Origin of the sequence: Micromonospora sp. ATCC 39149 (assembly GCF_000158815.1) — a bacterium.
Taxonomy (GTDB): domain Bacteria; phylum Actinomycetota; class Actinomycetes; order Mycobacteriales; family Micromonosporaceae; genus Micromonospora.
In genome coordinates, this window is sequence record NZ_GG657738.1 from 1,494,301 (window position 1) to 1,535,915 (window position 41,615).

Below are 41,615 nucleotides of genomic sequence, written 5' to 3' on the forward strand. Positions count from 1 at the left end.
CGGCCGACCGACACGCTGCGGCGGGCCCGCCGCGCCCCGCCACGCCGCGGAAGGCGACGCCGAGCGTCCCGGGGGCGACCGTGGGCTGGCCCGGGCCGGCAATCAGCCTGCCGGTCGTGGCCCCGCCCACCGCCCCGCTCCTCGACGGTGCCGCCCGCTGGTGGGTGGACCGCGACGCCCGGCTGCACCGGTTGGAGGGACGCTTTCCCGGCGGCGTGCCGGTCACGCTGGAGTTGCAGCGGACCAACCGACCGGTGCTGTGGCCGGTGGCCGCGCTCGGTGGCCGCCCGGGGCTGCCCCGGGCGCTCACCGGGCCCGAGGAGAACCGGCTGGCCCGGCTGGCCACCCGGATGCGGACCCGGGGCGGGGCCGCCGCGACGCTCACCGCGCCCGTCGCACCGGGCGGGGTCGTACGCGGCACCGGCTGGATCAGCTGGGCGGCGGGGGCGGCGTACCTGTCGGTCGGCGGAGCCGACGCGTGGGCCGGCCGGACGCTGCGCCGCTACGACGCCACCGGGGTCTGGTCAACGGCCGCCACCGGTGCCCCCACCGCCCCGCCGCCGCTGCCTCCGCCGAGCACCCGGCACAGCTGGCAGCACAGCGTGCCCCACACCGACGACACGGGCGACATCGACCTGCTGCTGGCCGCCGCGCTGCGCGTCGGCGTGGCGGCAAAGCCGGCGGGCCCGGCGACCCGGATCCGGGGGGACCACCTCGCCGGCCGGGCCGTCGACGTGATCGAGGCGGACGCGGAACACGGCGGGCTGCGCTACTGGATCGACCGGTCCGGGCTGCTGCGCCGGCTGGAGCTGCGCACCCGGCTCGGCACGTACGCCCAGCTCGACCTGACGCCGGGCCCGGTGCCGGCACTGCCGCCGCCGGCCAAGCCGCCCGCCCGCCGCTGACGCCGACGGGCCGGACCCGGTGCCGTCGGCCGCGCCAGCACACCAGCCGGCTCAGGGCCGCCAACCGGTGCGCACGGCCCACTCCTCGGCGCGGTGGTGCTCCTCGTCGAACCACGGGTCCCGCGCCGTGGCGGGGGTGCTCCCCTCCGGCGCGCTGGCCGCCAACTCCCCCTTGAGCGCCAGGTACGCGGCCCGCTGATCCGGGTCGGCGCGGAGGTGGTCGCGCATCAGCAGCGCGTACCGCCAGCCGGGCGAGCCCTCCGCGCGCAGGTGCAGGCGCACCGGACGGCCCGGATCGGCGCTGCCGTGCAGCCGCTTCTCCCACCGGCCGCTGCCCGCCGGGCGGGGGCTGTCCCACCACTGGCCGGGCAGCCGGGGGAAGCCCGCAGCGGCAAGGCGCTCGGCGAGGGGGCCGTCCGCCTCGACCAGGCTCGGCACGGTCAGCTGGATGTCGATGACGTCCCTGGCGGCGAGGCCGGCGACGGCCGTCGAGCCGATGTGGTCGATCCGCGGGTCGGCCGGGGCGAGCGCGTGCCGGATCCGGGCGGCCAGCCGGGCGTACTGCTGGGGCCAGGTCGGATCGGGGCCGGTGAGGCCCGCCCCCTCGGGGTCGGCCACCCGACGGCTCCGGAGGTTCTTCTCGTACGGCAGCAGCCGGTCGCGCCACAGCCGGTCCACCTCGGCGTGCAGTTCGTCGAGGGTGCCGTCGTTGCGCAGCACCACGTCCGCAACCGCGCGGCGGCGGGCGTCGTCGGCCTGCGCGGCGATCCGCCGCTCGGCCTCCGCCCGGGTCATCCCCCGGTCGCGCGCCAGCCGCGCGAGCCGGGTGACGACCTCCGTCTGCACCACGACCACCAGATGGTACGTCGGAGCGAGCCCCACCTCGACCAGCAGCGGCACGTCGTTGACCACGACGGCGTCGGGGGCGGCAGCGGCGGCCAGCTCGGCGGTCCGCGCCCGGACCCGGGGATGGGTGATCGCCTCCAGCCGGCGGCGGGCCGCCTCGTCGGCGAAGACCACCCCGCCCAGCGCGGCCCGGTCCAGCGCCCCGTCGGGGCCGAGGACGGTGTCCCCGAAGGCGGCCACGATCTCCGCCAGCCCCGCGCTGCCCACGGCGACCACCTCCCGGGCGATCCGGTCGGAGTCGATCACCACCGCACCGAGCCCGGCCAGCCGGGCCGCGACCGCGCTCTTGCCGGACCCGATCCCGCCAGTCAGTCCCACCATCAGCACCGCATTAGTCAACCGGACCGCCCCCCGCGCCGCCAAACCGGGCCACCGCCGTCGGTTCCGCCCCCGCGCGGTCGCGCCCGCCCCATGATCACAGTCGATCCGGCAAAGAGTGGCCTGCGGCCGGGCGCGAGGCCACCCGGTCCACGATCGAGCACGTGTTCTTGCCGGCCACCGCCGCCGGGGTGGGGGCGAGGGACAGGTGGCGGGGAACGCGAGGGGCCCCGCCCCCGGCGGCCCGGTAGAAACCGGATCGCGGGGACGGGGCCCGTCGTCGTCAGCGGCGGCTCCTCGCCGGGCGCGTCAGCCGCGCCCGGCCGGAGTCGTCACAGGGTCACTTGCCGCCGGCCAGCTTCTCCCGCAGAGCGGCGAGCGCCTCGTCGGTGGCCAGGGTGCCGGCCGGCTCCTCGGCCTGCCGGCTCGGGGCCGAGCTGGTCGAGGTGGTGGTGCCGCCGGTCGACACGGCCGGAGCCGGGTTGGCAGCGGCCTCGGCGTCGGCGGCCCGGGAGGTCTGCACCTGCTTGGTGTGGGCCTCCCAGCGCTGACGGGCCTCGGCGTACTGGTTCTCCCAGGTCTCGCGCTGCTTCTCGTACCCCTCGAGCCACTCGCCCGTCTCCGGGTCGAAGCCCTCCGGGTAGATGTAGTTGCCCTCGGCGTCGTAGGTCGCGGCCATGCCGTAGAGGGTCGGGTCGAAGTGCTCCTCGCCCTCGACGAAGCCCTCGTTGGCCTGCTTGAGCGACAGCGAGATCCGGCGGCGCTCCAGGTCGATGTCGATGACCTTGACCATGACCTCGGAGCCGACCTGGACGACCTGCTCCGGGATCTCCACGTGGCGCTCGGCCAGCTCGGAGATGTGGACCAGGCCCTCGATGCCGTCGTCCACCCGGACGAAGGCGCCGAACGGCACCAGCTTGGTGACCTTACCCGGCACGATCTGCTGGATCGCGTGGGTGCGGGCGAACTGCCGCCACGGGTCCTCCTGGGTCGCCTTCAGCGACAGCGAGACCCGCTCGCGGTCCAGGTCGACGTCCAGGACCTCGACCTCGACCTCCTGGCCCACCTCGACGACCTCGGACGGGTGGTCGATGTGCTTCCAGGACAGCTCGGAGACGTGCACCAGGCCGTCCACGCCGCCCAGGTCGACGAACGCGCCGAAGTTGACGATCGAGGACACGACGCCCTTGCGGACCTGGCCCTTCTGCAGCTTGTTGAGGAACTCGGTGCGCACCTCGGACTGCGTCTGCTCCAGCCAGGCCCGGCGGGACAGGACCACGTTGTTGCGGTTCTTGTCCAGCTCGATGATCTTGGCCTCGAGCTCGCGGCCGACGTACGGCTGCAGGTCACGCACCCGCCGCATCTCGACCAGGGACGCGGGCAGGAAGCCGCGCAGCCCGATGTCGAGGATGAGACCACCCTTGACGACCTCGATGACCGAGCCGCGGACGACGCCGTCCTCGTCCTTGATCTTCTCGATCGTGCCCCAGGCCCGCTCGTACTGCGCCCGCTTCTTGGAGAGGATCAGACGACCCTCCTTGTCCTCCTTCTGGAGAACCAGGGCCTCGATGTGGTCACCGACCGAAACGACCTCGGCCGGGTCCACGTCGTGCTTGATCGACAACTCCCGAGAGGGGATGACACCCTCGGTCTTGTAGCCGATGTCGAGCAGGACCTCGTCCCGATCGACCTTGACGACGGTGCCTTCGACAATGTCGCCGTCGTTGAAGTACTTGATGGTCTCGTCGATCGCGGCGAGGAAAGCCTCCTCGGAACCGAGATCGTCGTGGGTGACCCGGGTGGCGCTCGAGGGGGCCTCGATGCTGCTCGTCATGTGGGCGGTTGCTCCGGTCGGATGGGTTGTCACAGCAGGCTGGTGTCGCGGTGACCTGTTCGCGCCAGCGGATCCGTCGCCGGGCACACCGAACAATCACTAGTGAGGTCCTGATGTGGCTCCGTCTGGAACTCCGCGACCGCGCGCCTTCTCCCTGCCGAGGCACGCGACCCGCGAGCGCATCGTCTAGCCTACCGTGCGCATTACCACAGCGTGCAAGCCCTGGGACAAGTGATCCAGCCCGCTTTCGCGACGGATCATGACGTTCACCCGCATAACGGCGTTTTCCCGGCAAGAGGCAGCCGGCCGGTGCCGCCCAGCCGCGACACGGTGCCCATCGGCCGGGTCACGGGGCGGTGGGACGCCAGGCCACGAAGATGGCGGTCCCCGGGAACAACCGGCCGCGCAGCGGGCTCCACTGGCCCCAGATCTCCTCGTGCCCCGGCGGCCACTCCGGTTCCACCACGTCGCGGAGGACGAAGCCGGCGGCCGTCAGCTCGCGGACCCGGTCACCGAAGGTGCGGTGCGCCTCGACGTAGGCCGGCACCCCCGACGAGTCCTCCTCGACGTACGGGCGGCGGTCGAAGTAGGAGTGCACCGCCATCAGGCCACCCTCACCGGGGTCGTCCAGGAAGACCCAGCGCATCGGGTGCGTGACGGCGAAGACCCACGACCCGCCCGGACGCAGCACCCGGAACACCTCGCGCATGAGGGCTGCGGAGTCCGCGACGAACGGCACGGCACCGAAGGCCGTGTGCACCGTGTCGAACGTGCCCGCCCGGAACGGAAGCGCGAGGGCGTCGGCCTGCACGAGCGGCACGTGCACGCCGGAGCGTTCGGCGGCCAGCCTGGCTTGTCGCAACATGCCGGCAGACAGGTCCAGCGCCGTCACGTCCGCCCCTTCGCCGTCCAGCCAGCGCGAGCCCGCAGCCGCGCCGCAGCCCAGCTCCAGCATCCGGGTGCCCTTGACGTCGCCGAGCAGCCGCACCTCCGCCTCCCGCAGGCCCTCCGGGCACCACACGAGGTCGACATCTCCGAGGAAAGTGCCGTGTTCCTCCTGGTAGCTGTCGGCATCGTGGTCCCACCAACGGCGGCTCGCCGTTCTGCCCTCAGCGTCGGACACGGCGCGACGGGTGACGGCGGGTTCGAGATGTGCTGGGCGCTCGTCCATCCTGGTAACGGTACGGATCGGGCTGGTCGGCAAGGCATCAGGTGCCGAGGGTGATCCGGGGCGAGCCGTTCGAGCCGCCCCTGACCGCGCTGGCGCACCGGCCCTGGAGCCACTCCGGAGGTCGTGATGGCCTCCGACTGCCCACTGCTTGGCGACCACCCCCTCCCGCAACGGGAGGGTGTACACCGCAGGAACCCCGGGTAGCCAGGGCGCATGGCCGAACAGAGGGAATTCCGCGCAGGCGACCACGTCTCCTGGGCCAGCCACAGCGGGCGGGCGTACGGCGTGATCCGCGAGAAGATCACTGAGCGCACGCACGTGCGGGGCCACACCGTGAACGCGTCCCCCGAGCAGCCGCAGTACCGCATCCGCAACGACGACTCGGGGCGGGACGTCGCCCACCGGCCGGAGGTGCTGCGCCATGAGCGGGAGTGACGGAGAGCCGCACGGGGACACCTACCGGGAGTTCACCGAGGCGGTCAACATGCGACCCGGCGAGCTGTCGACCTGGCTGGAGACCGACGAGTCGAAGCACGTCGGCTGGCGGAAGAAGGGCACCACCGGCGGCGAGTCGGTGGGGCACTCGTCCGGCCGGCGGATCGTCGACCTGCTGCGCCGCAAGCGCTCCGAGCTGACGGAGGCCGACTACCGGCACATGCGCAAGGTCGTCGGGTACGTGCACCGGCACCTGGCCCAGCGGCCCTCCGGCGACGTGCGGGACACGCGGTGGCGCTGGTCGCTGATGAACTGGGGCCACGACCCGCTCCGGTGAGCGAGCCTCGCTCCACGGCAGGGCCGGTCAGTGGTCGGCGCTGTTCCAGTCCCGGCCCTGCCCGACGGAGACCTCCAGCGGCACCGACAGCGGGTACGCCTCGCCCATCTGGCTGCGCACCAGCGCCTCCAGGGTGTCCCGTTCGCCGGGGGCGACCTCGAAGACCAGCTCGTCGTGCACCTGCAGCAGCATCCGCGAGCGCAGCCCGGCCTCGCGCAGCCCGGCGTCGACGCGCAGCATGGCGACCTTGATGATGTCGGCCGCCGAGCCCTGGATGGGGGCGTTGAGCGCCATCCGCTCGGCCATGTCCCGCCGCTGCCGGTTGTCGCTGACCAGGTCCGGCAGGTAGCGGCGGCGGCCCAGGATGGTGGAGGTGTAGCCGTCGTGCCGGGCTCGGGCCACCACCTCCTGGAGGTAGTCGCGGACCCCGCCGAACCCGGCGAAGTAGTTGTCCATCAGTCCGCGCGCCTCCTCGGCGGTGATGCCGAGCTGCTGGGACAGGCCGAACGCGCTCAGCCCGTACGCCAGCCCGTAGTTCATCGCCTTGATCTTGCGCCGCTGGTCGGCCGTGACCTCGGCGACCGGCACCCCGAACACCGACGAGGCGGTGGCGGCGTGGAAGTCGTGGCCGGAGTTGAACGCCTCGATCAGCTTGTCGTCCGACGACAGGTGCGCCATGATCCGCATCTCGATCTGGCTGTAGTCGGCGGTGAGCAGGCACTCGAACCCCTTCCCCACGACGAAGGCGCGGCGGATTCGTCGGCCCTCCTCGGTGCGGATCGGGATGTTCTGCAGGTTGGGGTCGGTGGAGGAGAGCCGGCCGGTGGCCGCCACGGTCTGCTTGAACGTGGTGTGGATGCGACCGTCCTCGGAGACCGACTTGAGCAGGCCGTCGACGGTCGTCTTCAGCTTCGCCACGTCCCGGTGGCGCAGCAGGTGCTCCAGCACCGGCAGCGGGTTCTGCGCGTAGAGCCACTGGAGGGCGTCGGCGTCGGTGGTGTAGCCGGTCTTGATCTTCTTGGTCTTGGGCAGCCCCAGCTCGCCGAAGAGCAGCTCCTGGAGTTGCTTGGGCGAGCCCAGGTTGAACTCCCGCCCCACCGCGGCGTACGCCCCCTGCGCGGCGGACTTCACCTCGCCCGCGAAGTGGGCCTCCAGCTCCTGGAGGTAGTCCAGGTCGGCGGCGATGCCGACCCGCTGCATCGCGGCGAGCACCTCGGACAGGGGCAGCTCCACCTGCGCCATCAGCCGGGCGGACTGCTCGCCGTCGCGGGACAGCTCGGCGTCGATCGCGTCGGCCAGGTCGAGGGTGGCCCGGGCCTGGAGCATCAGGTTCTGCTCGGCCTCGCCGTCGTCGCCGAGGCCGTCGAAGGTGAGCTGCCCGGTCTCCGGGGCGTCGACCCGCAGCTCGCGGTGCAGGTAGCGCAGCGCCAGGTCGGTCAGGTCGTAGGAGCGCTGGTCGGGGCGGGCCAGGTAGGCGGCGAGCTCGGTGTCCCGGGCGACGCCGGCCAGGGACCAGCCGCGGGCGGCGAACGCCAGCCGGGCGTGCTTGCTGTCGTGCAACACCTTCGGCCGGGCCGGGTCGGCCAGCCAGGCGGCCAGGGCCCGCTCGTCGGACTCGGCCAGTTCCGCCGGGTCGAGCCACGCCGCCGGGCCGGTGGCCAGCGCGAGGGCCAGGGCGTCGAGCTGCGGCTCGTAGCGCTCGCGTGGGTCCCTCGGCTTGGCCGGCGTCTTCACCGCCACGCCGACCTGGGTGCCGGCGGGGGCGTGCGCGGCCAGCCAGGCGGTCACCCTGCCGGGCTCGGTGAGCCGTTCGGCGGCCAGGTCGAACCCGGCCTCGGCCTCCGGCTCGACGGCCTCCAGGTACTGGTAGAGCCGGTCGCGCAGGATGCGGAACTCCAGCGTGTCGAAGACCTGGTGCACGGCCTCGCGGTCCCAGCCGGCCCAGCGGGCGTCCTCGGGGCGGATCGGCAGCTCCAGGTCGCAGACGAGGCAGTTGATCTCGTAGTTGCGGATCACGTCGGCGAGCCGCTCGCGCAGGCTCTCGCCGGCCTTGCCCTTGATCTCGTCGGCGCGGGCCACCACGCCCTCGACCCCGCCGTACAGGTTGATCCACTTGGCGGCGGTCTTCGGGCCGACCCCCGGCACGCCGGGCAGGTTGTCGCTGGTCTCGCCGACCAGCGCCGCCAGGTCGCGGTAGCGCTGCGGGCTCACGCCGTACTTCGTCTCGACGGCGGCCGGGTCCATCCGGGCCAGGTCGGAGACGCCCTTGCGGGGGTAGAGCACGGTGACGCTGTCGCCGACGAGCTGGAAGGCGTCCCGGTCGCCGGTGGTGATCAGCACCGACATGCCCTGGTCGCGCGCCTGACAGGCGAGGGTGGCGATGACGTCGTCGGCCTCGTACCCCTCCTTCTCCACCACCGGGATCCGCAGCGCCGCGAGGACCTCCTTGACGAGGCTGACCTGGCCCTTGAAGTCGGTGGGGGTTTCGCTGCGGCCGGCCTTGTACTCCGCGTACTTCTCCGTGCGGAAGGAGTGGCGGGAGACGTCGAAGGCCACGACGATGTGGGTGGGCTGCTCGTCGCGCAGCACGTTGATCAGCATCGAGGTGAAGCCGTAGACGGCGTTTGTCGGCTGCCCGGTCGTGGTGGAGAAGTTCTCCACCGGCAGGGCGAAGAACGCCCGGTATGCCAGGGAGTGTCCGTCGACGAGGAGCAGGCGCGGCGTCGTAGCTGTCACGGCAGCGACTCTAGCCCGTACGCCCGACATCCCCGCCGCGCGGCACGGCCCGCAACGGCGGCGGCCGGCCGCCCCGCGAGGGGGACGACCGGCCGCCGGCGATGCGCGTCAGGCCACGCCGAGGTACGCCTCCTTGACCGCCGGGTCGTGCAGCAGCTCCTGGCCGCTGCCCTCCTTGACGATCCGGCCGGTCTCCAGCACGTAGCCCCGGTGGGCGCGGGACAGCGCCTGCTGGGCGTTCTGCTCCACCAGCAGGATCGTGGTGCCCTGCTCGTTGATCCGGGTGATGATCTCGAAGATCTGCTGGATCAGCTTCGGCGCGAGGCCCATCGACGGCTCGTCGAGCAGCAGCAGCCGGGGGCGGGCCATCAGCGCCCGGCCCACGGCGAGCATCTGCTGCTCACCGCCGGAGAGGGTGCCGCCGGCCTGCTTGCGCCGCTCGGCCAGCCGGGGGAACAGGTCCAGCACCATGGCCAGGTCCTTGGCGATCTCGGCCTTGTCCCGGCGGGTGTACGCCCCCATCTCCAGGTTCTCCAACACCGTCATGCCCGGGAACACGCCCCGGCCCTCCGGCGCCTGCCCGATCCCCCGGGTCACCCGCAGGTCGGCCCGCATCCGGGTGACGTCGGTGCCGTCGAAGACGATCGAGCCCTGGGCCACCGGACGCAACCCGGAGATCGCCCGCATCGTGGTGGTCTTGCCCGCGCCGTTGGCGCCGATGAGCGCGACCACCTCGCCCTCGTTGACCACCAGGCTGATCCCGTGCAGCGCCTGGATGCGCCCGTAGAGCAGGGTCAGGTCCTTGATCTCAAGCAGCATCGGTCGGCACCCCCAGGTACGCGGCGATCACCTTCGGGTCGTCCCGGACCTCGGCCGGCAACCCCTCGGCGATCTTCTTGCCGAACTCCAGCACGACGATCCGGTCGGTCACGCCCATCACCAGCCGCATGTCGTGCTCGATCAGCAGCACGGTCGTGCCGTTGTCCCGGATCATGCGGATCAGGCCGAGCAGTTCCTCCTTCTCCGCCGGGGTGAAGCCGGCGGCCGGCTCGTCCAGGCAGAGCAGGGCGGGGTCGGTGGCCAGGGCCCGGGCGATCTCCAGGCGGCGCTGCTCGCCGTACGACAGGTTGCGGGACAGGTCGTTCGCGCGCCGCTCGATGCCGACGAACCGTAGCAGCTCGTACGCCTTCTCCCGGCCCTCCCGCTCCTCCTGCCAGTGCCGCGGCAGCCGCAGCATGGCCGAGATGACGCTGGTCTTGTGGTGGACGTCCGCGCCCACCATCACGTTCTCCAGGGCCGTCATCTCGGGGAAGAGCCGGATGTTCTGGAACGTCCGGGCGATTCCGGCCTTGGTGATCCAGGAGCGCCGCTTGCCGTTGGTCCGCTGGCCCTTGAACCGGATCTCGCCCTCGGTGGGCCGGTAGACGCCCGTCATCGCGTTGAAGCAGGTCGTCTTGCCGGCGCCGTTCGGGCCGATCAGACCGAGAATCTCCCCCCTGTACAGGGTGAAGTTGACCTTGTCGAGGGCGACCACGCCGCCGAAGCGCAGCGTGACGTCGTCGACCTCCAGCAGCGGCTCCCGCCCTGCGGCGTCCGGCCCTGCCGGGGTCGCCGCCGCCGGCGCGCCGGAGCCGGGCTCCGGCGGCACGCCGACCGTGCTGCGGCCGTCGGCGGTGATGTCGCGGTCGCTGCTGGCGTCGCGTTCGCTCTTCATCTGCGGATCACTCACTGGGCACCTTCTCCTGCGGAACCGCCTCCTGACGCCGGTCGGCGAACTCCGCCGCCCGCCGCCGATTGGGCACGATGCCCTGCGGGCGGAAGATCATCATCACGATGATGACCAAACCGAACACGAGGATGCGGTACTCGGCCGCGTCGAACTCCACCCCGACCAAGTCGCCGACGCCGCGCAGCCACTCCGGCAGGTACCAGGTGATCGCGCCGCCGACGATCGCGCCCTTGATGTTGCCCGCCCCGCCCAGGATGACCGCCGCGAGCACCAGGATGGAACTCTCCAGCACGAACTGGTCCGAGTTGATGAACGTCTGCTTGCCGGCGAAGACGGCGCCGGTGAGGCCGGCCACCGCCGCCCCGATGGCGAAGGCCCACAGCTTGTACTTGAACGTCGGCACGCCCATGACCTCGGCGGCGTCCTCGTCCTCGCGGGTGGCCACCCAGGCCCGGCCGACCCGGCTGTTGGCCAGGTTCCGCACCAGCACGATCACCAGCAGGATCAGCGTCAACAGCAGCCAGTAGTAGGGCCGCGCGTCGACCACCCCGAACAGCGGCTTGCCGTCCGAGCCGGTGCCCGGCGGGTGCGGGATCGCCGGGATGCCCCGCTGGCCCTGCAACACGCCCTCGTTGCGGGCGGCGTAGAGCCGGATCATCTCGGCGAAGCCGAGGGTCACGATGGCCAGGTAGTCGCCGCGCAGGCGCAGCGTCGGGCCGCCGAGGATCACGCCGGAGATCATCGCGACCATGACCGCGATCGGGACCGCCGCCAACCACGGCCAGTTCGTCCCCAGCCGGCTCTCCGGCGAGGTCAGCAACGCCACCGTGTACGCGCCGAGCGCGTAGAAGCCGAAGTAGCCCAGGTCGAGCAGGCCGGCGAAGCCGACCACCACGTTGAGCCCGACGGCCAGCAGCACGAACACGGCCGTGTCGAACAGCACCCCGGCGAAGTCCGACCGGGTGGTGTAGAAGGCGAAGTACTCGCTGCCGATGGGGAAGCCGAGGTACTCGTAGAACCACCTGTTCGGCAGGATGTAGAGCAGGACTATCAGCGCCGCGATCGCGGCCCAGCGGACCTGCTTCGGCATCGCCGCCCAGCGGCCCTTGAGGGCCGGGGAGCGGCCCTTGTCCACGGTGGCGGTCATGCGCGCGCCCTCCCGAGAGATTCGCCGAGCAGGCCGGTGGGCCGGAACATCAGCAGCACGATCAGCAGCACGAAGCCGGTGAAGTCCTTCCAGTCTCCACCGAACAGGCCGGCGGCGTAGTTTTCCGCCACCCCGAGCAGCAGGCCGCCGAGCAGCGCGCCGCGCAGGTTGCCGATACCGCCGAGGACCGCCGCGGCGAATGCCTTCAGCCCGATCAGGAAGCCCACGTTGAACTTCGTGTAGCCGTACCGGACGTTCCACAGCAGGGCCGCGACGCCGGCCATCAGGCCACCGAGCACGAAGACCAGCAGGATCACCCGGTTCTTGTTCACGCCCATCAGGGCGGCCGTGTCCGCGTCCTGGGCCACCGCCCGGATGCCGCGGCCAAGCCGGCTGCGGTTCACGAACTGGTCCAGGCCGATCATCATCACCAGCGTGACGCCGAGGATGAGCAGCTGGATGTTGGTGACGGCCGCGCCGAACACGGTGAAAGCCGTCTCGGCGGGGATCAGCGTCGGCATACCGAACGGCGCCCGTTCGGTGCCGATGCCGAAGGATTCGGCGAGCACGAACGACGCGCCGATCGCGGTGATGAGGAAGGCCAGCGGCGGTGCGTTGCGCCGGCGCAACGGCCGGTAGGCGACCAGCTCCACGGTCACCGCGGTCGCCGCCGAGGCGACCGCCGCCACGACCAGGCCGGCCACCAGCGCGAGGATCAGCGGGCCGAGGGCGGGCGAGGGGGAGTTCTGGTCGTAGCCGAGGGCCTCCCAGGTCCACAGGGCGGTGAACGTACCGACCATGAAGACCTCGGAGTGGGCAAAGTTGATCAGGCGGAGAACGCCGTACACGAGGGTGTACCCGAGGGCGACGAGCGCGTAGATCGCGCCCTGTTCCAGCCCGGTGATGGTCAGAGCCGGGAAGTTCCCGAGCAGCTCATCGAAGTTCAAGTGGGGCTCCAACTGTGCGGTCAAACGACGCGGCCGGGAGGAGCGCTCCCGGCCGCATCGTCTGTGTCCCAGGCGGGACCGGCGGACCGGTCAGGCCTTCGGGATCTCGATGTCCGGGACGACCTGGCCCGCGTTGACCTTGAACGCCCAGACCAGCACCTGGGCCGGGTCCAGCTCACCGTTGGACTCGAACTTGTACGTCACACCGGTGGCGGTACCCGCCTTGTTGTAGGACTTCACGAACGCGAGCAGGTCCGCCCGGGTGGACTTACCGCTCTTGATGCCCTCAAGGAAGATCTTCGTGATGTCGTACGACACGTCGGCGTAGGTGCCCGGCTCGGCGTTCTCAAAGGCCGACTTGTAGTCGGTCACGAACGTGCCCTTGGCCGCGGTGGCCGGGGCACAGGGGCAGGTCAGGACGGTGCCCTCGGCGACCTGCTGGCCGGCGACCTTGATGAAGTTGGCGTCGTTGACGCCGTCGCCGGCGACCATCGTGCCCTTCCAGCCGGCACCCTTGAGCTGCTTGAGCAGCAGGCCCGCCTCGGTGTAGTAGCCACCGAAGAACAGGACCGTCGCGCCGCTGCCGACGATCTTGGTGACGACCGCGGAGAAGTTGGTCTGCTTGACCTGGACCTTGTCCTCGCCCGCGACCGCGCCGAGGACCTTCTTGACCTCGTCGACCAGGCCCGCGCCGTACGCCGACTGGTCGTCGACGACGTAGACCTTCTCGGCCTTCATCACGTTCTTGATGTAACGGCCGGCAGCCGGCCCCTGCGAGGTGTCGTTGCCGACGCCCCGGTGGAAGATCTTCCAGTTCTTGGTGCTCAGGCTCGGCCGGGTCGCCGACGGGGTGATGATCGGCAGGCCGGCCTCGTCGAAGATCGGGTCGGCCACCTCGGACTCGCCGGAGAACGCCGGGCCGATGATGCCGACGACCTTGGTGTCGCCCACCGCCTGCTGGGCCAGCGCCGGGGCCTTGGCCGGGTCGCCCTGCGAGTCGTACTCGGCGAGGTTGACCTTGCAGTCCGCGTTGTCCTTGTTGTACTGGTCGATCGCCAGCTTGGTGCCGTTGCGCATGTGGATACCGAGGCCCGCGGCGTCGCCGGTGAGCGGGCCGAAGAAGCCGATCTTGAGGTCGCAGGCGGCCTTGTCGCCGCCACCCTCCGTGCCACTGTCGGCCTTACACGCGGCCGCGCCACTGATAACGAGCGCGCTGATGGCAACGCCACCCAGCACCCGTGCGAGCTTCTGCCTCACGGCTCGTACCCTCCTCAGTCCGAAGGCTCGACCACCCGCCGCGACTTGGGAATTGGACCTTGCGGGGAATGGACGAACCGACCGCGTACCCGGTCTGGGGCGGGACGTTATCCCACCAGCGGGGCACGCCGTAAGACCTAGAAAGCGGGGTTGACCTAACCGTTACGTTGAGTGGCCAGATTCGCCGAAGTGCTGTAACACACACCGCGACCCAGGGCCGAAACCGGACATCGGACACTGGCCGGAAACAGACCGGTGGCACGCTCAGCCGGGCCCGTCCGGCACCCGTGCCGCCCACAGCCGGGCCCCCTCGGCACCGCCGTCGACCAGCAGCAACAACCCGCCGCCCGACCCGGCCACCGCGACCGACCGGTCCGGTGCCGACGGCAGCGGCACCGGCACCTCCACCGGCGACCACGCGCCACCGTCCGTAGAGAACCACGCCGACCCGCCCGAGGCGCCCACCACCACCGCCAGCACCCCGCCGTCGGCCGCCCCCAGGCCCGCCACCTGCCCCGGCCCGCCCCGCGCGGGGCCCAGCACCCCGCCCGGCCGCCAATCCGCCGTGTCCGCGACCCACGCCGCCAGGGCCTCGCCGCGCCGACCCACCGCGACCAGCCGCTCCCCCGCCCGGACCACCCGCTGAAGATCACCCGGCGCGTCCCCGTCCGCGAGGACCCGCCGCCGCCAGTCGACGCCGTCCGGCGAGGTCCACACCGCCGGGTCACCGCCCGGCCGCCCCGGCGCGCGCAGCGACCCCACCAGCACCCACCCCGACGCCGCCGCCGTCACGTCCGCCGCCCACGTCCGCCCCGCCGCGTCCGACGCCAGCTCGGGAACGCCGCTGACCAGCCGGAACTCCCCCGCATCGGCCGACGACCAGGCCGCCGCCCCGGTGCCCCGGTTGCCGGCGATCACCCACCCCGCCGGGCCGCCCGCGATCCGCCCCACGTTCACCGCGTCGGGGCCGCCGAACACCTCGAACTCCGCCGGCACCTCCACCACCGAGCCGTCGGCGAGCTGCCGCCACGTGCTGACCCGGGGATTGCCGTGCACCCCGCCGCTCTTCGCGCCCACCGCCGCCAGCCGACCGTCACGGCAGCCGACCGCCGTGAGCACGTTCTCCGCGCCGTACGCGCTGCGCGGCGTCAGCCGCAACGGCGACCACGCGAAGGCGTCGACGCCCAACGAGGGTGGCCCCGACGAGGCTGGGGACGGGGGAAGCGCCGACGAGGCCGGGGACGCGGGCAGCGCCGTCGCAGCCATGCTCGACCACGCCGCCGGCCGGGTCACGCCCGCCGCGTCCGCGACCGCGCCCACCACGAACCAGCGCCCGCCGCACGCCGCAGCGTCCCGCAGCAACAGCCGCTCCGGGGACCCCCGGCGGCATCGGCAGGGTCACCGCCCGCCAGTCCGGGCGCAGCGGCTCCGGGACGGGCTCGGCGCGCTCCGGCGATCGGCAGCCCGCCAGCAGCACCGCGAGCCCGGCGAGCACGCCGAGCAGGGCCCGCAGCGGGCGGTGACGCGGCATGCATCCGATCGTATCGATCGACCGGAGCACCCGGGACCCGCGCCGCGGGAGCGGGACACGGGTCTTGGAAGATTGCGGTTCGCTCCGGACAGGAACTGTCCGACGATCAACGGGACCCGGCGGGGTCAGGAGGCCGGCTGGGCCACCTCGCCGCCGGCGGTCTCGGCGAGGATCCGCTCGGCGACCTCCTTCATGGTCATCCGGTGGTCCATCGCCGTGCGCTGGATCCACTTGAACGCCTGCGGCTCCGTCATCCCGTACGTGGTCATCAGCGCGCCCTTGGCGCGCTCCACCGTCTTGCGGATCTCCAGCCGGTCGGTCAGGCCCGCGACCTCGGCCTCCAGCGCGGCGATCTCCGAGTAGCGCGACAGGGCGATCTCCACGGCCGGCACCAGGTCGCTCTTCTGGAACGGCTTCACCAGGTACGCCATCGCGCCGGCCGCCCGCGCCCGCTCCACCAGGTCCCGCTGGCTGAACGCGGTCAGGATGATCACCGGGGCGATCCGGGCGCCGGCGATCCGCTCGGCGGCGGCCAGCCCGTCCATGATCGGCATCTTGATGTCGAGGATGACCAGGTCAGGCTTCAGCTCCTCGGCGAGCCGGACGGCGGTCTCGCCGTCGCCGGCCTCGCCGATGACCTCGTAGCCCTCCTCGACGAGCATCTCGGCCAGGTCGAGCCGGATGAGCGCCTCGTCCTCGGCGATCAACACCCGCCTGCGCTCGGCATCCGTCTGCGTCTCGGCCACGAGCCACTCCCACCAGTCTGCGCTCGACACCCGCCGTGCCGGGTGTCGCCGTCCCTAGCGTAGTGGGTAGTCTGTCAGGGTCGAATCATGAAGGCCCTCGTAGCCCAACCGGCAGTAGGCAATGCACTCAAACTGCATCCAGTGTGGGTTCGAATCCCACCGAGGGCACAACAACGCCATTACAGGCGTTCGGGAATGAGCGGGTACACCCGCGCCTGAGAGCCGCGCCCGAACGCTGCACCTGTCCGGGCGGAGCGTCGCCGAGGCCGCCCGCAGCGTCGGGCTTGCGTACTGGACGGTCCGCCACTGGTGCGGCGACCGGCCCGAGAGCAAGCAGCAGGCCAGCGCCTGCGATGTTTCCGGTGCCGCCACCACGTCGACAATCCGACAGATCCGCGTGCCTAGGCCGGCCTCCTGGGGCTTTGCCCCGGCGACGGCCACCCCGTCACCCACCGCACGGGTGCCCGTGCAGCGCGTCTGCTGCACAACCTCCCCGCCCGCGCTGATCGGTGCCTGCGAGGCCGCCATGAGGGCGGCCCTGGCCGGCAACGTGCAGCGGGTGCGGTAGCAGGGCCGCGTGGGGGTCCAGAGCTGCGGGCGGAGCGACTGCACGGCTGCGCGGCCCTGGCGCCCACGGCGCTGCTCATGGCGGGCCGCGCCGAACATCGTGGTGATGCAAGGCATGGGAACCGCAGAAGATTCTGTCTGTTGGCCTTCAGTTACGCTCTGATTCGGAGCAGGATGGGTGGATGCCCGTTGCACCGAATGATGTGCGGCCGTTCGCGGCCCTGGACGACGTCGATCGCGCGATCCTGACCGAGCTGGCGGCCGACGGCCGGTTGCCGAACAACGCCCTCGCCGAGCGGGTCGGGGTGGCGGCGTCGACCTGCCTGACCCGGACCAGGATGTTGCGGGAGTGCGGGGCGATCCGGGGGTTCCACGCGGAGGTGGATCCGGCCGCGGTGGGCCTGCCGTTGCAGGCGTTGGTGTCGGTGCGGTTGACGGCGCACGAGCGGGCGGCGGTGGACGCGTTCCGGGCCCGGTCGGTGCGCCTGCCGGGGGTGATGTCGGTGTTCCACGTGGCCGGCGCGGAGGACTACGTGCTGCACGTGCGGGCCGCCTCCGGCGACGCGTTGCGGGACTTCGTGCTGGACCACCTGGCGGTGGACCCGGTGGTGCAGCACACCCAGACGAGCCTGATCTTCGAGCAGGTGCGTGGCGCGGGCTGAGGGTGCCCCGGGCTGGGGCCCGGCACCGCCGGTCCAGCTCTTGTCGCCCGACACGCCGGTGACGCGACGGGGCGAGCCGCGTTGTACGGGGTGAGGAGTGCCGGCCCGTCGGCGGGCCGCGCGGGGCCGGGAGAGACGCGGGTGTCGGCATGCGCAGATGGTTACCCCTGACGGCGGTCTGCCTGGGCACGTTCATGCTGCTGGTCGACGTCACGGTGGTGACGGTCGCGCTGCCGGACCTGGTCCGCGACCTGGACGCGTCGTTCGGCGCGGTGCAGTGGGTCGTCGACGCGTACGCGCTCGCGCTGGCGGCGCTGGTGCTCGGGGCGGGTGCGCTGGCCGACCGCATCGGGCACCGGCGGACGTACCTGGTCGGGGTGGTGGTGTTCGCGCTGGCATCGCTGGCGTGCGGTCTCGCGCCCGGCGCGTCGGCGCTGGTCGCGGCACGGGCGGCGCAGGGCGTTGGCGCGGCGGCCATGTTCGCGACGACTCTCGCGCTGCTCGACGGGGCGTACGCGGGCCGGGACCGGGGCACCGCGTACGGGGTGTGGGGGGCGGTGGCCGGGGCATCGGCAGCGGTCGGCCCGGTGCTGGGTGGGCTGCTCACCGAGGGCGTGTCGTGGCACTGGATCTTCTTCGTCAACCTGCCGGTCAGCGCGGTCGCGTTCGGGCTGGGGGCGCGGACGCTCGCCCGGGGCCGCCCGTCGGCGGGTGGGCGGGTGGACGTCGCCGGGGTGGTCGTGTTCGCCGCGGCGGCGGGCTGCGCGACGTACGCGCTGATCCGCGCGGCCGAGGCGGGCTGGTCCGACGTCGTGGTGTGGGGGTCGGCGGGCGCGGCGGCGGTGCTGCTGGCGGGGTTCGCCGCAGTGGAGTCGCGGACCGGGTACGCCATGTTCGACCTGGCGCTGCTGCGGGACCGGGCGTTCGTCGGGGTGCTGCTCGCGGGGCTGCTGTTGACGTTCGCGGCGTTCGCGCCGTTGGCGTACTCGATGATCTGGTTGCAGTCGGTGCTGGGGTTGGGCCCGGTCGGCGCGGGGCTCACCGGGCTGCCGATGTCGGCGGTCGCGTTCGTCGTCTCGGCGGTGTCCGGGCGGGCGCTGCACGGCCGGCGGCCGGGCCTGGTGATCGGCGGGGGGCTGCTCTGCGTGGGCGCGGGCAGCGCGCTCACCGCCGGGCTCGTGCAGGGCGCGGCGGGCTGGCCGGCGCTGGTACCGGGCGGGGCGGTGGTCGGCGTGGGGGTGGGCCTGGCGACGCCGGCGCTGGGCGCGGTGGCGATGTCCCTGGTGCCGGCGCACCGGGGCGGGATGGCGGCCGGCGCGGTGAACACCTGCCGGCAGCTCGGGTTCGCCTTCGGCATCGCAGCGTTGGGCAGCGTCTTCGCGGCGGGGGCGCGGGGCATCCTGCACGCGCGCGGGGTCGGTGACGCGGCGGGGGTCGCCCACGCCGTCGCCGGTGGGCAGACTCCCGGCCTGCTGCGGTCGGTGCCGCCGGAGGGCCGGGCGCTCCTGGAGGGCGCGGCGCGGGCGGCGGCGGTGAGCGGGGTCCGGGCGAGCTTCGCGGTGGCCGCGGTGGTGGGGATCGTCGCCGGCCTGCTCGTGATCGCGCTGCTGCGGGCCGGTGCGGGCGGGAACAAACCCGGGGGCGCGCCGGTTGATCAAACGCGTGATCGACGTACCCCTGTCAGTCCTTGACGTCGCCCCCGTCGCGGCCGGTTCCACGGCCGGCGCAGCCCTGCGGCACACCACCGAGCTGGCCCGGCGGGCCGACGAGCTGGGCTACCGCCGGTTCTGGGTGGCCGAGCACCACAACATGCCGGCGATCGCGAGTTCGGCGCCGGCGGTGCTCATCGCGCACCTGGCCGCCCACACGAGCACGATCCGACTGGGTTCGGGCGGGGTGATGCTGCCCAATCACGCGCCGCTGGTGGTGGCCGAGCAGTTCGGGACGCTGGAGGCGTTGCACCCGGGCCGGATCGACCTGGGCATCGGCCGGGCACCCGGGACCGACCGGGTGACGGCGCTGGCGCTGCGCCGGACGATGGAGGGGCTGTCGGCCGAGGGGTTCCCCCGGGAGCTGGCGGACCTGATGGGCTACTTCACCGGCGAGGGGGCGGGCCCGATCGTGGCGACGCCGGGGCGGGGCGAGCAGCCGGAGGTCTGGCTGCTGGGGTCCAGCGGGTTCAGCGCGCAGCTCGCGGGGCTGCTGGGGCTGCCGTTCTCGTTCGCGCACCACTTCAGCGCCGAGCACACCGTGCCGGCGCTGGCGCTGTACCGGCAGAACTTCCGGCCGTCGCGGTGGCTGTCGCGGCCGTACGCGATGGTGGCGGTGAACACGATCTGCGCGGAGACCGACGAGCGGGCGCAGTGGCTGGCGGGGCCGGCCGCGCTGGCGTTCCTGAAGATGCGCTCGGGGCGGGCGCAGCCGCTGCCGTCGCCGGCGGAGGCGGCGGCGTACCCGTACACGGAGGCCGAGCGGGAGTTCGTGGCGCAGCGGCGTGAGGGGCAGGCCATGGGCTCGCCGGAGACGGTGGGCCGGCAGCTGGCGGAACTGCTGGCGCGGACCGGTGCGGACGAGTTGATGCTGACGACGATGGTGTACGACGGGGCGGACCGGGTGCGCTCGTTCGAGCTGGTCGCCGAGAAGGTGGCGGGCGGGCTGCGCCGGGACGGGTGAACCCGTCTGGAAACGCCCGAAACACGATCTTCATACCGACGTCACCGCTGCGTTGCGCATGCCGCGTAACTTTGGTTCCGGTGGTGGTACGGCACTCCCCGGTCGGGACGGGTCGGGGGTGCTGCGGTGTGGTGCACCGGGCCGGAGCTGTGCGGATTCCGCGGCTGCGGCCCGGTGCCTGCCACCCTACCGAAGCGCGGTCAGCGCAGGTAGATGTTCGGCGTGGGCGGGATGCCCATGCCGTCTCCGATGAAGAATCCCGGGTGCGGCGGCTGGTTGTAGGCCGTGTTCTGCCAGGCGATCGCGGCGCGGTACTGCGGGTCGTGCATCAGGGTGTGGATCCGGGTGCCGGTCTGGGTCGGGGTGCTGTAGATGCGCAGCGCGCGGCTGTCGCCGGTGCGCCAGATCACCTCTTCCCGCCAGTCGCCGAGGATGTCGCCGGAGAGCGCCGGGGTGGACTTGGTGCCGTTGTTGGAGGCGACGTCGCTGCCGGTGAGCAGCCGGGTCTCGCCGCCGGTGCCGTACTTGTCGATTTTCGTGCCGTCGAGGAGCTCGCGGACCGGGTCGCCGTCCCACCAGGCCAGGAAGTTCGCCGAGGACGGCTTGCGGCCGACGTTCTGGCCCCGGGTGTTGGCCAGGTAGCTCACCGCCGACGACCAGGACTCGGCGCCGGGGCTGCCGGCCCAGATGTCGCCGGAGACGCCCCGGCCGTTGTCTCCGGAGGCGGGGGTGGACCAGATGATCTGACCGGTGCGGGCGTCGGCGAAGTACGAGCTGGGCTTGCTGGCGTCCTCGTCGACCTTGAACACCTCCAGGCCCGCCCGGCTCGGGTCGAGGTCGCCGACGTGCAGGGCGTCGCCGTGGCCGTTGCCGGTGGAGTACAGCAGCCGGCCGTTGTCGTCGATGGTGGCGGCCCCGTAGACGATCTCCTGCCGGCCGTCGGCGTCGACGTCGGCGACGGAGAGGTTGTGGTTGCCCTGGCCGGCGGCGGCGGAGTTGCCGGAGGCGTTGGAGTCGAACGTCCACCGCTTGGTGAGGGTGCCGTTGCGGAAGTCCCAGGCGGCGATGACGGCGCGGGTGTAGTACCCACGGGCCATGATCAGCGAGGGGCGCTGGCCGTCGAGGTACGCCGTGGCGGCGAGGAACCGGTCGACGCGGTTGCCATAGCTGTCACCCCAGGAGGAGACGTTGCCGCGCGGCGGGTCGTAGTTGACGGTGGACAGCGCGGCGCCGGTGCGGCCGTCGAACATGGTCAGGAACTCGGGGCCGGAGAGCACGTACCCGCTGGAGTTGCGGTAGTCGGCCGACGCCGAGCCGATGAGCTGGCCGGTGCCGGAGCGGGTGCCGTCGGCGGTCTTCATGGCCACCTCGGCGTCGCCGTCGCCGTCGTAGTCGTACACCTGGAACTGGGTGTAGTGGGCGCCGGCGCGGATGTTGCGGCCGAGGTCGACGCGCCACAGCCGGGCACCGGTGAGGGTGTACGCGTCGACGTAGACGTTGCCGGTGTAGCCGGACTGGGAGTTGTCCTTGCTGTTGGACGGGTCCCACTTGAGGACGATCTCGTAGTCACCGTCGCCGTCGAGGTCGCCGACGCTGGCGTCGTTGGCCGAGTAGGTGTACGCCTCCCCGGAGGGGGTGGTGCCGCCGGCCGGGACCTGCAACGGCACGTCGAGGTAGCCGTTGGCGAACTGGAGCGCGGGCGCGGACGGCGCCTGCTCGGTGCCGCCCACCACGGCCCGCACGGTGTACGCCGAGCCGGCCGCCGCCCCGGCGTCGAGGTAGTTGGTCGCGCCGGTGATCGGGCTGCCGTTGACCTTCGTGGAGCCGCGGTAGAGGTTGAACGACACCCCGGAGGTCTCGGTGCCCAGCAGTCGCCAGGAGACGAGGTTGCCGCTGCCGGAGGGGACGCTGATCAGCCCCCGGTCGAGGTCCTCCATCTGCTTGGCCCCGGCGGGCGGGGTCGTCGGCGGAGGTGTGGTGGGCGGTGGCGTGGTGGGCGGAGGTGTGGTGGGCGGCGGGGCGGTCGTCGGGGGCGCGGTGGTCGGCGGTGCGGTGGTGGGGGCGGTGCTGCCGGTGCAGGTCGTGCCGTTTAGGGCGAAACTCGCCGGTGCGGGGTTGCTGCTGTTGTTCCAGGAGGCGTTGAAGCCGAAGTTCGCGGTGCCGTTGGTGCCGATCGCGGCATTGTGGCCGACGTCGCGGGCGGTGAAGTGGGCACCGGACTGGGTGACGATGGCGTTCCACGCCTGGATGACCTGCTGGCCGGCGGTGTAGACCCAGGTGAGGGTCCACCCGTTGATCGGGTCGCCGAGGTTGGTGATGGTGACGTCGGCGCCGAAGCCGCCGCCCCACTGGTTGGTGACCTGGTAGTCGACCCGGCAGCCGGCTGCGGCGGCCGAGGCGGCCACGGTGCCGAGGGCACCGGCGGCGAGGGTGGTGGCCGCGACGGCGGCGGCCAGTAGGGAACGGCGGGATCTGGTCAGGTGCACGGGATGCCTCCGAGGGAGGTCGGGCGGGCGCGGCGCCACGTGGGCCCCGGCGGCCTGCCCTTGACCGGCGGGAAGCGTCCGTCGCGCTGGCGGCGGTGATCGGACGTTCAATCGACGTCCATGGTTCGGCTTCGCGCCCTTGGGATGCTAGGACACCGCTTTTCCGCCCGCAACAACCGCCCTCCGCCGGCCCGACCCTTGCCCCCGCCCCGTTAAGTTGATCGACTCGGTGGATGGCTGAGCACATGGACCCCGAGGAGTTCCGCCGCGCGGGGCACGCGGTGGTCGACTGGATCGCGGACTACTGGGCGACGCTCGGGCAGCGCCCGGTGACCTCGCAGGACCCGCCGGGCACGGTGGCCGCCGCGCTGCCGGCCGGCCCGACCGCGCACGGCGAGCCGGTCTCCGCGCTGCTGGCCGACCTGGACGCGCTGGTCACGCCCCGGCTGACCCACTGGCAGCATCCCGGCTTCTTCGGCTACTTCCCGGCCAACACCTGCGGCCCGAGCGTCCTGGGTGACCTGGTCAGCTCCGGGCTCGGGGTGCAGGGCATGCTCTGGGCCTCCGCGCCGGCCTGCACGGCGCTGGAGACCGTGATGCTGGACTGGCTGGCCGGGCTGCTCGACCTGCCGGAACGGTTCCGCTCCACCGGCCGTGGCGGCGGGGTGATCCAGGACTCGGCGTCCTCGGCGACGCTGGTGGCCACCCTCGCCGCGCTGCACCGGGCCAGCGAGGGTCGCTGGCGCGAGGGGGGCATCGACCGCCGCTACCGGGCGTACACCTCCACGCAGGGCCACTCGTCGATCGAGAAGGCGGCCCGGATCGCCGGGCTCGGTCGGGACGGGGTACGGACGGTCGAGGTCGACCCGCAGACCCTCGCCATGGACCCCGACGCGCTGCGGGCGGCCATCCGGGCGGACCTCGCGGCGGGCGACGTGCCCGCGATCGTGGTGGCCACCATCGGCACCACCTCCACCACGGCCGTCGACCCGGTGCCGCAGGTCGGGGCGATCTGCGCGGAGTACGGCGTCTGGCTGCACGTCGACGCCGCGTACGCGGGCGCGGCGGCGGTCTGCCCTGAGCTGCGCTGGTCGCACGCCGGCCTGGAGTACGCCGACTCGTACTGTTTCGACCCACACAAGTGGCTGCTCACCGGCTTCGACTGCGACGCGTTCTGGGTGGCCGACTCGGGGGAACTGGTCGAGGCGCTGACGGTGCTGCCGGAGTTCCTGCGCAACGCGGCGAGCGAGTCCGGCGCGGTCGTCGACTACCGGGACTGGCAGGTGCCCCTGGGCCGCCGGTTCCGCGCCCTGAAGCTGTGGTTCGTGCTGCGCTGGTACGGGGTGGAGGGGCTGCGGGCGCACGTCCGCTCGCACGTGGCGCTCGCCGACCGGTTCGCCGCCCGGGTCCGCGCCGACGACCGGTTCGTCCTCGCCGCGCCGCACCCGTTCTCGCTGGTCTGCTTCCGCCTCGCCGCCTCCGACGAGGCAAGCGCCGAGCTGCTGGCCCGGGTCAACGCCACTGGACGGGTGTTCCTCACCCACACCCGGGTCGCCGGCCGGTACACCCTGCGTCTGGCGATCGGCTCGCCGCTGACCACGCAGGCGCACGTGGACGAGGCCTGGGAGCTGCTCAGCGCGGCGGCCCGGGAGCTGACGGTCAGGTGAGATCGGGGACGTGGCGGTGTCCGGTCGGCCGGGCACCACCACGTCCCCGACGTGGCATCGGTCAGCCGACCACCGGGGCGACGGCGGGCTGGTCGGTCAGGGCCGTCTCGACCGTGGCCCGGGCGCGGCGGGTGCGCCGCAGCGCCCGGACGGCCAGGACTACGGCGGCGAGCCAACCGACGGCCAGGACCGCGTAGACCGTCCACTGGGCACCGCCGGGCAGCTCGCCGGCGCGGACCAGGGTCCGGGCGTTGGTGAGCACGATAACGCCGCCGATGACCGCGCCGAGCAGCTGGGCGGGGACGATCCGGACCAGCCAGGCGGCGATCGGGGCGGCGATCAGGCCGCCGATCAGCAGGGCGGCGACGGTCGGCAGCAGGAAGCCCTCGGTGCCGAGGCCGATCAGGAAGCCGACACTGGCCGCGCCGGCCACGACGAACTCGGCGGTGTCGACCGAGCCGATGACCTTGCGGGGTTCCATCCGGCCGGAGACCAGCAGTGCCGGCGTGGCGACCGGGCCCCATCCCCCGCCGCCCGTGGCGTCGACGAAGCCGGCGACCAGGCCGAGCGGGCCGAGGAAGCGACCGCGCAGCCGACCGGCGGCGCGGTTGGCGCGCAGCGGCCGGGAGAAGCGCACCAGCAGGTACGCGCCGAGGGTGAACAGGATCGCGGCCATCCAGGGCGCGGCGGCCTCGGTGGAGATCGCGCTGAGGAACGTCGCGCCCGCGAACGCGCCCAGCGCGCCGGGGAACGCGATGCGGGACACCACCCGCCAGTCGACGTTGCCGAACCGCCAGTGGGCCACCCCGGCGGCGAGCGTGGTGCCGATCTCGGCCAGGTGCACCGAGGCCGACGCGGCGGCCGGGGCGACCCCGGCGACCAGTAGCAAGGTTGACGAAGTCAGCCCATAGGCCATGCCGAGCGAGCCATCGACCAGCTGCGCGACGAGTCCGACCAGAGCGAGGACCAACAGCTTGCGCACGAGCGCCCCCTGACTTTTCGGCATCTCCTATCAACTTGGTCGACAATGCGGCACGGGGCGCCCCACGGTCAAGCCCCTATCGGTTAAATGTTGGGACCTGTGTGGCGGGCGAGGCTCCGGTCAGCTCCAGGCGCGCGGGTCCGCGGCCAGCTCGCTGATCCGCTCGGGCAGGGCGCCGCTGGCCACGTCGGCGACGGTGACCAGGTCCAGGATCTCCCGCTCGCTGGCCCGCAGGGCGATCCACACGTCCTGCAACGCCTGGGCGGCGCCCTGGTAGCCGAGCTGTTCCGGACGCTGACCGCGCACGTGCGCCAGCGGCCCGTCGATCACCCGAATCACCTCGGCGAGCGAGATCTCGGCGGCGGGCCGGGCCAGCCAGTATCCGCCCTCGGGGCCACGCTGGGCGTGCACGATGCCGCCCCGGCGCAACTGCAGCAGGATGCTCTCCAGGAACTTCGGCGGGATCCCCTGCGCCTTGGCGATCTGCTCGGCGGTCACCGGGCGGGACCGCGCGGCACCGGCATCGTCGGCGACCGCCGCGAGCTCGGCAGTCGCGCGGAGGGCGTAGTCGACCCGGGCAGAGAGACGCATGCTGGTCAGGTTAGTCGCCCCCCCAGCCGGCCGGACTCCCACCCCTCGTCCGAACGGGGGAAGCGGGGGTGGCGGGGCCGCTTTCGGGGCAGGCCGGCGGCGCTCGCGGGCTGGCGCGGGCGTGGCACCATACCGGTGTCGACGGACGACCCCGACCGCCGACGCAGCCTCGCGCCTTCGGGGATCGCCAGGCCGATGGGGGGCAGCCACAGCGATGCCGCAGACGACTCCGCTCGGTCCACGGGATCCAGACCGGGCCGGTCCCTACGAGCTGCTCGGCCGGCTCGGCGCAGGCGGCCAGGGCGTGGTCTACCTGGGCCGCGACCGGCAGGGCCGGCTGGTCGCCGTCAAGATGCTCAATCTCTCCCTGCGGCACCACCCGCGCGCCAAGTCCCGGTTCGCCAAGGAGATCGACGCCGCCCGCCGGGTGGCGCCGTTCTGCACCGCCCAGATCCTCTTCGCCGACGTCGACGACGACCCGCCGTACGTGGTGAGCGAGTACATCGAGGGCCCGACCCTCCAGCGGCACGTCCACGAGCGGGGCCCGGTCGCCGACAACGTCCTGCACCGGCTGGCGGTGGGCACCGCCACCGCACTCGCCGCGATCCACCAGGCCGACGTGGTGCACTGTGACCTCAAGCCGGACAACGTGGTCCTCGGCGCGGACGGCCCCCGGGTGATCGACTTCGGCATCGCGCGGGCGCTCGACGTCACCGACACGGTGACCAGCAGCATCATGGGCACCGCCCCGTACATGGCCCCGGAACGGTTCCGCGACGACGAGGTCGGCCCGGCCAGCGACGTGTTCGCCTGGGCGGCCACCATCACGTACGCCGCGACGGGCCGCCCGCCGTTCGGCACCGGGGCGGTCGTGGCGGTGATGAACCGGGTGCTGCACGACCCACCGGACCTGACCGGTCTCTCCGGCCCGCTGGCCGAGCTGGTCGGGCAGTGCCTGGACAAGGACCACCGGGCCCGGCCGCCGGCCGATCAGGTCCTGTTGCGGCTGCTTGGGCACCACCCGGGTGTCGGCGCGTCGGTGCCGATCCGGGCGGCCCTGCGGCAGGGCACGGACGCGGCGGCCACCCAGGCGGTCCCCCGCCGGCCGGCACCCCACGAACCCACGACGTACCAGCCGAGCGGACCCACGGTCTACCAGCCGAGCGGACCCGCGGCGTACCAGCCGGTGGCGGCGCACCGGACGGTGACGCACGCCCCGCAGCGCGAGGGCTGGTCGCGGCGGCTGCGCCGGGAGTACGCCGACGCGTGGGGCATCTCGACGGCGATCTTCCTCGGCGCGGTCGGTGGCGCCGTGGGGTACGTCGCGTCCACCGCCGTGGACACCGCCGTCGGCGTCGCAGCGGTGACGTTCGTCGTGGTCTACGGCGTCCGGCTGGTGGCCGCCACGGCGCTGCCGAGAGCCACCCCGCCGCCACCGGCCGCCGAGCCGCCGGAGGGTCCCGGCCCACCCCGCCGTCTCGGCCCCTGAACCGCCCGAACCGCATCCTGGAGGATCCAATGACCGCCGGCCAGCGTTCCGCCCGCACATGGCTGCCGTACCCGGTGGCCGTCGTCGCCGGGCTCGCGGTCATCGCCGCGGCGTACGTGATCGTGCGGCCGGCGCCCGGCGCGGACCGCTCGGGATGTGTGGCGCTGGAGGTGAACTCCTCGACGGAGAAGGCCGCTCTGGTCGGCCAGCTCGCCGCCCGCTACAACGCCGCCGACCGGCGCTTCGGCGGGCGCTGCGCCGAGGTGACCGTGCACGGGCTCAACTCTGGCAAGGCGATGGAGGCCCTCGCCGCGGGGAACTGGTCCGGCCGGCAGCCGACGGTCCCGGCCCCGCAGGTGTGGCTGCCGACGTCCTCGCTGTGGACCGGGCGGCTGCGGCTGCTCGACGAACAGGCGGGCCGGGCGGCGCAGACCCCCGACCGGTACCCGTCGATCGCCAACAGCCCGCTGGTCATCGCCATGCCCCTGGAAAAGGGTGAGCTGGTACGCCAGCGCGGCCGGCTCGGCTGGGCGGACATCCTCGGGCTCTCCGGCGACGCCGGCTGGGCGGCCTTCGGGCGGCCCGAGTGGGGCCGGTTCACCTTCGGCAAGGACAACCCCAACCTGTCCACCTCGGGGCTGGCGGCCACCATCGCCACCTACTACGCGGCGGTGCGACGGGCCAGCGACCTGACGAAGGCGGACCTGGCGAAGCCGGCGGTGACCCAGTTCGTCCGCCGGATCGAGGCGAACGTCTCGCACTACAGCGACGACTCGGTGGACCTGCTGCGCGACCTCGCCGAGGCGGACCTCGGCGGGGCCGGCGACGCGCGGGCCCGGGACATGAGCGCGATCGTGGTGCAGGAGGAGCTGCTCTACCAGTACAACGAGGGGCAGCTCAGCCCCATCCCGGGCCAGAAGCCACGGGTGCCGCTGGTCGCGGTGCACCCGAGTGAGGGCACGTTCAACCTCGACCACCCGTACGTCGTGCTGCCCTCGGCCGACCAGGCGCAGCAGGCGGCGGCCCAGGACTTCCTGGCCTTCCTCCAGGACGACCCGCAGCAGCGCAGCTTCACCGACCTCGGCTTCCGCGACCACGAGCGCCGGGCGTCGGACGCTCTGGTCGCCGCCGTCCGGGGCGGGCCCGAGGGACAACTGACCTACTTCGACCCGCCGGCGCCCGAGGTCGTCGACGCGATCCTGCGCGGGTGGAGCACGCTGCGCAAGAAAGCGAACATCCTGCTCGCCGTGGACACCTCCGGGTCGATGAACGCACGTGTGGGCGGCCGTACCCGCTTCCAGGTGGCCACCACCGCCGCCGACCGGGCGGTCGGGCTGCTCAACTCCGCCGACCGGGTGGCGCTGTGGTCGTTCTCGTCGGAGACGGACCAGCGGCGGGGAAAGCCGTACAGCGAGGAGATCCGGCTGGGGCCCTACGACCGGGCCGCGTTCACGCGCCGGCTCACCGGGCTGCGGGTGGGGGGCAACACCGCGCTGTACGCGACGGTCCGCGCCGCGCACCGCCGGCTGCTCGACAACCACGACCCGGACCGGATCAACGCGGTGGTGGTGCTCACCGACGGCAAGAACGAGTACCCCAGGGACAACGATCTCGATCGGCTGCTCGCCGACATCGAGCTGGACCCGAACCGGCCGGTCAAGGTGTTCTGCGTCGCGTTCGACCGGGAGTCCGACCTGGCCGCGCTGGACCGGATCGCCGGGGCCAGCGCCGGCAAGGCGTTCGACGCCACGGACCCGGCGACGATCGACGAGGCGTTCGTGAAGCTGGTCAGCAGCTTCTGATCAGCCGCCCGCCGACCAGCGTCCGCTGGTCGGCGGGTTTCGCCGATCAGCGGGCGACGCGGCGCAGCAGACCCTCCTGCACGGAGCTGGCGATGTGCCGGCCGTCGGTGGTGAACATCCGGCCGGTGGCCAGCCCCCGGGCCCCGGAGGCGGACGGGCTCCAGCAGTCGTAGAGGAACCACTCGTCGGCCCGGAACGGCCGGTGGAACCACAGGGCGTGGTCGAGGCTCGCCCCGACCACGCCGCCGGGGCCCCAGACCTCGCCGTGCACCGACAGCACCGAGTCCAGCAGGGTCAGGTCGGAGGCGTACGTCAGGGCGCAGGCGTGCAGCAGCGGATCGTCGGGGAGCTTGCCGTCGATACGCATCCACACCCGCTGGTGCGGGTCGGCGGGGCGGTCGCCGGGGCGGACCCAGCCGGGCTCGCCGACGTAGCGCACGTCGATCGGGCGGGGGATCTGCCCCCAGATGCCCAACCGTTCTGGGTACCGGGCGAGGCGGTCGGTCATGGTGGGCACGTCGTCCGGCCACGGCACGTCGGGCGGGGTGGGGGCGTGGTGGTCCAGCCCCTCCTCCTCGCGCCGCTGGAACGACGCCGACATGAAGAAGATCGGTTTGTCGTGCTGGAGCGCCACCGACCGGCGTACCGAGAACGACCGGCCGTCGCGGATGTTCTCCACCTGGTACTCGATCGGCTCGGCCGGGTCGCCGGGGCGGACGAAGTAGCCGTGCAGGGAGTGGACGAACCGTTCGGGGGCGACCGTGCGGCCGGCGGCGACCAGGGCCTGACCGGCGACCTGGCCACCGTAGACCCGCTGCGGGCCGACCGGGGGGCTCATCCCCCGGAAGGTCATCGCGTCGGTGTGCTCAAGGTCGAGGATCTCCAGCAGCTGATCGACGGCCGCCTGGCCGACGGTCGCCCCGTCGGTCACTGCAACGCCCGCGCGGAGGCCGCGTCGACCAGCGAGCCGAGCTGGTGCACGCGCAGGGTGTTGGTGGAGCCGGGGGTGCCGGGCGGGCTGCCGGCGACGATTACCACGTAGTCGCCGGGGTTGGCCCGGTCGAGGCCGAGCAGCGCCTGGTCGACCTGGCGGAACATGTCGTCGGTGTGCTCGACGAACGGCATCAGGAACGTCTCCACGCCCCAGCAGAGGGCGAGCTGGCTGCGCACCTCGGGCACCGGGGTGAACGCCCACAGCGGCAGGTCGCAGTGCAGCCGGCTGAGCCGCTTCACGGTGTCGCCGGTCTGCGAGAACGCCACCAGGGCCTTCGCGCCGATGGCCCGGGCGATCGACGACGCGGCCACGGTGAGCGCCCCGCCGTGGGTGCGCGGATCGTGCTGGAGTCGGGGCACCCCGATCGAGCCGGCCTCGGTGGTCGTGATGATCTTGGCCATGGTGCTCACCGTGAGCACCGGGTACTTGCCGACGCTGGTCTCGCCGGAGAGCATCACCGCGTCCGCGCCGTCGAGCACCGCGTTGGCCACGTCGGACGCCTCGGCCCGCGTCGGCCGCGAGTTCTCGATCATGGAGTCGAGCATCTGGGTGGCCACGATGACCGGCTTGGCGTTCTCCCGGCACAGCTGCACGGCGCGCTTCTGCACCAGGGGGACCTGGTCCAGCGGCAGCTCGACGCCGAGGTCGCCACGGGCGACCATGACGCCGTCGAAGGCCAGCACGATCGCCTCCAGGTGATCGACCGCCTCCGGCTTCTCGACCTTGGCCAGCACCGGGCGGCGGACGCCCTCCTCGTCCATGATGTTGTGGACGAGCTTGATGTCCTCCGCCGAGCGGACGAAGGACAGCGCGATCATGTCGGCGCCCAGGCCGAGGGCGAAGCGCAGGTCCTCGGCGTCCTTCTCCGACAGCGCGGGGACGCTGACCGCCACGTTCGGCAGCGAGACGCCCTTGTTGTTGGAGACCGGGCCGCCCTCGGTGACCAGGCAGCGGATGTCGTTGCCGGCCACCTCGCTGACCTCGACGGCCACCCGACCGTCGTCGATGAGCAGCCGGTCGCCGGCCTTCACCTCCTGCGGCAGCTTGCGGTAGGTGCAGGAAACCCGGTCCTTCGTGCCGAGAACGTCGTCCCCGGTGATCACGACCGAGTCGCCGGTGCGCCACTCGTGCGGGCCGTCGGCGAACCGGCCGAGCCGGATCTTCGGGCCCTGAAGGTCGGCGAGCACGGCCACCGGCCGGCCGGCGGCGTCGGCGGCCTCGCGGACGAGTCGGCAGACCGCCTCGTGGTCCGCGTGGCTGCCGTGGCTGAAGTTGAGCCTCGCCACGTTCATGCCCGCTTCGACGAGCCCCCGGATGCGCTCCGGGGACGAGGTTGCGGGACCAAGGGTGCAGACGATCTTCGCGCGGCGTGTCACGCCCATTAGGCTAGTCTCTCCTCCGGGTCGGTCTGCGGGCCGACCCCTTTCGGACTACGGAACAGTTGTTCAACGACGCGTCGCACCCGCGCAGCCGGCGGGCGAAACCGCACCGGAAGCATCGTCCGGAGTCGTCGTGTGTCGGCGGGCATCGGCGACCGCGCGCCGGGAATCGTACCCCCCGCTGTCACCTCCGTCGGACGCGCTCCCCGCCGCCACGCATGACGCTAGCAGCGCGCGGCGGCAGACCGCCGTCACGATCACGACAGCCGCGGCCCTACCGGCCGGCACCGCCGCCGGACGAGACGTCAGCTCCGCGTTCGTCCGGCCAATCCCGCGCCCTTCCCCCTGAGTGATCAAACCACTACCTTCTGAAGGATTCTCGTAACCGGTGGTGAGTGAGGGATCGCGTGGAGGAGTTCGACTACGTCGTGGTGGGTGCGGGCGCGGCCGGCTGCGTGCTGGCCAACCGGCTCAGCGCGGACCCGGCGACCCGGGTGCTGCTGGTCGAGGCGGGTGGGTGGGACCGCAGCCCGTTCGTGCGCATTCCGAAGGCGTTCAGCAAGCTCATGGACGACCGGCGCACCGCCTGGCACTACCCGGCCGAGGCGGCCCCGGGGCGGCGGGAGGTGTGGCAGCGCGGCCGGCTGGTCGGCGGCTCCAGCTCCGTCAACGGCATGGTCTACGGCCGCGGCGACCCGGTCGACTGGGACGGCCTCGAACGCCTCGGCAACCCGGGCTGGGGGTGGGACACCATGCTGCCGATCTTCCGGCGGCTGGAGGACCACCCGCTGGGCGCGTCGCCGACGCGCGGGGCGGGCGGGCCGCTGCGGCTGTCCTCGGCGACCGGCACCGACGAGCTGTGCGAGCGGACGATCGCGGCCGGGGAGGCGCTGGGCTGGCGCCGGGCCGACGACCTGAACGCCGACGGGGACGAGCGGATCGGCTATGTCACGGCGACCATCCACGACGGCCGCCGGGTCAGCGCCGCCAACGCGTTCCTGCACCCGGTGCGGGACCGGCCGAACCTGACCGTCGCGGTGGACACGACCGTGCGGCGGATCCTCGTGCGCGCCGGCCGGGCGGTCGGCGTACGGGCCGACAGCGGGGGTCGCACCGTCGACTACACCGCCTCGGCGGAGGTGATCCTCGCCGCCGGGGCGATCGCCAGCCCGCAACTGTTGCAGGTGTCGGGCATCGGGCCGGCCGAAACGTTGCGGCGGGCCGGCGTTGACGTGCTGCTCGACCGGCCCCGGGTGGGCCTCGGGCTGCGCGAGCACCGGTCGATGCGGGCGCAATTCCGGCTGACCGGCGACGGCGGCTACAACCACATGCTGGGCAGCCTGCTCGGGCAGGGCCTGGCCGCCCTGCGGTACGCGCTGGCCCGGCGGGGGCCGCTGAGCCTGCCGGTGCACGACGTGGGGGCGCACATCCGGTCCACCTCGGAGGTCGACCACCCGGACGCCCAACTGCTGATCGCGCCCTTCTCGGCGGCCCCGCCCCGGCCGGGCCACGCGCTGGAGCTGGAGACCGAGGCGGGGATGATGGGCCTGTGCACGGTCACCCGGCCGGACAGCGAGGGCAGCCTGGCCATCGTCTCGGCCGACCCCCACACGCCGCCCAGGATCGTGGCCAACTACTTCGCCACCGGGCACGACCGGCGGGTCGCCGTGGACGCCTTCCGCCGGATGCGGGAGCTGTTCGCCACCGCGCCGATCGCCGGGCGGATCGCCGCAGAGACGGTGCCCGGCCCGGCCGTACGCGGCGACCGGGAGATCGTCGAGGCGGCGCTGGCGCTGGGCTACTGCGGTTACCACGCGGTCGGCACCTGCGGCATGGGTCCCTCCGACGAGCACGTCGTCGACCCCCGGCTGCGGGTGCGCGGCATCGACGCGCTGCGGGTGGTGGACGCCTCGGTGCTGCCAGTGCTGGTGTCCGGATACCTCAACGCCCCGGTGATGGCCCTGGCCTGGCGGGCGGCCGACCTGATCCGGGCCGGCTGAGTGGCTTTCGGTGCTGCGCCCGGGGCAGTGGCCCTCCGACGGCACAATCGACCCGTCGACGCACACAGGATTGGGGTTCGACTCATGGCTGACGACGCTGGCAGGCAGCCCGCGAAAGCCTCCGGCGCGTACCGGATCGGCGGCGACCTCCAGGTCGACCGGCTCGGCTACGGGGCGATGCAGCTCACCGGGCCAGGCGTCTGGGGCGACCCGAAGGACCCGGCCGAGGCGGTGCGGGTGCTGCGCCGGGCGTACGAGCTGGGCGTGACGTTCATCGACACCGCCGACTCGTACGGGCCGTTCGTCTCCGAGCTGCTGATCAGGCAGGCGCTGCACCCGTACGCCGACGACCTGGTCATCGCGACCAAGGCGGGGCTGACCCGCTCCGGTCCGGGCGACTGGCGGCCGGTGGGCCGGCCGGAGTACCTGCGCCAGCAGTGCGAGCTGAGCCTGCGTCACCTGGGCCTGGAAACCATCGGGCTGTACCAGTTGCACCGCATCGACGCGAAGGTGCCGCTGGCCGACCAGCTCGGCGAGCTGGCGCTGCTCAAGCAGGAGGGCAAGATCCGGCACATCGGCCTGTCCGAGGTGACCGTCGCGCAGATCGAGCAGGCCCGCAAGATCACCCCGATCGCGTCGGTGCAGAACCTGTACAACCTCGCCGACCGCAGCGCCGAGGACGTGCTCGACCACTGCGAGCGCAACGACCTGGCGTTCATCCCGTGGTTCCCGATCGCCACCGGCAACCTGGCGAAGCCGGGAGGCCCGCTGGACGCGATCTCCACCGACCACGGCGCGACGCCCGCGCAGCTCGCGCTCGCCTGGCTGTTGCGGCGCTCGCCGGTCGTGCTTCCCATTCCGGGCACGTCGTCGGTGGCGCACCTGGAGGAGAACGTGGCCGCCGCCGAGGTGCGGCTCACCGACGACGAGTACGCGGCCCTCGCGAAGGCCGCCTGAACCCGCCGCCCACGCCGCCCACGGGGGCGGGGAAAGCCGTTGGCCTCCGGTACGAGCCGGCGGCACGGCGGCCGAAGGTCTTTCCCACCTACGCCACGTGCCAGCGGGACACCGACCGCAAGATCCCCGTCGTCGTGGTCGTGCGCCTGACCGGCAGTCAGAGGGCGTAGCAGTCGGGGCGCACCGGGGAGTCGGTGAGCGCGCCCCGCACCACCGTGTACGTGGTGCCGTCGAGGACGAGGCCAAGGTGCCCGACGATCCGCAGCGGGCACCACGACTGGATGAGCACGTTGGTGGCGCCGTCGGCGAGGGCCGCGTTCTCGGTGGGCCGGACCAGCTCGTCCATGATCGACCCCATGCCGGCCAGGTGGCCGTATCCCGGCCTCCGGATACCGCCACCTGGCCGACATGATCTCCTCAGCCCGGGTCAGGCCGCCGGGTCGGGGCCGCCGCTGTCCTCGATCGCCTGACGGAGGGCCCGCGTGGCCTGGTCGATCAGCTTCGTGGCGTCCGTGCGGCCGTTGACCTGGATCTCCACCTCGGACTCCCCCGCCTGCACCCGAACGCTGACCTCGGTCCGCTGCTGGTCGACCCAGCTCTGCAACAGGTTGAACAGCCCCGGCAGCAGCGCCTGGGCCACCACCGCGATGATTACTGCGTCGCTGAACCCGGGCCGTCCGCCGGGTCGCCCGCCGCCGGCGTCCCGCACTCCGGCGCGGAACTCCGGACGCTGGTGGATCCAGGTCAGCAGCGGCACCCGGGGCGGCCGGGTGGCGCGTGGCGTCAGCACCAGCCGCACCGGCTGCCGTGCCCCGGTCGAGGTTTCGGTCACGTGGTCGCTCTCCCTCATTCGTCGTCGCCGGGCCGCGATGCGTGTCGTCGCCGGGCCTCGATGGTCACCCGGCGTCCCCGGGCCGCGATGGTCACCCGGAGTCGCCGGGCCGGAACGTGATCTTGCCGTCGACCACCGACAGGACACCGTCGACGCCGAACGCATCGTCACTGGTGAACGGGATGGTCCCGAAGTAGCCGTCGGCGGTGCCGGTCGCCCGCACCGACCCCTGCCCGTCGTACGGCGTCGACACCCGTGCGGTGGCGGGGCCGGTCAGCTCCACCACGATCTGCGGGTACTCGGTGATCTTCCAGGCAATCTTCTTCACCGAGCCGCTGTCGTAGTAGCGGAAGGGGCAGCCCACCGGGGCGGCCACCTTCTGCGCCGCGCAGGCGTCCAGGTGTTTGCGCACCTCCGCCTCGGCCGCCGCCCGCGCGCCCGACGTCAGCACCGGCTCCAGCCGCACCTCGCCCGCGCTGTCCTGTCCGGGGACGACGGCGACGGTCTGTGACGGGGTCTCGGCGAGCACGTTGGTCTGCCCGCCGACCGTGTACAGGCCGGGCAGCAGCGCGAGGCTGTCCCCCTCCGGAGCCGTCGGGACCGGCACCCCGTTGACCGTCAGACCCGCCTGCCCGCCGGGGACGCTCAGCGCGGCCGGGCCGCCGGTGAGCCGCCACTCGTGGAACAGGCCCAGGGTCGCCGACTCCTCCCGGCGCAGCGACAGCTCGGCCTGCACCCGCTGGCCGGCGAGGCTGAACTCGACCTTGGCCGTCGCCTCGTCGCCGTCGCGCTCGACCGAGGTCACGTCGACGTCGTCGGGCGGCTGGTAGCCGTCGGCCTCGACGAGCGCGGCGAGCCGGTCGATGTCGCCGGCCGCCGACCGCGCGTCGGGCTGCACCAGCTCCAGGGCCGCCCGGGCGTCGTGGTCCGCGAGAGCCGAGAAGTACCCGTCGACCGTCTCCGCTGGGCGGAACAGCGCCCACTGCGTCACCCCGAGCAGGGTGCCGCCGAGACCGCAGACCAGGGCCAGCACGCCGGCCACCAGCACCGCACGCGGGGACGCCACCGCCCCCGGCCGCCCGAACAGCACCTCGGCGGTGACCGGGGCGACGGCGGCGGCACCGGCCGCCGGGGAAAGCTCCTCCAGCCGGTCCAACCGCAGCTCGGACGCCGGGTGCGTGGCGCAGACCGCCTCGTCCCAGCCGCTGCGCCCGCTCTCGAACGACTTGCGCCGCTCCAGCATGTCCCGCATGCCCCGGGCATGGCCGGCGAGCACGGCGCCCGCGTCGGCGCGGTACTCGGCTGCCCGGACGTCACGGGAGTGCAGCGGCAGCACCACGTACCGCATGGTGAGCAGCACGGGCCAGAAGAAGACGAACACCACGAAGTTGGTCGCCGGGTGCGGGAAGGTCCGCATCAGCCACGTCGGCACGGCGTGCACCAGCACCAGGGGCAGCGCCACGCCACGGACGAACGCGCTGGTCACCTCGTCGCCGGTGCGCCAGTGCACCAGCTCATGGCTGATCAGCGCCGCGATGTCCTCGTCGGACTCGCCGAGCAGGCTGGTGGTGACGACCACGTGCCGGGCGTACGCGCGGGCGTTGGTGAGCACCGGGTCGTCCTCGATGAGCAGCCGGGGCACGTTGGGCAGGCCGAGGGCGCGCGCGCAGTCGTACAGGATGGGTCGGAGCCGTTCGGCCTCGCGGCGGCTGAGCCGGCGCGCGCCCGAGATGGCCAGCAGACGCGGCTCCCACATGATCCGGTAGAGGGTGTAGAGCACGCCGATCAGCGCGGCGGCGACCACCATCCCGGCCAGGCCGGTGAACAGGTTCGCCGGCTCGTCGAACGCGTCGAGCCAGGGCCACACCAGCACCGCCAGGAAACCGGCGAGGAACCCGATCGCGAAGCCGGCGAAGCCGCCGAGCACCCCGCCGGAGCGGGCGACAAAGGCGTCGAGCAGCGAGCCGACCAGCGGGGCGTCCCGCAGCACCTCCGGCAGTTGGTCGCCGACCTGGGTGCCGCCGGCGACCAGGCCGTAGACGGCGAGGATGATCCCGCCCCCGACCGCGAGGAGCAGGGCGACCGGTACGTAGAACCAGGTGGCCAGGAACGCGCCCAGCACTCCGCGCCAGTCGCGCAGCACGCCGGAACGTAGCCAGACCAGGGTGTTCGGGTATCCGAGCGGACGGTTGGCGAAGCTCTGACCGAGGCGGGACGAGTCCTCGCGATCGGCGGGCGATGCGGGATCGGCGGGCGACGCAGGGTCGGTGGGTGTCTCGGCTACGGCGGGTCTGACCTGCGGGTCAGCGTCCGGGTCGCGCACGGCGGCTCCTCGAATCAGCCCGCCACCGCAGTCGGTGGCGAATGGGAATGGTTCACGGGCACGGCGTATCGGACGGGCGGCTCGGCCGACCGTCGGAGGAATTGCGCAGGTGCGATGAATGCCGCCGGTTCCGTTCACGGGAATCGACGACGTCGCAGCACATTACCCGTCCCCAATGGATCTCGCCAGCGGCATTCCGACAGCGTTTCCTAACCTGAGTCAGGCCGACAAGCGTGACCGTGGATCATTCACGAAATGTGAAACCCTCTCGCCGCGGCCGGCGGAAACGCGACACTGGTCGTCGTGGACGACGCCGTACGACCACAACCGGACCGGCTGGGAAGGGCCGCCGAGAAGCACGTCCGGGAACACGACGATCTGCTGCACGCGGCCCGCGAGCCGGCGCGGCCCACCGACGCGCTGCGGTACTGGGGGTGACCTGCCGGTATGTGGTGGCCGCAGTCCCCGGCGCACCCCTGCGCACCGGCTGCGCGGACCTGGTCTACACCGGCGAGGGAGCCCCCATCTGGATGCGGGGCCTGGCCGCCTGGGCGCGCGACGTCGCCCGGCTGCTGCGGCCGGCGGGCCATCTGTTCGTACCCGGCGGTCGCCCTGTGGAGCTGGGACGCCGACGAGCCCCGGATCCGGGCCGACCGCAGCTACTTCGGCGATTCCTTCGTCAACGACACGTTCCCCGGCCACGGGCGGTGGAATGGCAGTGGACCCTCGGGGAAATCGTCAACGTGGTGCTCGCCGCCGGTCTGGAACCGCTGCACCTGGCCGAACACCCCGAACCGTTCCGGCGGCCGGACGCAATCGCGGCGGCGGCCTGGGTGGGACGACTGCCGAACTCGTTCTCCCTGCTCGCCCGCCGCCGCCCTCGGCGTCGAGCAGGGTCTACCAGCTCTCGTGCGGACCCCCGCGAACCTCACGGAAGGTAGCCAGCCTGTGGCGAGCTCAGGGGCGCAGCGGGTCGTACCCGCGCCACCACGGCACGCAGGTCCGGCTCCGGCACCAGCTCCGGGTCGGCCCGTACGTCGATCGCCACGCCGGGCTCGACCAGCCGGAACGCCTCGCCGTCGCCGACCAGGCCGGTGACGCCGCCCTCGGTGAACTCGGTGAGCGGCCACTGCGTGGCGTCCCGCTCGTGATAGTCGGCAAGGAAGTCACGCAGCTCGTCGAGCGTGCCCAACCGGCCGCCGCGCAGGACGTGCACCCGCAGGTCGACCCGCCAGCCCTCCTCCACCTGGCGTTCCCACACCCGGGTACGGAAGCGCACTCCCTCCCACTCGCTGGTGAAGTCGGACACCTCCTCGCCGATCCCCGCCGGCACGTACCCGATGACGAACCCGCCCAGGCCCTCGCTCATCGACCCTCCCCGTCAGCGGACCCGACCCTGCGCCGGATCTTGGACATCTATCGTCCACACCAGACGGAAGCTGTCCAGGGGGCCCGGCGCGACGGGGCTCAGCCGAGGAGCGCGACAAGGGCGACGGGGCTCAGCCGAGGAGCGCGACAAGGGCGTGGACGGCCGGGTTGGTGGTGTCGCGGGGCCAGGCGAGAGCGACGTCCACCGTGGGGGTCGGCGCGGCGAACCGGCGCAGCAGTACCCCCGGCACCTTCACCGCCCGGGCACGACCGGCCGGCACGGCCGCGATCACGTCGCCCTGCGCCACCGCGCGCAGCAACTGCTCGTCGTCGGGCTCCTGCCGGACGAGCCGGAAGCCTCCGCGCGGCCACACCTGGGCGATGGTCCGGTCGAACATGCCGGGGCCGTTGTCGCGTGGCCACATGACGGCCGGCAGGTCCACCACCTCGGCCCGGGTGATCCGGCGACGGCCGGTGGCCAGCGGATGCCCCGCCGGCAGCGCCAGCAGCAGCTCCTCGGTGTCGACCGTGCGGCACGCAAGCGCCGGCTCGTCGACCGGCGGACGGACGAACGCCGCGTCGAGCCGGCCCGCGAGCAGCCCGGCGACGTTCGGCGCGGTCCAGGCGGTCTCGGAGACCACCTCCACGTCGGGGTGGGCGGCGCGGAACCTGGCCACCAGCGCGTCCACCCGGCCGCCGCGCGCCGACCGGGTGTACGCCAACCGCAGCCGGCCGCCCCGGCCCCGCACCAGGTCGCGGATGCGGGCGGCGCCGGCGTCGACCTCGGCGAGCAGCCGGGCGGCCTCGGCGGCCACCCGCTCGCCGACCTCGGTCAGCGTGCAGCCCCGGCTGGTGCGGTGCACGAGCGGCACACCGAGCTGGCGTTCCAGGGCGCGGATCTGCTGACTGAGCGCCGGCTGGGCGATGTGCAGGCGCGCGGCGGCCCGGGTGAAGTGCAGCTCCTCGGCGAGCACGGCGAAGTAGCGCAGCCGGCGCAGGTCCAACCAGGCGTTCCGGTGCGGCGGATCGGGCATGCCTGGATCATAAGCGCCGCTTATCGCCGCCTGCCCGATCCGTCTTGGACGCCCTCCCGGGCGACCGGACACGATCCGAGGCCAGGACGCGACGGGCGCGGCCAGGACACGACGGCGCGAACGGGCGGCGACGGGAGGAGCAGGCGATGGCGGACAGGGCGGACGTGGTGGTGGTCGGCGGCGGGGTCATCGGGTTGACCGCCGCCGTCGTGCTGGGACAGCGGGGCGCGCGGGTGACCGTGCTGGCGGCGGACGACCCGACGGACACCGTGTCGGCGGTGGCCGCCGCGGTGTGGTACCCGACCCACACCGACGAGGACCCCCGGGTGTTGCGCTGGGCGAGCGAGACGCACGCGGAGCTGGGCCGCCAGGCGGGGGCGGGCGTGCCGGGGGTGGTGGCCCGGCCGACGCGGATGCTGCTGCGCCACCGCTACGGCGGCCCACCCTGGTGGGCGGCGGCCACGGGGGACCTGGTGGCCGAGCCGGCCGCCCCGCCGTACACGACGACGCTGCGGTTCACCGCCCCGACGGTGGAGATGACGCCGTACCTGGGGTGGCTGGCCGAGCGGGTCGAGGCCGGCGGAGGGCGGGTCCTGCGCCGCCGGGTGCGGCACCTCGCCGAGGCGTTCGACACCGCCCCTACGGTGGTCAACGCGACCGGCCTGGCCGCCGGCCGGCTCGCCGCCGATCCGGCCGTGTACCCGGTGCGCGGGCACCTGGTGCTGGTGGCGAACCCGGGCCTGACCACGTCGGTCCGGGACGAGGACGACCCGGCCGGGATCACCTACGTGCACCCGCGCCGACACGACGTGGTGCTCGGCGGCACGTACCAGCCGGGGGTGTGGGACACCCGGCCCGACTCGCAGACGGCGGCGGCGATCCGGCGGCGGTGCGTGACCCTGGTGCCGGAGCTGGCCGACGCGCCGGTGTTGGGCGAGCGGATCGGGCTGCGCCCGGCCCGACACGGCGGGCCCCGGGTGGCGGCGGAACCGGCGGGTCCGGCCGGAGGCCGGCTGGTGCACGCGTACGGGCACGGCGGCGCCGGGGTCACCCTGTCCTGGGGGTGCGCCGCCGAGGTCGCCCGCCTCGCCCTGGACGGGTGACCCCGGCCCTGGACGGCTAGACCTCAGCGCAGCAGGCGGAACAGCACCAGGTAACCGCAGTAGGCCAGCGGCATGAGCAGCACGCAGGTCACGAAGCCGAGCGGCACGAACCGCGACGGCGGCGGGTCCGCGCCCAGCACGGGCCGCCCCCACCGGCCGAGCACCAGGTACCCGGCGACGAAGCAGAGCACGGGCAGTGCCCCGCAGGTCGCCACGTAGAGGGCCCCGGCGCTGGCCACGACTCCGGCGACGCTGAGCAGCACCAGCGCCAGCACGACGCCGGCCGCCGCGCACGCCGCGTACACGGTCAGGGCCCGGGCCAGCGGCGACCAGGCCGGCAGCAGCGGCGGTCGCCGGCCGACGGCCTCCGTGACGGCGACGAGCCGGTCGGCCTCGTCGGCGAGCCGCCGGGCCTCGGCCAGCTCCGCGCCCGGGTCGACGCCCCCTGCGCGGGGCGCGGGCACCCCGGCCACCACCGGCAGCGCCACCGCCGCGCCGGTCGTTCCACCCGGGGGGTACGCCCCGACACCCGGCCGCCCCGGCGCGGCGGCTGCGCCGCCGGCACCCGCCGTCCCCGGTCCCGGTGCCCCATCCAGCCCGCCGCCGCGCGGCCCCGCCCCGGCGGTCGGCTGGGTCGCCGCCGGCTGAGCCAGACCCGGCGGGGCGGGACTCGGCGGGGCTGGGGCCGGCGGGGCGGCGGCGGTTGG

Annotated in this window: 32 protein-coding genes, 1 tRNA gene and 3 pseudogenes; 14 read left to right on the forward strand and 22 right to left on the reverse strand. The window is 73.2% G+C overall.

All coding sequences use genetic code 11. From position 1 onward, the window contains the following. A pseudogene (locus MCAG_RS06005) lies at positions 1-905 on the forward strand (hypothetical protein); the annotation flags it as partial. 51 nt (positions 906-956) lie between these two features. On the opposite strand, the gene coaE reads toward MCAG_RS06005, so the two are convergent. From coaE to MCAG_RS06020, 3 genes are all read right to left on the reverse strand, one after another. Next, positions 957-2,138, reverse strand: coding sequence for a dephospho-CoA kinase (gene coaE, locus MCAG_RS06010; protein WP_007072085.1), 1,182 nt, complete (start codon positions 2,136-2,138; stop codon positions 957-959). Positions 2,139-2,469: 331 nt separating this feature from the next. After that, positions 2,470-3,963, reverse strand: coding sequence for a 30S ribosomal protein S1 (gene rpsA / locus MCAG_RS06015; protein ID WP_007072086.1), 1,494 nt, complete (start codon positions 3,961-3,963; stop codon positions 2,470-2,472). Between the two features lie 346 nt (positions 3,964-4,309). Then, a complete protein-coding gene (locus MCAG_RS06020) occupies positions 4,310-5,134 on the reverse strand; it encodes a class I SAM-dependent methyltransferase (RefSeq protein ID WP_007072087.1) in 825 nt (274 codons plus the stop codon). A gap of 213 nt (positions 5,135-5,347) precedes the next feature. Between MCAG_RS06020 and MCAG_RS06025 the strand changes: the two genes are divergently transcribed. Both MCAG_RS06025 and MCAG_RS06030 read left to right on the forward strand, forming a co-directional pair. Continuing rightward, positions 5,348-5,569, forward strand: coding sequence for a DUF2945 domain-containing protein (locus tag MCAG_RS06025; protein WP_036372518.1), 222 nt, complete (start codon positions 5,348-5,350; stop codon positions 5,567-5,569). Beyond that, positions 5,556-5,903, forward strand: a pseudogene (locus MCAG_RS06030) (DUF3140 domain-containing protein); the annotation flags it as partial. The gene MCAG_RS06025 and the pseudogene MCAG_RS06030, both read left to right, overlap by 14 nt. Before the next feature lie 30 nt (positions 5,904-5,933). On the opposite strand, the gene polA reads toward MCAG_RS06030, so the two are convergent. From polA to MCAG_RS06070, 8 genes are all read right to left on the reverse strand, one after another. Continuing rightward, positions 5,934-8,642 carry a DNA polymerase I gene (gene polA, locus MCAG_RS06035; RefSeq protein WP_007072088.1) on the reverse strand — a complete coding sequence of 903 codons (2,709 nt, stop codon included), beginning with the start codon at positions 8,640-8,642 and terminating at the stop codon, positions 5,934-5,936. A gap of 108 nt (positions 8,643-8,750) precedes the next feature. Beyond that, positions 8,751-9,461: an ABC transporter ATP-binding protein gene (locus MCAG_RS06040; protein ID WP_007072089.1), complete on the reverse strand. Its 711-nt coding sequence runs from the start codon at positions 9,459-9,461 to the stop codon at positions 8,751-8,753. Further along, complete coding sequence (locus tag MCAG_RS06045) at positions 9,451-10,356, reverse strand: ABC transporter ATP-binding protein (RefSeq protein WP_083802205.1); 906 nt, start codon at positions 10,354-10,356, stop codon at positions 9,451-9,453. Before MCAG_RS06045 ends, MCAG_RS06040 begins: the two co-directional genes overlap by 11 nt. A 7-nt stretch (positions 10,357-10,363) precedes the next feature. Continuing rightward, positions 10,364-11,518 carry a branched-chain amino acid ABC transporter permease gene (locus MCAG_RS06050; protein WP_036372522.1) on the reverse strand — a complete coding sequence of 385 codons (1,155 nt, stop codon included), beginning with the start codon at positions 11,516-11,518 and terminating at the stop codon, positions 10,364-10,366. Next, positions 11,515-12,465 (reverse strand): branched-chain amino acid ABC transporter permease, encoded by a 951-nt coding sequence (locus tag MCAG_RS06055; RefSeq protein ID WP_036372524.1) that lies wholly within the window; start codon positions 12,463-12,465, stop codon positions 11,515-11,517. The genes MCAG_RS06050 and MCAG_RS06055 overlap by 4 nt, the downstream gene beginning before the upstream one ends. 90 nt (positions 12,466-12,555) lie before the next feature. Further along, the gene (locus MCAG_RS06060; protein ID WP_036372527.1) at positions 12,556-13,722 is read right to left on the reverse strand and encodes a branched-chain amino acid ABC transporter substrate-binding protein; all 1,167 of its coding nucleotides are present in this window, start codon (positions 13,720-13,722) and stop codon (positions 12,556-12,558) included. A gap of 264 nt (positions 13,723-13,986) precedes the next feature. Continuing rightward, complete coding sequence (locus MCAG_RS06065; RefSeq protein ID WP_036372529.1) at positions 13,987-15,084, reverse strand: hypothetical protein; 1,098 nt, start codon at positions 15,082-15,084, stop codon at positions 13,987-13,989. A gap of 294 nt (positions 15,085-15,378) precedes the next feature. Then, on the reverse strand, positions 15,379-15,999 hold the full coding sequence (locus tag MCAG_RS06070) for an ANTAR domain-containing response regulator (protein ID WP_007072094.1): 621 nt from the start codon (positions 15,997-15,999) through the stop codon (positions 15,379-15,381). Positions 16,000-16,092: 93 nt separating this feature from the next. Between MCAG_RS06070 and MCAG_RS06075 the strand changes: the two genes are divergently transcribed. The 4 genes from MCAG_RS06075 to MCAG_RS06090 all read left to right on the forward strand — a co-directional run bounded on the left by MCAG_RS06075 (position 16,093) and on the right by MCAG_RS06090 (position 19,901). Beyond that, positions 16,093-16,167: transfer RNA gene (locus MCAG_RS06075), tRNA-Leu, on the forward strand. A gap of 581 nt (positions 16,168-16,748) precedes the next feature. Beyond that, complete coding sequence (locus MCAG_RS06080) at positions 16,749-17,228, forward strand: Lrp/AsnC family transcriptional regulator (RefSeq protein WP_007072095.1); 480 nt, start codon at positions 16,749-16,751, stop codon at positions 17,226-17,228. A gap of 149 nt (positions 17,229-17,377) precedes the next feature. Next, positions 17,378-18,919: an MFS transporter gene (locus tag MCAG_RS06085; RefSeq protein ID WP_007072096.1), complete on the forward strand. Its 1,542-nt coding sequence runs from the start codon at positions 17,378-17,380 to the stop codon at positions 18,917-18,919. Beyond that, the gene (locus MCAG_RS06090) at positions 18,891-19,901 is read left to right on the forward strand and encodes an LLM class flavin-dependent oxidoreductase (RefSeq protein ID WP_036372531.1); all 1,011 of its coding nucleotides are present in this window, start codon (positions 18,891-18,893) and stop codon (positions 19,899-19,901) included. The genes MCAG_RS06085 and MCAG_RS06090 overlap by 29 nt, the downstream gene beginning before the upstream one ends. Positions 19,902-20,101: 200 nt before the next feature. On the opposite strand, the gene MCAG_RS06095 is transcribed toward MCAG_RS06090, so the two are convergent. Continuing rightward, positions 20,102-22,387: a cellulose binding domain-containing protein gene (locus MCAG_RS06095; protein WP_007072098.1), complete on the reverse strand. Its 2,286-nt coding sequence runs from the start codon at positions 22,385-22,387 to the stop codon at positions 20,102-20,104. Between the two features lie 233 nt (positions 22,388-22,620). On the opposite strand from MCAG_RS06095, the gene MCAG_RS06100 reads away from it, so the two are divergent. Further along, positions 22,621-24,054 (forward strand): pyridoxal-dependent decarboxylase, encoded by a 1,434-nt coding sequence (locus MCAG_RS06100; RefSeq protein WP_007072099.1) that lies wholly within the window; start codon positions 22,621-22,623, stop codon positions 24,052-24,054. Between the two features lie 61 nt (positions 24,055-24,115). Here MCAG_RS06100 and MCAG_RS06105 read toward each other — a convergent pair whose 3' ends face one another. Further along, on the reverse strand, positions 24,116-25,036 hold the full coding sequence (locus tag MCAG_RS06105; protein WP_036372536.1) for a sulfite exporter TauE/SafE family protein: 921 nt from the start codon (positions 25,034-25,036) through the stop codon (positions 24,116-24,118). Between the two features lie 120 nt (positions 25,037-25,156). Continuing rightward, positions 25,157-25,627 (reverse strand): Rrf2 family transcriptional regulator, encoded by a 471-nt coding sequence (locus MCAG_RS06110; protein WP_036372538.1) that lies wholly within the window; start codon positions 25,625-25,627, stop codon positions 25,157-25,159. Between the two features lie 214 nt (positions 25,628-25,841). Here MCAG_RS06110 and MCAG_RS30480 point away from each other — a divergent pair, with 214 nt between their 5' ends. Both MCAG_RS30480 and MCAG_RS06120 read left to right on the forward strand, forming a co-directional pair. Next, on the forward strand, positions 25,842-27,116 hold the full coding sequence (locus MCAG_RS30480; RefSeq protein ID WP_157547916.1) for a serine/threonine-protein kinase: 1,275 nt from the start codon (positions 25,842-25,844) through the stop codon (positions 27,114-27,116). Positions 27,117-27,145: 29 nt separating this feature from the next. Then, a complete protein-coding gene (locus MCAG_RS06120) occupies positions 27,146-28,918 on the forward strand; it encodes an extracellular solute-binding protein (protein WP_157547918.1) in 1,773 nt (590 codons plus the stop codon). A gap of 46 nt (positions 28,919-28,964) precedes the next feature. Here the strand turns inward: MCAG_RS06120 and MCAG_RS06125 are convergent, their stop codons facing one another. Next, on the reverse strand, positions 28,965-29,849 hold the full coding sequence (locus MCAG_RS06125; RefSeq protein ID WP_007072103.1) for an acyl-CoA thioesterase II: 885 nt from the start codon (positions 29,847-29,849) through the stop codon (positions 28,965-28,967). After that, on the reverse strand, positions 29,846-31,294 hold the full coding sequence (pyk, locus tag MCAG_RS06130) for a pyruvate kinase (RefSeq protein ID WP_007072104.1): 1,449 nt from the start codon (positions 31,292-31,294) through the stop codon (positions 29,846-29,848). The genes MCAG_RS06125 and pyk overlap by 4 nt, the downstream gene beginning before the upstream one ends. A gap of 392 nt (positions 31,295-31,686) precedes the next feature. Between pyk and MCAG_RS06135 the strand changes: the two genes are divergently transcribed. Together MCAG_RS06135 and MCAG_RS06140 are read left to right on the forward strand one after the other, a co-directional pair. After that, positions 31,687-33,291, forward strand: coding sequence for a GMC family oxidoreductase (locus MCAG_RS06135; protein ID WP_007072105.1), 1,605 nt, complete (start codon positions 31,687-31,689; stop codon positions 33,289-33,291). Positions 33,292-33,375: 84 nt separating this feature from the next. Beyond that, positions 33,376-34,248 (forward strand): aldo/keto reductase, encoded by an 873-nt coding sequence (locus MCAG_RS06140; protein ID WP_007072106.1) that lies wholly within the window; start codon positions 33,376-33,378, stop codon positions 34,246-34,248. A gap of 157 nt (positions 34,249-34,405) precedes the next feature. On the opposite strand, the pseudogene MCAG_RS06145 reads toward MCAG_RS06140, so the two are convergent. The 3 genes and pseudogenes from MCAG_RS06145 to MCAG_RS29570 form a co-directional block, all read right to left on the reverse strand. After that, positions 34,406-34,594: pseudogene (locus MCAG_RS06145) on the reverse strand (lipase); the annotation flags it as partial. 81 nt (positions 34,595-34,675) lie between these two features. Then, positions 34,676-35,080: a hypothetical protein gene (locus tag MCAG_RS06150; RefSeq protein WP_157547920.1), complete on the reverse strand. Its 405-nt coding sequence runs from the start codon at positions 35,078-35,080 to the stop codon at positions 34,676-34,678. Between the two features lie 91 nt (positions 35,081-35,171). Beyond that, positions 35,172-37,403, reverse strand: coding sequence for a M48 family metalloprotease (locus tag MCAG_RS29570; RefSeq protein WP_050777885.1), 2,232 nt, complete (start codon positions 37,401-37,403; stop codon positions 35,172-35,174). A 303-nt stretch (positions 37,404-37,706) separates the two neighbouring features. On the opposite strand from MCAG_RS29570, the gene MCAG_RS35620 reads away from it, so the two are divergent. Next, positions 37,707-37,841: a hypothetical protein gene (locus tag MCAG_RS35620; RefSeq protein WP_255348978.1), complete on the forward strand. Its 135-nt coding sequence runs from the start codon at positions 37,707-37,709 to the stop codon at positions 37,839-37,841. A 490-nt stretch (positions 37,842-38,331) separates the two neighbouring features. Here MCAG_RS35620 and MCAG_RS06160 read toward each other — a convergent pair whose 3' ends face one another. Both MCAG_RS06160 and MCAG_RS06165 read right to left on the reverse strand, forming a co-directional pair. After that, the gene (locus tag MCAG_RS06160) at positions 38,332-38,772 is read right to left on the reverse strand and encodes a hypothetical protein (protein WP_007072110.1); all 441 of its coding nucleotides are present in this window, start codon (positions 38,770-38,772) and stop codon (positions 38,332-38,334) included. Between the two features lie 130 nt (positions 38,773-38,902). Next, entirely contained in the window at positions 38,903-39,805 is a 903-nt protein-coding gene (locus tag MCAG_RS06165; protein ID WP_083802207.1) for a LysR family transcriptional regulator, read from the reverse strand. A gap of 146 nt (positions 39,806-39,951) precedes the next feature. Between MCAG_RS06165 and MCAG_RS06170 the strand changes: the two genes are divergently transcribed. Then, the gene (locus MCAG_RS06170) at positions 39,952-40,908 is read left to right on the forward strand and encodes an FAD-dependent oxidoreductase (RefSeq protein WP_007072112.1); all 957 of its coding nucleotides are present in this window, start codon (positions 39,952-39,954) and stop codon (positions 40,906-40,908) included. Between the two features lie 23 nt (positions 40,909-40,931). Here MCAG_RS06170 and MCAG_RS06175 read toward each other — a convergent pair. After that, positions 40,932-41,615 (reverse strand): hypothetical protein (locus MCAG_RS06175; protein ID WP_232290100.1); only part of this gene is annotated, 684 nt, incomplete at its 5' end.

Coding starts and splice junctions, on each gene's coding strand:
- rpsA (WP_007072086.1), bottom strand. CDS start 3,963: ATGACGAGCAGCATCGAGGCCCCCTCGAGCGCCACCCGGGTCACCCAC.
- MCAG_RS06020 (WP_007072087.1), bottom strand. CDS start 5,134: ATGGACGAGCGCCCAGCACATCTCGAACCCGCCGTCACCCGTCGCGCC.
- MCAG_RS06025 (WP_036372518.1), top strand. CDS start 5,348: ATGGCCGAACAGAGGGAATTCCGCGCAGGCGACCACGTCTCCTGGGCC.
- MCAG_RS06040 (WP_007072089.1), bottom strand. CDS start 9,461: ATGCTGCTTGAGATCAAGGACCTGACCCTGCTCTACGGGCGCATCCAG.
- MCAG_RS06045 (WP_083802205.1), bottom strand. CDS start 10,356: ATGAAGAGCGAACGCGACGCCAGCAGCGACCGCGACATCACCGCCGAC.
- MCAG_RS06050 (WP_036372522.1), bottom strand. CDS start 11,518: ATGACCGCCACCGTGGACAAGGGCCGCTCCCCGGCCCTCAAGGGCCGC.
- MCAG_RS06080 (WP_007072095.1), top strand. CDS start 16,749: ATGCCCGTTGCACCGAATGATGTGCGGCCGTTCGCGGCCCTGGACGAC.
- MCAG_RS06085 (WP_007072096.1), top strand. CDS start 17,378: ATGCGCAGATGGTTACCCCTGACGGCGGTCTGCCTGGGCACGTTCATG.
- MCAG_RS06100 (WP_007072099.1), top strand. CDS start 22,621: ATGGCTGAGCACATGGACCCCGAGGAGTTCCGCCGCGCGGGGCACGCG.
- MCAG_RS06110 (WP_036372538.1), bottom strand. CDS start 25,627: ATGCGTCTCTCTGCCCGGGTCGACTACGCCCTCCGCGCGACTGCCGAG.
- MCAG_RS30480 (WP_157547916.1), top strand. CDS start 25,842: ATGCCGCAGACGACTCCGCTCGGTCCACGGGATCCAGACCGGGCCGGT.
- MCAG_RS06120 (WP_157547918.1), top strand. CDS start 27,146: ATGACCGCCGGCCAGCGTTCCGCCCGCACATGGCTGCCGTACCCGGTG.
- pyk (WP_007072104.1), bottom strand. CDS start 31,294: ATGGGCGTGACACGCCGCGCGAAGATCGTCTGCACCCTTGGTCCCGCA.
- MCAG_RS06140 (WP_007072106.1), top strand. CDS start 33,376: ATGGCTGACGACGCTGGCAGGCAGCCCGCGAAAGCCTCCGGCGCGTAC.
- MCAG_RS06160 (WP_007072110.1), bottom strand. CDS start 38,772: ATGAGCGAGGGCCTGGGCGGGTTCGTCATCGGGTACGTGCCGGCGGGG.
- MCAG_RS06165 (WP_083802207.1), bottom strand. CDS start 39,805: ATGCCCGATCCGCCGCACCGGAACGCCTGGTTGGACCTGCGCCGGCTG.
- MCAG_RS06170 (WP_007072112.1), top strand. CDS start 39,952: ATGGCGGACAGGGCGGACGTGGTGGTGGTCGGCGGCGGGGTCATCGGG.